General features: G+C 50.0%; 27 protein-coding genes, 1 tRNA gene and 1 pseudogene. 20 read left to right on the top strand and 9 right to left on the bottom strand.

Features of this window, described 5'->3' with window-relative positions; all coding sequences use genetic code 11:
* Window positions 1-710: 710 nt before the first annotated feature.
* Complete coding sequence (gene argF, locus DES37_RS24445) at window positions 711-1,718, bottom strand: ornithine carbamoyltransferase (protein WP_110028193.1); 1,008 nt, start codon at window positions 1,716-1,718, stop codon at window positions 711-713.
* Window positions 1,688-1,783: a putative translational regulatory protein ArgL gene (gene argL / locus DES37_RS26225; RefSeq protein ID WP_231889194.1), complete on the bottom strand. Its 96-nt coding sequence runs from the start codon at window positions 1,781-1,783 to the stop codon at window positions 1,688-1,690. Before argL ends, argF begins: the two co-directional genes overlap by 31 nt.
* Window positions 1,784-1,881: 98 nt before the next feature.
* Between argL and rraB the strand changes: the two genes are divergently transcribed.
* Both rraB and miaE read left to right on the top strand, forming a co-directional pair.
* Window positions 1,882-2,304, top strand: a complete 423-nt coding sequence (gene rraB / locus DES37_RS24440) for a ribonuclease E inhibitor RraB (RefSeq protein WP_110028192.1) — start codon at window positions 1,882-1,884, stop codon at window positions 2,302-2,304.
* A gap of 51 nt (window positions 2,305-2,355) precedes the next feature.
* Window positions 2,356-3,123, top strand: coding sequence for a tRNA isopentenyl-2-thiomethyl-A-37 hydroxylase MiaE (gene miaE, locus DES37_RS24435; protein ID WP_110028191.1), 768 nt, complete (start codon window positions 2,356-2,358; stop codon window positions 3,121-3,123).
* A gap of 7 nt (window positions 3,124-3,130) precedes the next feature.
* On the opposite strand, the gene DES37_RS24430 is transcribed toward miaE, so the two are convergent.
* On the bottom strand, window positions 3,131-3,625 hold the full coding sequence (locus DES37_RS24430) for a GNAT family N-acetyltransferase (protein ID WP_036114676.1): 495 nt from the start codon (window positions 3,623-3,625) through the stop codon (window positions 3,131-3,133).
* Between the two features lie 209 nt (window positions 3,626-3,834).
* On the opposite strand from DES37_RS24430, the gene DES37_RS24425 reads away from it, so the two are divergent.
* From DES37_RS24425 to DES37_RS24420, 3 genes and pseudogenes are all read left to right on the top strand, one after another.
* Window positions 3,835-5,031 (top strand): YjgN family protein, encoded by a 1,197-nt coding sequence (locus DES37_RS24425; protein WP_110028190.1) that lies wholly within the window; start codon window positions 3,835-3,837, stop codon window positions 5,029-5,031.
* Window positions 5,032-5,281: 250 nt separating this feature from the next.
* Window positions 5,282-5,548: pseudogene (locus tag DES37_RS26255) on the top strand (DUF8093 domain-containing protein); the annotation flags it as partial.
* Between the two features lie 165 nt (window positions 5,549-5,713).
* Window positions 5,714-6,472, top strand: coding sequence for an ankyrin repeat domain-containing protein (locus DES37_RS24420; RefSeq protein ID WP_245930182.1), 759 nt, complete (start codon window positions 5,714-5,716; stop codon window positions 6,470-6,472).
* Window positions 6,473-6,742: 270 nt separating this feature from the next.
* On the opposite strand, the gene DES37_RS24415 is transcribed toward DES37_RS24420, so the two are convergent.
* From DES37_RS24415 to pepA, 4 genes are all read right to left on the bottom strand, one after another.
* Window positions 6,743-9,598, bottom strand: a complete 2,856-nt coding sequence (locus DES37_RS24415; protein WP_110028189.1) for a valine--tRNA ligase — start codon at window positions 9,596-9,598, stop codon at window positions 6,743-6,745.
* Between the two features lie 5 nt (window positions 9,599-9,603).
* Window positions 9,604-10,062 (bottom strand): DNA polymerase III subunit chi, encoded by a 459-nt coding sequence (locus DES37_RS24410; protein ID WP_036106843.1) that lies wholly within the window; start codon window positions 10,060-10,062, stop codon window positions 9,604-9,606.
* Between the two features lie 26 nt (window positions 10,063-10,088).
* A complete protein-coding gene (locus DES37_RS26080; RefSeq protein WP_281271496.1) occupies window positions 10,089-10,223 on the bottom strand; it encodes a hypothetical protein in 135 nt (44 codons plus the stop codon).
* 94 nt (window positions 10,224-10,317) lie between these two features.
* Window positions 10,318-11,829: a leucyl aminopeptidase gene (gene pepA, locus DES37_RS24405; protein ID WP_036106840.1), complete on the bottom strand. Its 1,512-nt coding sequence runs from the start codon at window positions 11,827-11,829 to the stop codon at window positions 10,318-10,320.
* Window positions 11,830-12,103: 274 nt separating this feature from the next.
* Here pepA and lptF point away from each other — a divergent pair, with 274 nt between their 5' ends.
* The 3 genes from lptF (at window position 12,104) to DES37_RS24385 (ending at window position 14,774) form a co-directional block, all read left to right on the top strand.
* Complete coding sequence (lptF, locus tag DES37_RS24395; RefSeq protein WP_110028188.1) at window positions 12,104-13,204, top strand: LPS export ABC transporter permease LptF; 1,101 nt, start codon at window positions 12,104-12,106, stop codon at window positions 13,202-13,204.
* A complete protein-coding gene (gene lptG, locus DES37_RS24390) occupies window positions 13,204-14,286 on the top strand; it encodes an LPS export ABC transporter permease LptG (RefSeq protein WP_036106834.1) in 1,083 nt (360 codons plus the stop codon). Before lptF ends, lptG begins: the two co-directional genes overlap by 1 nt.
* Window positions 14,287-14,513: 227 nt before the next feature.
* Window positions 14,514-14,774 carry a glycogen synthesis protein GlgS gene (locus tag DES37_RS24385; RefSeq protein ID WP_110028187.1) on the top strand — a complete coding sequence of 87 codons (261 nt, stop codon included), beginning with the start codon at window positions 14,514-14,516 and terminating at the stop codon, window positions 14,772-14,774.
* A gap of 84 nt (window positions 14,775-14,858) precedes the next feature.
* Here the strand turns inward: DES37_RS24385 and ahr are convergent, their stop codons facing one another.
* Window positions 14,859-15,878, bottom strand: a complete 1,020-nt coding sequence (gene ahr / locus DES37_RS24380) for an NADPH-dependent aldehyde reductase Ahr (RefSeq protein WP_036106830.1) — start codon at window positions 15,876-15,878, stop codon at window positions 14,859-14,861.
* A 294-nt stretch (window positions 15,879-16,172) separates the two neighbouring features.
* Here ahr and DES37_RS24375 point away from each other — a divergent pair.
* The 11 genes from DES37_RS24375 (at window position 16,173) to DES37_RS24325 (ending at window position 48,407) form a co-directional block, all read left to right on the top strand.
* Window positions 16,173-16,257: transfer RNA gene (locus DES37_RS24375), tRNA-Leu, on the top strand.
* 198 nt (window positions 16,258-16,455) lie between these two features.
* Window positions 16,456-17,721: a tyrosine-type recombinase/integrase gene (locus DES37_RS24370; protein ID WP_110028186.1), complete on the top strand. Its 1,266-nt coding sequence runs from the start codon at window positions 16,456-16,458 to the stop codon at window positions 17,719-17,721.
* Between the two features lie 1,140 nt (window positions 17,722-18,861).
* Window positions 18,862-23,571 (top strand): hypothetical protein, encoded by a 4,710-nt coding sequence (locus tag DES37_RS24365; protein WP_110028185.1) that lies wholly within the window; start codon window positions 18,862-18,864, stop codon window positions 23,569-23,571.
* Window positions 23,568-25,799 (top strand): hypothetical protein, encoded by a 2,232-nt coding sequence (locus DES37_RS25700; RefSeq protein WP_080842397.1) that lies wholly within the window; start codon window positions 23,568-23,570, stop codon window positions 25,797-25,799. The genes DES37_RS24365 and DES37_RS25700 overlap by 4 nt, the downstream gene beginning before the upstream one ends.
* 252 nt (window positions 25,800-26,051) lie before the next feature.
* Complete coding sequence (locus DES37_RS24355; RefSeq protein ID WP_146211552.1) at window positions 26,052-28,910, top strand: DEAD/DEAH box helicase; 2,859 nt, start codon at window positions 26,052-26,054, stop codon at window positions 28,908-28,910.
* 2 nt (window positions 28,911-28,912) lie between these two features.
* Window positions 28,913-33,841 (top strand): DNA methyltransferase family protein, encoded by a 4,929-nt coding sequence (locus DES37_RS24350; protein ID WP_110028184.1) that lies wholly within the window; start codon window positions 28,913-28,915, stop codon window positions 33,839-33,841.
* Complete coding sequence (locus DES37_RS24345) at window positions 33,841-40,182, top strand: DEAD/DEAH box helicase (RefSeq protein ID WP_110028183.1); 6,342 nt, start codon at window positions 33,841-33,843, stop codon at window positions 40,180-40,182. Before DES37_RS24350 ends, DES37_RS24345 begins: the two co-directional genes overlap by 1 nt.
* Complete coding sequence (locus DES37_RS24340) at window positions 40,179-42,302, top strand: ATP-dependent helicase (RefSeq protein ID WP_110028182.1); 2,124 nt, start codon at window positions 40,179-40,181, stop codon at window positions 42,300-42,302. The genes DES37_RS24345 and DES37_RS24340 overlap by 4 nt, the downstream gene beginning before the upstream one ends.
* Window positions 42,303-42,482: 180 nt before the next feature.
* A complete protein-coding gene (locus DES37_RS24335; RefSeq protein WP_110028181.1) occupies window positions 42,483-43,865 on the top strand; it encodes a hypothetical protein in 1,383 nt (460 codons plus the stop codon).
* Complete coding sequence (locus DES37_RS24330) at window positions 43,862-45,763, top strand: phospholipase D-like domain-containing protein (RefSeq protein WP_110028180.1); 1,902 nt, start codon at window positions 43,862-43,864, stop codon at window positions 45,761-45,763. The genes DES37_RS24335 and DES37_RS24330 overlap by 4 nt, the downstream gene beginning before the upstream one ends.
* Window positions 45,753-48,407, top strand: a complete 2,655-nt coding sequence (locus DES37_RS24325) for a DEAD/DEAH box helicase (RefSeq protein WP_110028179.1) — start codon at window positions 45,753-45,755, stop codon at window positions 48,405-48,407. Before DES37_RS24330 ends, DES37_RS24325 begins: the two co-directional genes overlap by 11 nt.
* Before the next feature lie 65 nt (window positions 48,408-48,472).
* Here DES37_RS24325 and DES37_RS26250 read toward each other — a convergent pair whose 3' ends face one another.
* Window positions 48,473-48,637 (bottom strand): putative zinc ribbon protein, encoded by a 165-nt coding sequence (locus DES37_RS26250; protein WP_484173617.1) that lies wholly within the window; start codon window positions 48,635-48,637, stop codon window positions 48,473-48,475.
* Between the two features lie 51 nt (window positions 48,638-48,688).
* Here DES37_RS26250 and DES37_RS24320 point away from each other — a divergent pair.
* Window positions 48,689-48,869 (top strand): transposase (locus tag DES37_RS24320; RefSeq protein ID WP_146211551.1); only part of this gene is annotated, 181 nt, incomplete at its 3' end.

Raw genomic sequence — 48,869 nt, 5'->3', positions numbered from 1 at the left:
CGCGGACATTCGGCTTACCCCGGCGGCTTGTTCGGGTACCGCTCCGAGTCGGCATCCTGCCTCCCGTCGCTCTGCCTGCGTCCTGCAGGCAGCCCCGGCCCGCCAGGCACGCCTCAACGATTTAGAGGCCACACCCCACACCCGCCTGTAATATCTCAGCAAAAATCAAAGAAAACAAACAACGCACAAATCCCCCAGCCACACCTGACAACACAAAAAACCCCGCTACTTGCAGCGAGGCCTGCTCGCGTAAGACCGGTGAACCGCAGAAAGGAAGACAAGGTTATTCCGCCCGGACGGCGGAATAAGGCGAACCGAGGCATGGATGCCGAGTCGAGCCGGCCGCAGGCTGACTGCCCGGAGGTGAACGCAGTGCGCAGCACCGGTCGCCCGCGAAAACGGGGATTGCAAAGGGGGCGAGCCCCCTTTAGCCCGTTCACAGGCTGTGAAGCCACATTAGCCACATCACTTCAGGTGAACGGAAACAACTACACTGCAAGTGAACGAAAATACCCACACCCGGTGAGCGTACTACACTGCACCGGTCGCCCGCGAAAACGGGGATTGCAAAGGGGGCGAGCCCCCTTAGCCCGTTCACAGGCTGTGAAGCCACATTAGCCATATCACTTCAGGTGAACGGAACTTTCACCACACTGACACAGTGAAAAGTGACCAGAAATAACCAACCAGGCGAACGCCCCCACCACCAACTACAAATCCGCCAGCGTCGCCACCATCACCGCTTTAATGGTATGCATCCGGTTTTCAGCCTGGTCAAACACAATACTATTCGCAGACTCAAACACCTCATCTGTCACTTCCATGCCGCCCACCAGACCATATTCCTCAGCCATCTGCTTACCTGTAGTCGTCTGGTCATCATGAAACGCAGGCAGGCAGTGCAGGAATTTCACATCCGGGTTGCCGCTCAACGCCAGCATCTGCGCATTCACCTGGTAAGGTTTTAACAGCGCAATACGTTCAGCCCATTTATCTTTGGCTTCGCCCATCGACAACCACACATCGGTATAAATGAAGTCTGCACCTTTCACACCACTGGCAATATCTTCTGTCAGGGTAATATTCCCACCATTAGCTTTTGCCAGTGCCAGGCACTCGGTTACCAGTTGTTCGTCTGGCCAGCAGGCTTTAGGGGCCACCAGGCGCAGGTCCAGCCCGGTTAATGCCGCGGCTTCCAGCATGGAATTCCCCATGTTATTGCGGGCATCTCCGGCATACACCAGTGCCATCTGGTTAAATACTTTACCAGGCAGGTGCTCCTGCATCGTCAGTAAATCAGCCATCAGCTGCGTGGGGTGAAATTCATTGGTCAGGCCGTTCCACACGGGAACACCTGCGTATTGGGCCAGTGTTTCGACAATTTCCTGGCCGTGGCCACGATACTGAATGCCATCGTACATGCGGCCCAGCACCCGGGCGGTATCTTTAATGGATTCTTTATGGCCAATTTGGCTGCCACTCGGGCCAATCCAGGTTACGCGGGCGCCCTGGTCGTATGCGGCAACTTCGAAAGAGCACCGGGTGCGCGTGGAGTCTTTTTCGAAGATGAGCGCGATGTTTTTTCCCTGCAGGTGCTGTGCTTCTGTGCCGTTTTTCTTGTCGTGTTTTAATTTTGCGGCCAGGGCCAGTAGTTCGTGTAATTGGCTGGGGGTGAAGTCGAGCAATTTCAGAAAGTGTTTCTTATAGAACCAGGACATTTTTGCCTCACATGGTCAAAACCACTAGTTGAATTAAAATTCACTTTATATGTATGAATATTCATTTTCAACCCCGAGGGCAGAAATCTTTGCACATGAGAGTGGAGGCAAGGCCCCGGCTGTGGGAGAATAGCGCCGTATGCCAACTTACGGAGGCTCTCTTATGGCAAACCCTGAACTGCTGGACGAACAACGCGAAGAAACGCGTTTGGTTATTGAAGAATTACTGGAAGATGGCAGCGACCCGGATGCGCTGTACACCATTGAACACCACCTGTCCGCAGATGACTTTGAGAGTCTGGAGAAAGTGGCTGTGGAAGCCTTTAAACTGGGTTATGAAGTAACCGACCCGGAAGAACTGGAACTGGATGGCGGCGAAGTGGTTATTTGCTGCGATGCTATCAGTGAATGTGCTTTAAACGCTGAGCTTATCGACACCCAGGTTGAACAGTTAATGGATCTGGCTGAAAAATTCGAAGTGGAATATGACGGCTGGGGAACTTACTACGAAGACCCGAATGGCGAAGACGGCGACGGCGACGATGACGATTACGTGGATGAAGACGACGACGGCGTCCGCCACTGATTCATGATAAAGCGGCGGGGTAACCCGCCGTATTAAGCCTGGAACCGTTAGATGACTTACCCCGAAATTCTTGCCCCCGTATTACAATTTCTCCACTGCGCCACACCCGAAGCCTGGTTACAAGAAGCCCGTAAACCAGAAAATTTACCGTTGCTGCTGACCGACCACATGGTGTGCGAGCTGAAAGCTGCACAAACCGCCATGTTGCTGATTCGCAAGTATGTGGCCGATTCACAAGGTGCGGCGATGCTGCTTGAGTGGCTGCAGCCTTACGAAGCGTTTACTTTCCGCGAAGGCCCCGAGCCCGATTTTATCGCGTTGCATAAACAGATCAGTAAAAGCGCCATGCCACAAACCAGTTCCCCCTGGGAGCAGGCACTTATCGACCGCATGGTGTTACTTATCAAAGAAGAATTACACCACTTCTGGCAGGTAAGGGAAGCCATGGTGGCGCGGGGTATCCCGTATGTGAAAATAACGGCCAGCCGCTATGCTAAAGGGTTACTGCGTAGTATCCGTACTCACGAGCCAGTGATGCTGGTAGATAAATTGATTTGTGGCGCTTACATAGAAGCGCGTTCCTGCGAACGTTTTGCCGCACTGGCTCCCTGGCTGGACGGTGACCTGCAAAAATTTTATGTCTCTTTGCTGCGTTCGGAAGCCCGCCACTACCAGGATTACCTGGCACTTGCCCAACAAATATCAGGGGATGATATTCAGGCTCGCGTACAGGAAATTGGCGAAGCCGAGGCCGCATTGATACAGTCGGAAGATACTGAATTCCGTTTTCATAGTGGCGTACCGGTCAGCAGGGTTTAATTGAGTATCACAGTATTTTCAGCATACGTACTTCGCAATCGACATGGCCGGTGCAGCCCATTGCATGCTCAATATGTTTAAAGCCCAGGCGCTCATATAACCCAATAGCCTGTGTCAGTGAACTTGTTGTTTCCAAATAACACTGGTGGTAACCCTGCTGTTGCGCAAATTCCAGCGCCTGGATCGCCAGTTTTTTTGCCAGCCCTTTCCCGCGCGCGACAGGCAGAAAATACATTTTCTGTAATTCACAGGTATCGCTGGCGCCACCAGCCAGCGGTGCCAGCCCACCACCACCAACAACGCGCCCCTGGTGCTCAACAACCCAGTAGATATGCCCTGGCTGGCTGTATAGCTGATATAGTGCATCCAGATTAGGGTCTGCAACGGTATAGCCTTTATCCGCTGTTAACCCATATTCGGCAGATACCTGACGAATAACATTTGCGATAGCCGGGTTATCTTCTGCGGTTATTTCACGTGATATGAACTCTTCACTGCTCATTATTTTCTCTTAAGAATTGTCTGAATTATTTTGGCTATTAATTAATATCAGCCCTGCTAATAACATTAGTTGGTGCGAATGACAACCCCGTTAATCCAGGTATATTTCTTTTTGTAAATACACTTTACAATAAAAAGGCCTGAATGCACACAGAGAAAATATATCTTCTTAACTCATTGTTTTTATTTAAATTTTAACTAAGGATTGTTATGTCAGACGTAAATGACGGGATGGTAAACAGCCCGGCTCGTGCTATGTCCTTCAAAGGTACGGGCGGTGAATTTTTTGTTATCTGGCTGGTAAACGCTATTCTGACCACCATTACTCTTGGGTTGTTCCTCCCCTGGGCCTTTGTTCGTTCACGCCGTTATTTCTATGAAAACACAGAATTAGCCGGTAAAAAATTTGCTTATCATGCAACGGGCAAATCTATTCTGGTCGGCTGGCTGTGTATCGCCGTGTTATATGGCATTTTCCTGGTGAATATCGCCCATAACAATGCTGTATTGTCATTGATTATGATGCTGTTGTTTATACTGTTTTCCCCATGGTTGATCATGCAGGGCCTGCGTTATCAGGCCATGATGACCACACTGAATGGTGTGCGTTTTAACTTCCGCACCAACCCGTTGCGCGCCTGGTGGGTGATGCTGGGTCAGCCATTGCTGATCTCGCTGGCTATTGTGGTTATTTCAAGCATCATTGTGAGTATTATGAGCTCATCAATGAGTGCCGGTATCATCATTGCTGGCTCTATATTAGTGATTGTTGTTTCAATGGTTGGCATTGCTCTAATGCAAGGGCTTTATATTTCACAGTGGGGCAAATTACTGATTAATAATTTGCAGTACGGCAATGTGAAATTTGATGTAAGTCTTGAGACTAAGAAATGCACGATGATTGTTCTGAAGGCAATCGCGTTGTTTATTCCTTTCATGATCGTTGCCGGATATTTTATTGTTGCCCCCATGATGCGACTGGTGATGTATGCTGGTGCTGCACAAGATGCAATTTTGATGGCTGTAATGCAGTCGGCTGGTTCAATGTTACTGGGGTATATCCTCTATATGCTGGGCATCCTGGTGTGCTATTGCTACGGCTATGTGGCAATACGTAACTATATCTATAGCCAGGCGAGCCTGCATAACGGCGCTATCCGTTTTCGTTCTACTGCACGTGTTGGTGCGTTTGTTTGGCTGGTTGTCAGTAATCTGTTTGTGTGCAGCATTACTGCGTTTCTGGCTTACCCATGGGCGCGAGTTCGTGCAACACGTTATTTGCTGGAAAACACCCATGTAGAAGGGGATTTGGACCAGTTACCAGTGGAAGACCACAATGATAAGCCTGCGGCTGACCCGGCGAATTTGCTGGCACGTGGGTTGTCAGTGATGCAGTTTGTATTTTGATTAAAGGGGGCTTTGCCCCCTTTTTTACTTCAGTACCTGCTGGAATGCTCTGTTCAGGTGAGTGAAGAGATCTCATGTTGTTTATTTCACTGTGGGTATCGTTCACGCCAGATATGCAGCAGGGGCAATATAAGGCTGTGGGCAGTTAACAGAGGATTTAATAACCATTACGTAGCCGTGAAGTGAGGCCCCTGATGCGTCGTATTAACCCATTGTATATTTTTAGAAAAGCCCCCCTCCAGAAGAGTTTCAATGGATAGAAACTTCAAGCGCTATTGTGAATGCCGTTGAGTATCTACCAGAACAATCGCTGCGTGACGTGTTTACCCCTGTCTCATGGAACATTCTGCGACGAAAGACTGGAGCCAGTGCGTACCAATCCGGAGGCAATCCGGGAAAGATAGCAGCACAGGAACTGATGCTTGGTGAGTTAGTTGCAATAACTGCACATATGAATGGCTGGTCACCGTTTAATGCTTTTTTTATCGATGAGCAAGGGCTTAAGAAATTAACTTAGTTGGTAAACGAAACCATTTCAGCCCTGTCTCCAGATGCCATAGGAACAAAGCATACGCTTCCCGAAGTGACCGGGGTCGTTGGCAGATAAACATGGTTCTGATCAGGCAAGACGGTGTATTGAAGCGCAGAAGGGTGAGGATATCGCCATAATAAGGAGCCGAATATGAAGAAATGGACGGCCTGGCTAATTATGCTGTTCTTTGTCTTAACTGTTCAAGGGTGCAAAAAAGAGATAAATCTCGAACCTCAGGATTATTTTGAAGGGGCTCAGCTGGCAATTGCGCGGGATATTTATGATGGTAATTTACCTGCGCTTGAAAAAAAACTGGCAGGTGTGGATAAATCAATATTGAATCAGAAAGCTAAAGCTGAAATGACATTGCTTTTTTGGGCTTTGTCAAATTCTATTGGCGATAAAACGACCCCAGAAAGATTACAGATAGTTACCGCACTGGTCAAAGCAGGCGCAGACCCGTTGCTGCCTCAGGGGAATATGGATGGCAGCCCGGCTGAGTTTGTGATGAAAGGTGAACGTTCGGTCTGGCTTAAGGCTATTCTGGACGGGGGGTTATCACCGAACGCAAGAGATGAAACGCACAACGAACCCATTATATTTCAAAGCGTATGGGCTAAGAATACGGAGACATTAAAGTTAATGTTGGATTATGGGGCAGACATAGATATCCGAAATTCATTACAACAAACAGTGCTAATGGCTGCTTTTTTTAGTTCATCATTCGAACATATGGAACTTTTGATAAATCGTGGTGCTAATCCTAATCCTGTTGATATAAATAATCTGTCTTTATTGCAATTGGTTAAAATGAAAGTACAAGATACCAAAGAAAGCTCTGAATATAATGTTAAGTGCAGGAAGATACTATCGATGCTGTATCAGCATGGTGCTGCTGAATCTCAATAAAGTTATGGTGCTTAGTCTGCGGCTGGCCCGGCATCCCTGCCTCGGTTCGCCTTATTCCGCCGTCCGGGCGGAATAACCTTGTCTTCCTTTCTGCGGTTCACCGGTCTTACGCGACACAACCCTCGCTGCAAGTAGCGGTGATTTTTGTGCTGTGTGGTGTGGCTGTATGTTATGTGCCCGGGTTCATCTTCTTTCCCTGACTCAAAACAAAAACCACAGGCATAAAAAAACCGGGGCAGGGCCCCGGTTGGTGTCTTGCCGCATAACAACTTACAGCGCGGCGATAACAGCCTGTTGCTCAATAAGTTTCGCTTTAGATTCAGCGTAACCGGTCAGTTTCTCACGCTCTTTAGCAACTACAGCTTCAGGCGCGCGGGCAACAAAGCCTTCGTTAGAGAGCTTGCTCTCAATACGGGCAATTTCACCGTCGATTTTCGCTACTTCTTTTGCCAGGCGATCCAGCTCAGCGGCTTTATCGATAAGGCCAGCCATTGGGATCAGCAGCTCTGCACCGTCGATAATTTTGGTCACGGAAACCGGGCCTTTATCATCGGCTGGCAGCACCGTAATGCTTTCCAGGCGAGCCAGCGTTTGCAGGAAGTTGCGGTTGGCATTTACACGGGCAACCACAGCTTCGCTGGCGTTACGCAGCAATACTTCCAGCGGTTTACCCGGTGCAATGTTCATTTCTGCACGGATATTACGCACGGCGGTTATTGCCTGTTTCAGCCACTCGGTATCGGCCAGAGCTGCTTCATCAACCAGTGTGCTGTCGAACGCCGGGATCGGCTGCAGCATAATGGTATCGGCAGTGATGCCTTTCAGCACTTTCACACGCTGCCAGATAGTTTCCGTAATAAACGGAATAATCGGGTGCGCCAGGCGCAGCAGTGCTTCCAGCACGGTGACCAGAGTATTACGGGTACCGCGCAATTCGGCTTCGTTGCCACCGTTCATTACCGGCTTGGTCAGCTCCAGGTACCAGTCACAGAACTGGTTCCAGGTGAACTCATACAGAATATTGGCGGCGATATCGAAACGGTAGTTATCCAGCGCTTCGCGGTAGGCTTTCACCGTTTGGTTGAATTCCGCAAGGATCCAGCGGTCTGCCAGTGACAGCACTTTCTCGCCACCGTTAAAGCCGCAATCCTGCTCTTCAGTGTTCATCAGCACAAAGCGGCTGGCGTTCCACAGCTTGTTACAGAAGTTACGGTAACCTTCCAGGCGCTTCATATCCCAGTTGATATCACGACCAGTAGATGCCAGTGCTGCCAGGGTGAAACGCAGTGCATCGGTGCCATGCGGTTCAATACCGTTCGGGAACTGTTTCTCGGTGCGCTTGCGGATTTTCTCTGCCAGTTGCGGCTGCATCATGTTGCCGGTACGTTTTTCCAGCAAGGCTTCCAGCGAAATGCCGTCCACCATATCCAGCGGGTCAATCACGTTACCTTTGGACTTGGACATTTTCTGCCCTTCGTCATCACGGATAAGCCCGGTCATGTATACAGTGTGGAACGGCACCTGCGATTTACCGTCTTCATCTTTAATGAAGTGCATGGTCATCATGATCATGCGCGCAATCCAGAAGAAGATGATATCGAAGCCGCTCACCATCACGGTGGATGGGTGGAACGCTTTCAGTGCTTCGGTATTTTCCGGCCAGCCCAGGGTGGAGAACGTCCACAGCGCAGAGGAGAACCAGGTATCCAGCACGTCTTCGTCCTGGTTCAGGGCGATGTCTGCCGGGATGTTATTTTCCTGGCGCACTTCGTCTTCGGTGCGGCCAACATACACATTACCCTGTGCGTCGTACCATGCCGGAATACGGTGGCCCCACCACAACTGGCGGGAAATACACCAGTCCTGAATGTCGCGCATCCAGGAGAAATACATGTTTTCGTATTGTTTCGGAACGAACTGGATATCGCCGTTCTCTACGGCTTCAATCGCCGGTTTCGCCAGCGGAGCAACCCGCACATACCACTGGTCAGTCAGCATTGGTTCAATAACCACGCCGCCACGGTCGCCGTAAGGCACAGTCAGGTCGTGAGGCTTGATTTCAACCAGCAGGCCAGCGGCATCAATTGCGGCCACAATGGCTTTACGTGCAGCGAAACGCTCCAGTTTTTGGTATTCAGCCGGAATATCGCTGCTGTAAACGGTGGATTCAACACCATTGGTATCGAACACCTGAGCGCTTTCACGGATATCGCCGTCAAAGGTCAGAATGTTGATCATCGGCAACTGGTGGCGTTTACCCACTTCGTAGTCATTGAAATCGTGCGCCGGGGTGATTTTCACGCAACCGGTGCCTTTTTCCATATCGGCGTGTTCATCGCCCACCACCGGAATACGGCGGTTAACCAGCGGCAGCACAACATATTTGCCGATCAGGTCTTTATAACGCGGGTCTTCCGGGTTTACCGCAACACCGGTATCGCCCAGCAGTGTTTCCGGACGGGTGGTGGCAACAACCAGGTAATCTTTGCCGTCTGCGGTTTTCGCGCCGTCGGCCAGCGGGTAGCGGATATGCCACATAGAGCCTTTAGACTCGCGGTTTTCCACTTCCAGGTCGGAAATCGCGGTACGCAGTTTCGGGTCCCAGTTGACCAGGCGCTTACCACGATAAATCAAATCTTCTTTATACAGGCGGACAAACACTTCTTTCACCGCGTTGGACAGGCCGTCGTCCATGGTGAAGCGCTCGCGCTCCCAGTCTACAGAGTTGCCCAGGCGGCGCATCTGGCGGGTAATGGTGCCGCCGGATTCAGCTTTCCACTGCCAAATTTTTTCGATGAAGGCATCGCGGCCGTAATCGTGGCGTGTTTTCCCTTCTTCGGCAGCAATTTTGCGCTCGACCACCATTTGCGTGGCGATACCGGCGTGGTCGGTCCCCACCTGCCACAGCGTATTTTTACCCTGCATGCGCTGGTAGCGGATCATGGTGTCCATGATGGTCTGCTGGAAGGCGTGACCCATATGCAAACTGCCGGTGACATTCGGCGGTGGGATCATGATGCAGAAGCTTTCCTGGCTGTTATCGCCATTGGGTTTAAAGTAGCCCTGCTGTTCCCAGTGCTCGTAAAGCGGCTGTTCGATATCTTGTGGGTTATATGTCTTTTCCATTTCTGCTATATCGTTCCGGGCACCGTGGGGGTGGCCGTGGTCAAGTGGAAACCAGCCGTGCGATACGCTTTATAGCGTTCACGCGCCAGTTGTTTCTGGGATTCTTCGTAAGGAACGAAGTCTATCACTTCATGGAAAGCGGTGGCAAAATCTGCGAACCCGGGCAGCAGGCTGATAAGAATATCGCGGGGTGCGCTGCCACGGCGTTGCGGCCAGGCCAGCTCAACCGGCGCACCAAAACGCGGGCCTTCACCGGCCAGGTTATGGGGCACAAAATGGTGGGGTTCGCGCTGCCATAGCGCTTCATCTAACCGGATAGCCTGTTGTTCGTCTTCACAGGCAACCAGCACACGCTTGCCTTCCCGCCAACGTTCTGCCGCCAGTTCGCACACCAGCGCTTCGACGGCGCTTAGCGGGCCTGCCGGGGTATCGTTATCCAGAAGATAGAACGTTGCGTTTTTCATGATTTCCGGGTGTTGTCAGTGACTGTTCACTCACGCCGGGCTCCTGGTTTGAGCACCGGTTTCCCCGGGGTGAGTATGGCGCCTTCAAGGCGGTGCCAGCCTGTTGGCAAGCGAGCCGGGGCGAATACGGGCGCATACGCCGCCAGGCGGTCAGCAAGCATACCACGATGGGGGCCTGTTGTGCACGGGTAAGCCCGCACCTGGCAGGCCTTCCCCTAAAATACTCGCCCCTGCCGTGAAAGCAGGGGACGGAGGTTACTCTTCGTTGCCAAGGCCTGCACGGTTGAGCAGGAACTGCGCCAGCATCGCCACCGGGCGGCCAGTGGCACCTTTCGCTTTCCCGGAACGCCAGGCTGTACCGGCAATGTCCAGGTGCGCCCAGTTATATTTACGGGCAAAGCGCGACAGGAAGCAGGCAGCGGTAATTGCTCCGCCTGGGCGCCCACCAATGTTTGCCATATCGGCAAAATTGGAATCCAACTGGTCCTGGTACTCATCGCCCATTGGCAGGCGCCATGCGCGGTCGCCAGATTGCTCAGACGCCCCAAGCAGCTCGTGAGCCAGCGGGTTATGGTTGGACATCAGCCCGGTGAGGTGGTGGCCAAGGGCAATCACGCACGCCCCGGTGAGCGTGGCGATATCCACCACGACATCTGGCTCGAAGCGTTCAACGTAGGTCAGCACATCGCACAGCACCAGGCGGCCTTCGGCATCGGTATTCAGCACTTCAACTGTTTGGCCAGACATCGTGGTGAGCACATCGCCCGGGCGGTAAGCACGCCCGCCAGGCATGTTTTCACAACCGGCCAGCACGCCAATCACGTTGATGGGCAGTTGCAGCTCCGCCACCATGCGCATTACACCGTAGACCGAAGCCGCGCCGCACATGTCGTACTTCATTTCGTCCATGCCTTCGGCAGGCTTAATGGAGATACCGCCGGAGTCAAACGTCAGGCCTTTACCCACCAGAACCACCGGGCGGGCATCAGCAGACGGGTCGCCTTTATATTCAATAACCGACATCAGGGATTCGTTCTGGGAACCCTGGCCGACAGCCAGGTAGGAATTCATCCCCAGCTCTTTCATTTGTTGCTCGCCAATCACCCGGGTGACCACATTTTTACTGTAAGCATCTGCCAGTTGGCGCGCCTGAGACGCCAGGTAAGCGGCGTTACAGATATTCGGCGGCATGTTGCCGAGGTCTTTGGCGGCTTTAATCCCTGCCGCAATGGCCAGACCATGCTGGATTGCGCGCTCGCCACTGGTGAGTTCCCGGCGGGTTGGCACGTTAAACACCATTTTGCGCAGCGGGCGACGTGGCTCGGTTTTGTTGGTTTTTAACTGGTCGAAACTGTAAAGGGTTTCTTTCGCGGTCTCGACAGCCTGGCGCACTTTCCAGTACGTACTGCGGCTTTTCACGTGCAGCTCGGTCAGGAAACAGACGGCTTCCATCGAACCCGTATCATTCAGGGTGTTAATGGTTTTCTGAATTACCTGTTTGTACTGGCGCTCATCCAGTTCACGCTCTTTACCGCAGCCAATCAGCAGGATGCGCTCAGAGAGCACATTCGGGACGTGATGCAGTAATAAGGTTTGCCCAGGCTTCCCTTCCAGTTCACCGCGCCGTAACAAAGCGCTGATATAACCGTCGCTGATTTTATCGAGTTGTTCTGCGATTGGGGACAGGCGGCGCGGTTCGAATACACCCACGACGATACAGGCGCTCCGCTGTTTCTCCGGGCTACCGCTTTTTACACTGAACTCCATGCACTACGCTCCTGAATCTTAAAGACAACAGCGGCTTGTACGGATAGAATTGAAAACTTTCGTAACTCGCACTCCGCTGTTGCGGTGACTTCGTGTTAATCTTAACGGACGTTTTACTGGTTTCCGCTCGTCACTTATCAGGTCGCGAAACCTGAGGCCGACAGATTATTTAATCTTAGCGGTGTTTTCGACGACTCAAGAGAATAAATGACGTATAAGCGATGAAACAAGCAATTTTCCTGCAAAAAGACTCGTTTTCACAGGCGTATTTAATGTGATAATCATAAGATATCTTGTACGGGAGACACTCAAAAGCCAGTTGGCGATTCTGTTCATCCTGTTACTTATCTTCTTCTGTCAGAAGCTGGTCAGGATACTGGGCGCAGCGGTTGACGGTGAAATCCCCACGAATTTAGTGCTCTCTTTATTAGGGCTGGGCGTGCCTGAAATGGCGCAATTAATATTGCCTCTCAGTCTTTTCCTGGGCCTGTTAATGACCTTCGGCAGGTTGTACACCGAGAGTGAAATAACGGTAATGCACGCATGCGGGCTGAGTAAATCAGTGCTGATTAAAGCGGCAGGCGTGCTGATGTTACTGACTGGTGCTGTTGCTGCGGTGAATGTGATGTGGGCGGGGCCCTGGTCATCACGCCACCAGGATGAAGTGCTGGCGGAAGCAAAAGCCAACCCGGGCATGGCGGCGCTGGCTGCCGGGCAGTTCCAGCAGTCTTCCGATGGTAACTCGGTGCTGTTTATTGAAAGTGTTAACGGCAGCAAATTCCACGATGTGTTCCTTGCGCAGCTGCGCCCGAAAGGCAATGCCCGCCCCTCTGTTGTAGTGGCGGATTCCGGCAAAATGGCGCAGCGCCCGGATGGCTCCCAGGTGGTCACACTGAACAAAGGCACACGCTTTGAAGGTACAGCGTTGCTGCGTGATTTCCGGATTACGGATTTCCAGGACTACAAAGCGATTATTGGCCACCAGGTAGTGGCGCTGGACCCGAACGACACAGACCAAATGGACATGCGCACTTTGTGGAACACGCATACGCCTTCAGCCCGTGCGGAGCTGAACTGGCGTATTACCCTGGTGCTGGCGGTCGCAATTATGGCGCTGATGGTGGTGCCGCTCAGTGCGGTGAACCCACGCCAGGGCCGGGTGTTATCCATGCTGCCTGCCATGTTGCTTTACCTGGTGTTCTTCTTGCTGCAAACCTCTATTCGTTCTAATGGGGCGAAAGGTAAGCTGGACCCGGCCATGTGGATGTGGATTGTTAATGCACTGTACCTGGCGCTGGCCGTGGGCCTGAACCTGTGGGATACCGTGCCCATGCGTAAACTGCGTGCGCAGTTTGTTAAGAAAGGAGCGGTCTGATGGCAGGGTTTGGCGTTCTTGACCGCTATATTGGCAAGACCATCTTCAACACCATTATGATGACGCTGTTTATGCTGGTCTCGCTTTCCGGCATTATCAAGTTTGTCGATCAGTTGAAAAAGGCCGGTGAGGGCGGTTATACCGCTGCAGGCGCCGGGCTGTATACCGTTCTCAGTGTTCCTAAAGACATCCAGATTTTCTTCCCCATGGCGGCACTGCTTGGCGCGCTGTTGGGGCTGGGGATGCTGGCACAACGCAGTGAACTGGTGGTGATGCAGGCTTCCGGTTTTACCCGCATGCAGGTGGCGGCTTCGGTTATGAAAACCGCCATTCCACTGGTGTTGTTAACCATGGCGATTGGCGAGTGGGTTGCCCCGCAGGGTGAGCAAATGGCGCGCAACTACCGGGCGCAAATGATGTACGGTGGTTCTCTGCTTTCCACTCAGCAAGGTTTGTGGGCGAAAGACGGTAACAGTTTTGTGTTTATCCAGCGGGTAAAAGGCAACAACGAGCTGGAGAATATCAGCATTTATCGCTTCAACAAAGAACGCCGCCTGCTTTCAGTAGAGAACGCGGCTTCGGCGAAGTTTGATAAAGACGCAAAAGTGTGGAAGCTTTCGCAGATTGATGAATCTGACTTATCCAGCCCCACACAGATTACCGGTTCGCAAAAAGTGAACGGTACCTGGAAAACGACACTCACTCCGGACAAACTGGGCGTGGTGGCGCTGGACCCGGATGCCCTGTCGATTAGCGGCCTGTATAACTACGTGAAGTACCTGAAATCCAGCGGGCAGGACCCAAGTAAATACCAGCTTAATATGTGGAGCAAGGTATTCCAGCCGGTTTCTGTGGCGGTAATGATGCTGATGGCGTTGTCGTTTATTTTCGGCCCGCTGCGCAGTGTGCCAATGGGCGTGCGCGTGGTAACCGGCATCAGTTGTGGCTTTGTGTTCTATGTGCTGGACCAGATTTTTGGCCCGCTGAGCCTGGTGTACCACATTCCGCCAATTATGGGCGCACTCCTGCCCAGCGCATCTTTCCTGCTAATCAGCCTGTGGTTGCTGGTTAAACGCAGTTAGCTGCGCTAACGGTAGTTGTGATGTTCAGCAAAACCCGCTCTGTGTAGCGGGTTTTTTGTTGGGTTTTTTGCCCCACAGAGATCCCCCCGTATTTCCCCCTGAAATGTGACCCCTGGCCGGTTTAGCTGCTGCCTTGCGCATCTTTTGACCATTCGCAAATGCCGATGAGGACAATACTTAAAGCAGGAAAGCTTACAGGCAACATTAACGGAAGATGGAGGGACAGCATGGGTGAAGCAGAACTGATGGCGTTAAAGAATTTTGATTTTCTGGCACGCAGTTTTGCCCGCATGCGGGCGCAAGGGCTTAAGGTGGATGTGGAAGCGATCACCGGCAATATGACGGATGCCCAGCGAGTATGGTTTTGTGAACGGTTCCGGCGTTACTGCGAACAGGCGCAGTGCGCACGGGAACAGGAAAAGAAACTGGCGGCACAACAGAGCCGCACGGTTCAGGGAAGTAGTGAACTGGAAGAAGAAAGTGCCTGAAAGTGGCAAGTGAGCAAGCAGCAACTGAAAAACGGCCAGTGCACAGTGCGTGCCTGGCCGTTATTTATTCCTATTAAGCCGTTATCAGAAATCTGCCTGCAACACCACGCGGTAACGGGCCTTGCCGTCCCGCACATGCTGCAGTGCATCGTTAATTTTCGACATCGGGAACAGCTCGGTTTGCGGGGAAACATGCGCCCGGGCTGCCAGTTTCATTAACTGGCGCAGCTCAAACGGCGAACCGGTGGCAGAACCTGAAACACTGCGGTCACCGGCAATCAGAGTGAATGCCTGCACCGGGAACGGCTTCATTACCGCGCCAACGGTATGGAAGTTTCCGCCCCAGGCCAGCGCCTGGAAGTAGGGCTGCCAGTCCAGATCCACATTCACGGTATTGATGATTAAATCAAACTGGCCTGCCAGTGCGGTAAGTGCCTGTGGATCGCGGCTGTTCACCACTTTATCTGCACCCATTTTCAGCACTTCCTGCTCTTTAGACGGGTTCGAACTGAATGCGGTCACTTCACAACCCATGGCGCGCAGCAGTTTAATGGCAATGTGACCCAGCCCACCAATCCCAATCACGCCTACACGGCTGTTGGCGGTGATATGGTGCATCAGCAGCGGTTTAAATACAGTAATGCCGCCGCACAGCAACGGGCCTGCCGCCGCGACATCCATGGATTCCGGCAACGGGATTGTCCACTGCCAGTCTGCGCGAATTTTGTTGGCGAAACCGCCTTTGTTCAAAATGGTGGGCACACTGCCTTGCTGGCAGTTTACCTGGTTGCCACTGATGCAGGCATCGCAGTGGCCGCAACTGCGTGCTGTCCAGCCGATACCCACGCGCTGGCCCACTTTCAGGCCTTTATCTTGTGCTGCGCTACCCAGCGCACTGACCCGGCCAATGACTTCGTGCCCGGCAACCAGTGGGTAGCTGGACATGCCCCATTCGTTATCGATCATCGACAAGTCAGAGTGGCAAATACCACAATATTCTACGTCCACTTCGACATCTTCCGCGGCAAGTTCCCCGGCATCGAACTCATACAGTTCCAGTTCTGCACCGGCCTGCGGCGCAGCATAGCTTTTAATGATTGTCATGTTGGTTCCCTGATTTGAGGACTGACTTGAAGTGTAGAACATCTTACCGCACGCAGCCCGGGCATTAACCAGAACCGCAAGCGTTTGATGTAACAAGATATGCTGGCGGAAGTGGGCGGGAAAAGCCAGCGCCAGGAATCTGATAGTGGTGGGGGCGGCGGTGGGGGGTGTTCACGGTAAGGTAATGATTGGGTTGGCGGTTTTTTCAGCATACGGCAGCAAGACGTAGGGATAAGCCTTGCGCCATGAATGGGAACAGGTATAATCCTTCACGTTTTCCGCATACCCTTCAGTGCCGAAGTGGCGAAATCGGTAGACGCAGTTGATTCAAAATCAACCGTAGAAATACGTGCCGGTTCGAGTCCGGCCTTCGGCACCATCGGAACATCAATAGACGTCAACGGACGTCTTTTTTTGTGCCTGAAATCCAGTATCTGCAAGGCTTTCCTCGCTTTTACACTCAACCTAAGTCAACCTGATTCAATCTACATCAACTTACTGAAGTGGGTACATCTGCGGGTATATCGTGGTTCGATTATGTTTGTACCCACACAGAACCCTTGAAAGGATACTCATCATGGCTCTGAGTGATGTGAAGGTTCGTTCGGCTAAGCCTGAAGCAAAAGCCTATAAACTTACTGACGGTGAAGGCATGGTTTTGCTGGTTCACCCTAACGGTTCCAAATATTGGCGGCTTCGTTATCGCTTCGGCGGTAAGGAGAAGATGCTGGCGCTTGGGAAATACCCTGAAGTTTCGCTGGCGGATGCCAGGGCACGCAGAGATGAAGCGCGTAAGCTATTAGCGAATGGCGTCGATCCCAGTGAGAACAAGAAAGCCGTAAAGGTAGAGCAGGAGCAAGAGGCGATAACGTTTGAAGTGGTAGCCAGAGAATGGCACGCCAGCAATCAGAAGTGGTCTGCATCGCATAGCGCTCGTGTATTGAAAAGCCTCGAAGATAATCTCTTTGCTGCCATCGGTAAGCGGAACATTGCGGAACTGAAGACGCGGGATCTGCTTGTCCCCATCAAAGCCGTCGAGTCATCCGGGCGGCTCGAAGTTGCCGCCCGTTTACAGCAGCGTACTACCGCGATTATGCGCTTTGCCGTTCAGAGTGGTTTAATCGACTACAATCCTGCGCAAGAGATTGCCGGTGCGGTTGCTACGGCGAAAAGACAGCATCGTGCGGCTTTGGAGCTTAATCGTATTCCTGAATTACTTCATCGCATTGATCACTATTCCGGAAGACCATTAACCCGACTTGCTGTCGAACTTACCTTGTTAGTCTTTATCCGCTCAAGCGAGCTGCGCTTTGCCCGCTGGTCAGAAGTGGATTTTAAAACGGCCATGTGGACGATTCCGGGAGAGCGTGAGCCGCTGGAAAGTGTTAAACATTCTCAGCGAGGTTCGAAGATGCGGACACCTCACCTTGTTCCTTTGTCGCGGCAAGCCTTAACTATTCTGGAAAAGATTAAAAGCATGAATGGGAATCGAGAGCTGATTTTCGTAGGCGATCACGATCCCCGTAAACCCATGAGTGAGAACACGGTGAACAAGGCTTTGCGAGTTATGGGCTATGACACGAAAACGGAAGTCTGTGGGCATGGTTTCAGGACGATGGCGTGTAGTTCACTTATTGAATCAGGATTGTGGTCGAGGGATGCAGTGGAGCGGCAGATGAGCCATCAGGAGCGTAGCTCTGTTAGGGCTGCCTACATCCATAAAGCGGAACATCTGGGGGAGCGCAGGTTGATGCTGCAGTGGTGGGCGGATTATCTTGATGCGAATCGCAATGAGGCCACATCACCTTATCTCTATGCAAAGATTAATGAACCCTTATCTTGATTGAATATAAACAGCCATTCAGTTATTTATCAATGAAATGGCTGTTTATACCCGTGTTGTGCGCTGTATCGTCAACGGCATTACGACTGCCAGGCAACCTTTCTCCTTAAAGGCGGAATTCAACATATTTTTATAATACTCTTTTTTGATGACTTCGCTGCGCCGGAGGCCATGTGTAACGTGGTTTAGAGTAAGTAATGTTGATGATCTACCCCGAGATAGATTCTTCTAGCCATTAATTTAAATTTATAACTGTTGGCTAACAACGCTGAACGGTTCTCTGCCAACGGCGGAGATAATCGGCTAGGTGTTGAAGGTATCATATTCTTCCAGCAACCAAGTGGATTTGCCGACATTGCAGCTCGTGCTTGTTAAGCCCATCAAAAAATTAATCGCTTGAACGCGGCTATTGGATTGGATTTTATACTGTCTATTTATCATTCAACTGAAATACATAAACCATGTTAACTATGTGGCTTTTATGCTTGTTCTTCAGCGCAGTCACGGTATGATTTAACAATTCGCCCTTCAGTTTATGCTATATGACTTTGCTATAAGTAAGCAATTTGGGGAAGCATGATTAGCTATTAATATCTTGAAATAGCTAATCAAAAGTCAACTTACTCCGGTGATATAAGACTGATATGTAACCAATATTTTATTTGTTGTGGTCGCTTCGGAAGGTAGTCGAAATCGTTAGTAAAAAAACATCAATGTTGAGGCGAAAAATAGTTGGCAGCTACTTTGATCAGGCGATGAAGAGATGTGCGTTCATGTTGTTGTTCGTCAGGGACGGTTCACCATTTATCGGAAAGGTGACTGCCCTATCACAGTGTGTGCTCAAATAGTAAACACGTTGTAGATATGGCCTATCCTGCACGGTTTTAAGACCCTGTCATTTGCTGCCGTAGTTGAAGTTGAAAAACACGCTCGGGAAAGTTAAGCAGACGCTAAGCAATGCACTACAGGAAGGTTTGTCCCCCTGAGTCCCGTCTTGCCAAGAGCATCTCTGAAAAGTGCCTCGAAAATATGATGAATATTTATCGAAGACGTTTTTGGCGTGGGAGTATGGATTACGGGTTTTGACGTTGAGCGTTTGGCTGAGTGGTTGCAGGTGCATTTATATTAAGGGGAAGAAGAATGAGAAAAAACTGGACTATAAAGGAAGATTGTAAGCTGCTTACCTTGGTACGTCAGCACTTTTCCGCGTTGGTCAGCCATAACCGGCTGAATGCCACAATGCCATTTAGCCAGCAGCTTCACGATGCATTTGACTCACCTGATCGCGATGCCGCAGCATTGTTGTATCGACTCGAACAGGCAAAAATCCTGGGATTTGCCAGCCGTCCTGGAGGCGATCCCACTAAACAGCTGTTTCGCTGTCTGATAAACAATGATTTGGCGCTATACGATTACAGCCTCACCTTTCCCACTCTCAGAAAAGCATTGCATCCAGATACCGTTGCAGCAGCACTAAACCACTTCACGAATAGCAATCCACACGAATCACTGTCCAATACTATCAATGAAATTGCAAAAGCCTTGCATCTTTCCTCCATGCAGATAGAAAAGCTTCTGATCGACAGTGGCCAAATAACCATCAATAGTTACCGTAAGTGTGAGCGTGTTGGAGAGATAACTATCAATAATAATCTGCAGGATCTCATCTCCAGGCAAATTCCTGACATAACGCTGGTTGAAGATATTAACGCTTGCCGCGCCCAAGTTTCTCAACTTTACCACGTGCATGAACGTGATGGCGCGGAGGTCATCTTCAGTTCCGATGGCACGGGGTTCGGCAAAAGTTATGGCGTAATTCAAGGGTATGTCGAATATCTGGAGTGTTTCGCCAAAAAACAAAAGTCAGATGATCTGTTTCCCGAAGGTGGCTTTACCAACCTGCTGTTCATGTCGCCGCAAAAATCACAAATCGACCTGGATAGCAGCCAGAAAGACAAAATTCTGGCTTCTGGCGGCGAATTCATTTGCGTTCTCTCTCGTAAGGATATTGCCGATCTCGACTTTATGGACTGGGCCACGGGCCTGAAAAATCGCGACCGCTATATTCAGTGGTACGAAGGGGCGAAAGGTAGCAAATATATTGGCAGCGCAATGCGTTCGCTCAATTACCATGTCTCACAAATTGATCGCTGTGAAGAGCAGTTAAAAAAGCTGACAACATACGGTTCTCAGGATACCAACTACGAAAGAGAAATTCTTGAAGAGCAGCTAAAAAACTGTCGTCATAGTATCCGCAATACGATTGAGTCAGCCTGTAAATTACTATTTGGACCAGATAGTGAAAAAGCTTCCATTAAAGAGTACATTCGTCGCGGGCTCCAGGCGCGCCAAGAGCGAATGCAACACGCGGAGACAGCACGAAAACCAAGCAAGTCTGAACTAAGCGTACACGAAGTCTACTTCGAGCTTATCAAACAGGTATTGCCTTTCGAAGTTTGCCAGTACCGCCCGTCGGTGCTATTAATGACTACAAATAAGTTCGACACATCAACTTACCGACTGGCGCCTCGTCAGCGAGGTGAAGGTGTGCATTTTGAGTCCGTAGGTTTCGATTTGCTGATTGGCGGCAAGCTGGCTCCCAAAGATCCACAGATCAGCACCGTTGCGGCAGCTGGCCATACCGGGCAGGTTGCTTATCTTCGTGATGAACACTTCAGACGTAATCCAGACTGCCCTTTTCGCCAGAAAAATATTCGATTTACGGTAATCATTGATGAACTACATGAAGCCTACACCCGTCTTGAAGAAACATGCCATGTAAAGCTAATCACACAGGAAAATAATCTGGCGCATGTTATCTCTGTCGCGGGACGTATTCACAATGCGGTACTCAGCCTGGAGCGCCGGAAAAAGCCCAAAGAAGCGCAAACGACCTTTGAGCAAGAGATGGTCAAATTCATCACCATCCTTCGAGACCTACTGGCGAAAAAGTGCGAATTATCACCCGGTACGACGCTGGGCTCGATCCTGGAGATGTTTCGCGACCAGTTAGGAGCATTCGAAGTTAACGGCGACGCCGCCGAACGCATCATTTCCATTACCCGGAATGTGTTCAGCTTTAACCCCAAAATGTACGTTAATGAAGAGGGGCTGAAACGCATTCGTATGCGCAACAGCGAAGGCGACATAACGCGCACCGAGCTATATTACGAAGTCGAAAATGATGCCAGCGACACCAATCCCACCCTGCACGATCTGTTCCAATTGGTCTCCGTCATCCTCGCCGCCTGTTCTGATATCACCAACCGACACTTTAAGCGCTGGGTAAAAAATGGTGGCCAGGATAACTCCAGCAGCCAGAATACACCTTTGGGCCAATTTGTTGACGCAGCCAATAATGTAGCTGGAGTGGTGCGACATATCTTCGATCGCACCACCGATAAAAACCTGTTGATTGATCATTTCTACACTTATCTGCAACCCAAAACCGTATTCACGATGACGCCGATAGTTGAACTCAATTACGTGAACAGTGGAGCCGAGCGTACAATTATTCTGGCGTTTGAGATGGATCTGGTACAAGAGTTGCCTGAAGCCATGCTGCTACGTTTATTAACGGGCACGCACAATAAAGTGATTGGACTTAGCGCCACCAGTGGTTTTAGCCACACCAAAAACGGTAACTTCAATCGTCACTTCCTGGAGCGCTATAGCCGTGACCTTGGCTATCGAGTCATTGAACGTAAAAAAACAGATATCGATACGCTTAGAGCACTACGCGCGTTGAGAGCCAGTATCCGCAACGTCGACTTCAGGGTGTTCGATGATAAGCAGTTAAAATTGACCGATATCTACCAAAATTGTGAGATCTATCGCAGGACGTATGACAACTTTTTCGACGCGCTGAAGAAACCGCTGGAGTACGACCTGAAAAATACCTATAAACGGCGTCAGTACCAGCGGGAACTTGAAGCGTTATTGCTTGCCGCCTACGAGGGTAAAAACAGCCTGATTTTGTCCCTTTCAGGGACATTTAAGCGGGCCTTTATCAGCGCCTGGCGCACTCATCAATCAGCCTGGCGTCAGCAGTACGGTATGCACTCCCGGTGCGATGAAAAAACGGATAACGATAAGAAACATGACCAGATCCTGACCTTTACCCCATTCAAAGGGCGTCACACCGTCCATTTGGTCTTTTTTGATTCACCACTGGCTAATGTCGAAGATATTAGGCAAGAAACCTATCTCCAGAACAGCAATACCGTACTGGTATTTATGAGCAGCTACAAAAGTGCAGGCACCGGCCTCAACTACTTTGTTAAATACCATGACGGCGATATTAATGATATCAATGCACCGCGTCTGGATGTCGATTTTGAGCGCTTAGTGCTCATCAACTCCTCGTTTTACAGCGAAGTAAAGGACAACAGCGGCAACCTTAATACATTACCTAACTACGTTACCGTGCTTAAACACTACGCTGATGACGATATTACCGTCCACAAGCTGGCCGATTTCAACGTTAATTTCGCCCACGGCGAAAACTATCGCCTGTTAATGGCCGAACATGATATGAGCTTATTCAAAGTCGTCGTGCAGGCCGTAGGGCGAGTCGAGCGTCGCGACACTCTATTGAAAACAGAAATCTTTTTACCCCGCGATGTGTTCCGTAATGTTGCATTCCAGTTCGCCGCTCTCAGTGAAGATAGCGGTAACGAGGTAGTATCAGAAAGCATGTCCTTGCTTAACCACCGCCTAATGGAGGAGTGCGAAAAGCTGAGTCAGAACCAGTCATTTAGTGATGCAGAACAGCGGTATGCGTTTGAACAGGCTATCGTAGAAAATGGTCGCCGCATCGATGCTGTTCATAAGCGAGTCCTGAAAACCGACTGGATAAATCAGGTACGCGCCGGCAACCTTGAATATCTCGAATTGTGTAATTTATTCCGCGCTTCTGACTCCTTTACCGATCCCATGCGTTGGCTGGAAAAACTTCAGGCTAATTCCTTGTATGCCGCCAATCGGCAAATGCAATCAATCCACCACGCCCTGTTTATCGACCGCCATCAGGGCAACCAAACTATTTTACTTTGCCACAAACGCGGCCCGGATGGACTTGTCCACAGAGATTATTCCGCCCTGTCGGATTTCGCTGGCGGCGCAAGAGAGTACCGGCCTGAGCTCACCCTCTTTCCGCAGTATAGAAACGATGTCGATTTTACCCCCGGCAACCTGGTCGGCGAGTTGATTCGTGAATGTGACAACATCCAGGAAACGGCATTCAAAAAATGGGTACCCAACCCCAGGCTAGTTCCGTTGCTCAAAGGCAATGTCGGTGAATATCTCTTCGATAAAGTGCTAAAAAGCTATGGCGTTACCCCACTTTCTGATCAACAGGTGTTTGAACGCCTTGAACCGCTAGTATATGAGTTTTTTGACCGCTTTATTGAAGTGGGTAACGACCTGCTCTGCATCGACGTTAAACGCTGGGCGACGCAGTTGGATGATTTAACGCGGGCAGAAGAAACGCTTGAGAAAAGCAACAACAAGATTCGCCAGATCCGTAATATCACCAGCCAAAAGGCGGATACAGAGGGGCAGAAACAGCTTCAGGCTGTGCTGTCAGGCCGTTACGAACGCATTCGATTTGTCTATCTGAACGTCGCCTACAGCCAGAACCCCAATAATCTGATGTGGCAAGATAACGTGGATCACACGATCCACTACCTTAACCTGTTGCAAACCGACTACCAGTACTATCAGCCCAAAAATCGAGAGAGCGGACGAGCTCAGGAAAACTCGAAACTGAGCATGACATTGGACATTAACCCAATGTTACTAACCTTGCTGGGTGTAGAAAAGTTGCCGACTAAAGGAAAAGTCTCATGATCCCTAATTTGAATGAACTGACGGATACTCCGATTGCCCGAACCAATTTGATCAAGCTTGAAGAAGATCAGCTGACGACCATCCAGCGTCTATTGGCCCCTATATCTAATATCTATACGATAGACTTTATGGTTCAGCGCTTTACTAAAGAGCGAAAAGAAAAATCCGCTGATTACTATGCGCGAATTCATCAGGAGGTAAAATCTTGCGTGCGGCAGAAGCTTGGGCTGGAAGCCGGGCAGGAGGTAAAATATGAACTGCATTGCTTACCAAATTACCATCACGTCTTTTTTTTCCTGGCGCCTGCAACTAACCCGAACAGTCAGGCTCACAGGACGTTGGCAGAACGTATTGAAACGCTTTGTCAGCAACTCACCGCTGAAAATCATGACCTATCTCGCCTGATTCAGGGATTATTTAGCCTGCATTTGAAAATGGTAATGCTGGAAAAAGCCAGTGAGCGCTTTTCGGTATCGCCGACTTACTTCAACTCAACGCTTTACCTTAACGCTCGTCTGAGTCAGCCCGTCACACAAAAAAAAGGCACCGGGGTGATGGAAGCCTTTGAGCTCGACATTTATGCCTCAGAATATAATGAACTCGCTTTTACCCTGCACAAACGAAAATTCTTGGTCGAACCGGCGGATGAGATGCACCTATCCTTGGACGATACCAGCGTGTGGTTTAGCATCGATAATCGTCGGCTTAAAGCTCGGCGCAAACTTGATGCCCGTGATAGCAAACTGGATTTTTTTCGTGAGCGCAGCGGTTATGGCGAATGCCAGGCCTATACCTATAACGTTGTCATGAATGCTGCCTGCGAGCGGCTCAGTGAACTAGAGATCCCCCATCAACCTATCCCATTTCAGGCTACACACGAGGTCAATCAGTTTGCTACCGACCTTGATCAACAGCTGGCTAATACGCTGTTGGTGGTTTATAACGGCGTCGAATTCAGCGTCACGCAAGAAGCTTATTTCTTTGATGCATTAGCCAACCAGTTCCCCGGGTATCAACTCTGGTCTCTGGCATCGCTTAAACATTCCCGACAAACCGGATTTGCTGAGCTGCCTGCTAATACATCTATTCTGGTACTCAATGCGGTAGAGGAAGAACGAAGCAACAGCATCCGGCAGCAAGAGAATGAATCTGTTGAGTACAATGATTTCTATTCAGCCTTTGCCGACGCCCGAAAACAACCTGAACTCAACTGGGATATTTATACCCAGCTTAAGTTAGATCGTTTGCAAGGGTGGCTAAATCAACAACCACTGCCTGTGGTTTTACAAGGAATGAACATTGATCGTAAGTTGCTGGATGCGATTGATTTTATTAATGAACAATTGATAAGCAACCCTGCTCAATACGAAATCGAACTTACGAAACCACACAGTCGTCTCAAGTCAGCAGTTACCTTATTGAAAAGTAAGGTACGCCGAACGAAAACTGAACTATGGTTCAAAGAGAGCTTACTCAATCAACATCACATTCCACTGCCAGACTTGGCGAACGGGCACTATACCGCCTATGCGGTACGCAAAACGAAAAGTAATATCCACCTGCTTGGGTATGTTGAACTAAAAATAGAGCACGGCCAACTTAGGGTGGTTGATACCGGGATCGTCGAAGGTGAATTCGAGTATCTATCTGTTGATCATCCAGCTCTGGGACGACTAAAGAAATTATTCGATAAAAGCTTCTATCTCTACGACCATACAGCAGATGTGCTGCTTACCACCTATAACAGCTCCCGCGTGCCGCGCCTGATTGGCCCGGCGCAATTTAATATCGTCGATTCATACGCTTATCAGGAACAAGAAAAAGCGCTGGCGGAGCGTCAAGGTGATAAATTTAACGGGTATACTATCACCCGCTCAGCAAAATTGGAGCAAAACGTACTGCCCTATCTGATATCACCGGGCCGCTCGAAATACGACTCGTTGACTAAAACTCAAAAGATGAAGCATCACCATATTTACCTGCAACCGCATGAGAATGGAGTGTTTGTTCTGGTAAGCGATGCTCAGCCTACAAATCCTACTATTGCACGGCCTAACCTGGTAGAAAATCTGCTGATATGGGATGCCCAAGGTAAGGCCGTAGATGTATTTAATCACCCGTTAACTGGTGCTTACCTCAATAGCTTCACCCTGGATATGCTAAGGAGCGGCGAAAGTAGTAAGAGTTCGATTTTTGCCAAGCTTTCACGATTGATGGTTGAGAACTAACACGGTCTATAACCTTCGTCCCTTAATCACGAATTCTCCCCCACCGACTCAGTGTGGGGGAGTTGACTCAGCTCACTTTTTAACTATCGTTGTTTGAAATTTATACGTGATTTCTGCGCATTACATTCCATTTTATACCCCCTGACGCGGCCCTTCATGTTATCTTTAAAGCCCCCTTTTTTATCGCAGTGTGCAGCGACATATCGCTCGGGATAGTGTTATCACCACTGCCTCATACAGACAGAAAAACCGATGAATAAGCAAAATTATGCACCTGGAATGCGGGTGGTTATTCGTGATGCAGAGTGGCGCATTCGCCGGGCGGATGACAGCGGAGATGGTGGTTACCTGCTGACCTGTGATGGCATTTCGGAGCTGGTGCGCGGTAAAGAAGGGCTGTTTCTGACAAAGCTGGAGCAAAAAGTCGAGATTCTTGATCCAGCAAAAACAAATCTGGTGGAAGATGAGTCAGCCAATTACCAGGCGGCTCAATTGTACATAGAGAGCCAGCTACGCCAACGCGTCCCGACTGACAGCAAAGTCCATTTTGGACATCAGGCTGCGATGGATTCCATGCCCTTTCAGCTCGATCCCACGCGCATGGCGCTGGCGCAGCCGCGTCAGCGGATATTAATTGCTGATGCGGTAGGGCTGGGTAAAACGCTGGAAGCCGGTATCCTGGTTTCAGAGCTGATTCGCCGTGGACGTGGCAAACGCATTCTGGTGCTGGCGGTTAAATCCATGCTTACGCAATTCCAGAAAGAATTCTGGAGCCGTTTTGCTATTCCGTTGACGCGGCTTGACTCCGCTGGTCTACAAAAGGTGCGTAACCGCATCCCAACCAACCACAATCCGTTCCATTATTTCGATAAGACCATTATCTCCATCGATACCCTGAAACAGGACATCGAGTATCGCCATCACCTGGAAAACGCCTGGTGGGATATTATTGTTATCGATGAAGCGCATAATGTCGCTGAACGTGGGACCAGCTCTTTGCGCAGCAAACTGGCAAAATTGCTCGCCGGGCGCAGCGATACGTTGATTATGCTTTCAGCTACGCCGCATGACGGTAAGTCTGAAAGTTTTGCCAGCCTGATGAATATGCTCGATCCGACGGCCATTGCCAATCCGAAAGAGTATGAATACGCCGATTTTGCCGACAAAAATCTGGTTGTGCGTCGCTTTAAAAAAGACGTGAAAGACCAGATGGCTGGCGAGTTTCCGGAGCGCAATATCGTCAAATTGATGCGTCCGGCAACCGGAGCTGAAGAAGAAGCCTACAGCCGATTGGTTGAGAGTCAGTTCCGTGACGATGATGATGAAGACTCGCGGTCAAATAAAGGCCGCCTGTTCAAAATTACGCTCGAAAAAGCGTTGTTCTCCAGTCCAATGGCATGTGCCGGCGTGGTGGCTAACCGCCTGAAGCGGCTGGAGAACCGCAAAGAAATAAACAGTCAGAGCCAGATTAACGAATTAGAGTCATTGCTGCTGGCGCTCAATAATATTGATGCCAGTCAGTTCAGCAAGTATCAGCTGTTGCTGGAGACCATCCGTAACGATCTCCGTTGGAAAGCGAATAACGCGGAAGATCGTCTGGTGATCTTTACCGAGAGTATCAAAACGCTCGAGTTCCTTGAGCAGCAACTGCGCTCCGATCTCAAGCTGAAAGACGATCAAATTGCCACGTTGCGAGGCGATCAGGGCGATACAGTTCTCATGGAAACTGTCGAAGCGTTTGGCAAATCCCAGTCTCCGCTACGCCTGCTCATCTGCTCGGATGTCGCGTCTGAAGGTATCAACCTGCACCACCTCAGCCATAAAATGATTCACTTCGATATTCCGTGGTCGCTGATGGTATTCCAGCAGCGTAACGGACGTATTGACCGCTACGGGCAAAAACACCAGCCACAGATCCGTTACTTGCTGACTGAAGCCAGTGAACCGCAGATCAACGGTGATATGCGTGTGCTGGAAGTGCTGATCAATAAAGACGAACAGGCGCAGAAGAATATCGGCGACAGTTCCGAATTTACCGGCAAATTTACCCAGGAAGAGGAAGAAGAGCAGGTTGCTGAATTCATGATGCAGGACGATGGTGCCAGCCTGTTCGACGACCTATTGAATAGCAATGTCACTGAAAATACTGGAAACGACCTGTTTGGCGAAATCTGCAGCGCAGTGTCCAGCGATGCTTCGACCGTGACCGAAAGCGATATTAGTCTGTTTGATAATGAGCAGGCATACTGCGAAAAAGCGCTGGGCTATCTGAAGGCCAGGGGCCAGACCGTGCAATACGAGTTCTTGACTGATAACACCTTATCGCTGGTCGCACCGGAGGAGTTACGCCGTCGCTTTAACCAGTTACCGCCGGAAATTGCGCCGGAAAACTGGCAGCTTTATCTAAGCCAGGACAAAACCGTTATCACGGAAGCTATTTCACGTGCGCGCGGTGAGCAACACGCCTGGCCCGATGTGCAGTACCTCTGGCAAATCAACCCGGTCGTACAGTGGTTAGACGACAAAATTCAGTCCTCATTTGGTCGCCACCAGGCGCCGGTATTGCGCCTGCCGCACCTGTTTGAGCCTGATGAAGATCACTTCATCCTTTCCGGGCTGTTCCCGAACCGTAAGTCGCACCCGATGGTGAATCCGTGGCTGGTGGTGAGCTTTAACCGCGAAACGTTAAGCGGTAGCCTGCCTTTTGCTGAGTTCCTGAAACGACATCCGCAACTGAGAAGCAAACTGACTAACAGTGGCGGTAAAGATCGTAACCACCAGCGCCAGCAGGATCTGCTGGAAGCGGCAATCGTACATGCGCGGGATGTGTTTGTTCACGATCGAAATGCTTTTGAGGAGCATATCAATCAGCAGCTCAATGAACATCTGCAAAAGCTGGACGTTCTGCGTGGGCGTCAGCTGAGCCAACTGGAGCTGGATTTTGCCGATAATAAACAGCAGCTTTCAGTGAAACAGAGCCGCAAAGAACAACGTCAGCGAGAAATCGAACACAATTTTGACAGTTATATCCAATGGATTGAGGACACCATGACCACCGAAAAAGAACCCTACATCCAGGTTATTGCTGTAATCACCGGAGCGGAGGGCTAATCATGGCGCTGGTCGGTATTAATAACGAAAACGAATTTTACTCCAACCACTATCTGGGCGAAGTCTTTACCAGCGATATCCGCGATGTACTGGAACCCTGGATTAACCAGGAAAATGCCGCTCGTGAAGCTGAACGCGCTGCCCGTGAACAGGGCAAAGAGGTTGAGGCGGGCTACCGCGCGCCGTGGAACCAGCTTAACAGCCTGGCGACAGAGTTTTTCCGTAAACTCACTGAACATGAAAAACAGCGCCAGATCCCGCTGCGTCTAGCCGATCAGCACAGTCGCTGGCAGCCGCTGTTAAAGGCATTGGGTTATGAACTCAATCCGCACATTCAGATGCTGGATGACGATACGCCTTTGCCGGTACTGGCTCGTTACAACAGTACCGACGGCAGCCCGTGGCTGTGGATTGTTGAAGCACATGATCAGGATGAAGGAACGCTGGATCCGCTGGCGCTGTCGCTACTGACCGCGCAGTTTCCGGCAGATACCGATAAACATAAGCGCGACAGTCTGCGTAAAAAAGCCAACGGCGAATACCGCAGCTGGCAGGATCTGCTCTCCACGGTGGTCTTTACACAAAATGAACCGCCGCGTTTTGTGCTGCTGCTCGGTAACCGCCAGCTGTTATTGCTGGATCGTACTAAGTGGGCGCAAAACCGTCTGCTGCGCTTTGACTTTGAAGAAATTTTAAGTCGTCGCGAGATAGATACCCTGAAAGCGACGTCGGTGTTGCTACACAAAGATTCGCTGTTGCCAGGCAGCGGTGCGCCGTACCTCGATTCGCTGGATGACAATTCGCACAAGCATGCGTTTGGCGTGTCGGAAGATCTGAAATATGCCCTGCGTGAGAGCATTGAGCTGTTGGGCAATGAAGCGATGCGTTATCTCATCAACAACGAGCTGGCTTATTATACCGGAAAACGTGCTATTAACCCGGATGAGTTGAGCCGCGAATGCCTGCGGTATATGTATCGTCTGTTGTTCCTGTTCTATATCGAAGCGCGCCCGGAACTGGGCTATGCGCCGATGACCGCCAAAACCTATCTGCAGGGCTACAGCCTGGAAACGCTGCGCGATCTGGAGATGATCCCGCTGACCAGCGAAGAAGATCGCAACGGGCGCTACTTTCACGATAGCCTGAATATGCTGTTCAAACTGGTGCGTGACGGCTACAGCGGCGGCGTGAAAATGCAGAGCGACCTGGAGAGCGGCGACCAGATCACTATTCACAGCCATCAGTTCAGCGTGCCGTGTCTGGAAAGCCATCTGTTTGAAGCGAATAACACCCGTATTCTTAACCGTGTGGTGTTCCGCAACGAAACCCTGCAACAAATTATTCAGGCGATGTCGTTAAGCCGCCCGGGTAAAGGACGTTTTAATCGCCGGGGGCGTATCTCCTATCGCCAATTGGGTATCAACCAGTTAGGTGCAGTGTATGAAGCGCTGCTCTCCTATCGAGGATTCTTTGCCAGTGATGACCTCTACGAGGTGAAAAAAGCCGGAGAAGAGTTTAACGAACTGGAAACGGGCTACTTCGTCAGCAAAGACGAGATCGGCAAATACCACGACGACGAGAAGGTTTACGAAAAAGACGGCAGCCTGCGTATTCACCGTAAAGGCAGCTTTATCTATCGCATGGCCGGGCGCGACCGCGAAAAATCCGCCTCTTACTACACACCGGAAGTACTGACCCGCTCGTTAGTCAAGTATGCACTGAAAGAGCTGTTTAAAGAGCAGATTGATCCGATTACCGATCCGCATGCCAAAGCTGATGCCATCTTAAACCTCACCGTATGCGAACCGGCGATGGGCAGCGCGGCGTTCCTTAACGAAGCCATCAATCAGCTCGCGGAAGCTTACCTGTTCCACAAACAGCAGGCGGAAGGTCGCCGCATACCTCAGGATCGCTACACCCAGGAGCTGCAACGGGTGAAAATGTACATTGCCGATAACAACGTCTTCGGCGTGGACTTAAACCCGGTGGCGGTGGAGCTGGCTGAAGTGTCGCTGTGGCTGAACGCCATCAGCGGCGATGCATTTGTACCGTGGTTTGGCTACCAGCTGCACTGTGGCAACTCGCTGGTTGGCGCACGCCGTCAGGTGTTCAACAAGAGCGAGCTGACCTACAAAAAAGCGAAAGATCCGAGCTGGCTTAACAGCGAGCCAGCCGAGCTGGCGATGAATATTCCACGCGAAGAGAAGCAGATTTTCCACTTCCTGCTACCGGACAGCGGCATGGCCAACTACAGCGACAAAACCGTTAAGCAGCGCTATCCGGATGATTTCAAAGCGTTGGATAGCTGGCGCAAAGAGTTTACTAAAAGCTTTGCTCCACATGAGATTGTTGATGTGCAGCGCATCAGCGGCAAAGTGGAAGCGCTCTGGAACACGTTTCGTCAGCAACTGAAAGCTGAGCGCCAGAAAACCGCCGACAATTACCCGGTATGGCCTGCGGAAAATACGGCTCAAGTTCGCTCTTCTTTAAGCAGCAAAGATGAAACCTTCAGCGGCCGCCTCGAAGATAACAGTACCTATCAGAAACTGCGCTGGGTGATGGACTACTGGTGCGCGCTGTGGTTCTGGCCGATCGACAAAGCGGATGAACTGCCGGATCGCGGTATGTGGCTGATGGAGATGGAGACTCTGCTCGACGGTATTGTCGTCACGGAAAGAGTGATAGAAAGTACAGAACAGGCCACCGGCGATCTGTTTGCCGACGAGGGCATGGTGCGTGAAGAGTCTTCGCTGTTTTCCGGTGCAGGTCGCCTGAAAACCGATGTGCTGTTCCGCCATTTGCCGCGTCTGGCGATTGTTGATGCGCTGAAAAAGCAGCACCGTTTCTTCCATTGGGATCTGGAATTCTGCGATCTGTACGCCGAGCGTGGTGGTTTTGACCTGATGCTTGGAAACCCGCCGTGGCTGAAAGTGGAATGGCAGGAAGCGGGTGTGCTGGGCGACTACGAGCCGGAGTTTGTTCTAGGCCGATTGAGTGCTTCGAAGTTGGCGACATTGCGTCATGAAACCTTCAATCGAATTCCGCTGCTCGAAAATGCCTGGCGCAGCGAGTATGAAGGCTGCGAAGGGATGCAAAACTTCCTGAATGCGCAGCAGAACTACCCGGTGCTGCGTGGCGTGCAGACTAATCTGTATAAATGCTTCCTGCCGCAGGCATGGCGCTTAGGGGCGCAGAAAGGCGTGGCAGGTTTCCTGCACCCGGAAGGAATTTATGATGATCCAAAAGGTGGGCAGCTGCGTGCGTCGGTATATCCGAGGCTGAGGGCGCATTTTCAATTTCATAATGAATTGAGCCTTTTTGCCGAGGTTCATCATGCAACGATGTTCAGTATCAATATCTATGGACCGCAGAAAATAAAGCCGTCCTTTATTAACATGTCAAATGTTTACGCAGTAAGCGCTATTGATGCCTCGTTTGAACACAACAACGCTGGTCCTGTTCCGGGTATCAAAGATGAGCAGGAAATTGAAGGCAAAATCAAAGTTTCCTGGAATACATCGGGCCATCGTTCACGGCTAATTCATATTGGTTTAAAGGAGCTCTCTTTATTTGCTCGTCTGTATGACAGCGAAGGAACTCCTGCATGGCAGGCTCGTTTACCAGCTTTGCACGCAGAACAACTTGTTGCTGTGCTGGAAAAGTTTGCTAATCAGCCGAAGAGATTAGGTGATTTGCAGGGGCAGTATCTGTCTCTGGAAATGTGGCACGAAACAAACCAGCAGAAAGACGGTACTATTGAACGTAAGACGCAGTTCCCTGAGGATGCATCACAATGGGTATTATCTGGCCCGCACTTCTTTGTTGGGACGCCGTTCTACAAGACTCCACGCCAAAACTGTACGTTAAACAGCGATTATGACTGCCTGGACCTGCTAACATTGCCCGACGATTACCTGCCGCGCACTAACTATATGCCAGCATGTGATGTGCAGGAGTATGCCAAACGTACTCCACGCATTACTTGGACTGAACCGGGTGAAGATGAACCGAGAAAGGTGACGGATTATTATCGTTACGTTGCCAGAAAAATGCTGAGCCAGTCTGGGGAAAGAACTCTAATTCCAACGCTTATACCACCTGCAGTAGGGCATATAGATGGTTGTTTTTCGGCGGTTTTCAGCGATACTCATCGCCTGACATTATTTACAACGGCATCACTGTCCATTGCATTTGATTTTTGGGTTAAAAGTACTGGTAAATCAAACTTTAGAGATGAATTACTAAAACTGATGCCTTTGGTCTGCGAAGCTGGAAGGCAGTTAGTCGCACGTGGCTTAACATTGATGGGTGTAGGTACCGCTTATGCTAATCTCTGGCAATCCTGCTACACCCCAGAATTCAACACCCAACGCTGGAGCCGCGATCTCCCACAGCTCCCTCAGAATTTCTTCGCCAATCTGACCCCAGAGTGGCAGCGTAACTGCGCTTTACGCTCCGACTACAGCCGCCGTCAGGCGCTGGTGGAAATCGACGTGCTGGTGGCGCAGGCGCTAGGGTTAACTCTCGAAGAACTACTTACTATCTATCGCGTTCAGTTCCCGGTCATGCGTCAGTACGAAGCGGACACCTGGTACGATCAAAACGGCCGCATTATTTTTACCCCAAGTAAAGGCCTGGTGGGCGTTGGCCTGCCGCGTACCGCGCGTAAAGCTGACCTGAAAAACGGTTTTGTCTTTGATGTCGACAGCCCGGACTGGACCGGTGGCGACTGTACCGATCAAGCCATCGGCTGGGATGATGTCAAGCATTTTCAAACCGGCACTGTTAGCGCCACTTTTGATGATTATACCCGCAGCGATGAAGGCGAGCGCCGAACCGTCGTCTGGCAGGCACCTTTTATCAAACCTGACCGTGAAGACGATTATAAAGTGGCCTGGGCATTCTTTGCACAAGATAAGGAGAGCGCCTGATGCTGCCTTCCGTTGTTAGTCGGCAGGTTGCCGACAGCGTTGCTTCCTTTTTACGGGCTGCCTTTCCGCTTAACAGCCCGCTGTTTAACGGTGAAGAAAACAATAACGTCTCTATGCTGGAGCAATTTCTGTCCCAGCCGGAAACGCTGCTGAAAGGGCCGTATCTTTCCGCTCAGCTGCCGTTTCGTAAAAGTGACTTACCGCTGAACTTCTTCCCTTACCTGACGCTGCCGTTCCCACCGCACGCGCATCAGGCGCAGGCGTTTCAGCGCCTGGGTATCGAGACGCCTCAGCCGACGCTGGTGGCGACCGGGACGGGTTCCGGTAAAACGGAATGTTTTATGTTCCCGCTGCTTAACCATTGTTCGGGGGCATCAGAGGCCGGTGTTAAAGCGATCATCATTTATCCAATGAACGCCCTGGCAACCGATCAGGCCAGCCGTTTCGCTAAAACCATCGCCAGCGATCCGCAACTACATGGCAAAGTGACTGTCGGGCTGTTTGTCGGCGACAGTGAAATCGAGCCCAGCAAAAAGATGTCTGCGGATAAAGTCATCACCTGCAAACATACCCTGCGCGAGAACCCACCGGATATCCTGCTGACCAACTATAAGATGCTGGATTACCTGCTGATGCGCCCCGGCGATCAGAAGCTCTGGCGCTATAACCAGCCAGGGTCACTGCGTTATCTGGTGGTGGATGAACTGCATACGTTTGATGGTGCGCAGGGGTCGGATCTGGCCTGTCTGGTGCGCCGCTTAAAGCATCATATCGGTGTTGATGACAAGCGTTTTGCCTGTGTGGGAACGTCGGCTACCGTAGGTGACGAACTGGGGCAACTACTCGATTATGCGAAAACGATCTTTGATCAGCCGTTTAGCGATGACGCGGTTATTCGCGAAGATCGCTACACGGCGGCAGAGTATCTGCAAGGTTATACCATCGAGTACAGTCAGTATCCGGGACAGGATGTCAGCGCGGCGCTGGATCCGCAAACGTACGCCAGCCCGGTAGATTATCTGAACGGACAAATTCCGCTGTGGTTCCCGAATAGTTCACTGCAATTACCTGCCGATCTGGACAGCGATCGCGGACGTGAAAAGCGTATTGAGTTGGGCTCACTGTTACGTCGCCACAGTATTCTGCATGTGCTGCTGGAGGATTTGCAGGGCGGTATTTTGTCGGAACAGCAGTGCCTGGAAAATCTCCAGGTGATGCTGGCGGAAAGCGCCGGGCATGCAACCCGCGTGCTGCAAAGCATTCTGGCACTAATTGCCCAGGCACGCCTGGAGGTTCCAGAAAAACAGGAAGATCGGGAAAAGCGCCTACAGGCGAATAAAGCACGCCCCGTTCTGCCTTTTGTGCAACTACGTTCTCAGCTGTGGTTGCGCGAGATGCGCCGCCTGGTCGCCAGCGTGTCAAAAACACCTGAGCTTGTTTTTGCTGATGATGTCGCGGTGGAAGATCGCGAACATTATCTTCCCGTTATTCACTGTCGTGACTGCCATGCTACCGGGTGGGCGAGCCTGCGCCATGGTCAGAGCGTTCAACTCGAAACTGATCTGGACGGTATTTATCGTCAGTTCTTCGAAAAAGGCCGTTCTATTGTACTGGCCTTCCCGGATAACAACGATAAACCTGTCAGCGGTGTTCACCAGAAGCTGTGCCCTTCCTGTTTAAAGCTCAATAAGCAATCTAACGTGCAGTGCGGGCATTGTGGCCATACTGGTCTGCTACAAGTACTTATCCCGGATATGCTCAAAGAGCGTAAGGATGAGCTGGAATTTGCCAACGAATGCCCGTACTGCAACAGCAAACAGGGTATTTCGATTCTTGGGTCACAGGCAGCCAGCCTGTCGGCGGTGATGATCCATCAGCTTTATGGCAGCCAGTTCAACGAACATAAAAAACTGATTACGTTTTCTGACTCGGTACAGGATGCCGCACACCGCGCCAGTTTCTTTACCGCCCGAACCTGGCCGTTGATGGTACGCGGACAAATCGCCAGCGTGTTGGGTGAAAAAGAAACGTTACCGTTGGATGCCTTTGCGACACGTGTCTGCCAGCAGACGCGTGAACGTTCACCGGATGATGCTCATTTTGCCGCGAGCTTCATCGCGCCCAACATGCAGTGGATGAACGATTACCAGACGTTGAAGAACGAAGGCCAACTGGCAGTGAGTTCCGATTTACCGGAGCTGGTTTCTCTTCGTCTCGACTGGGAGGTATACAGCGAATTTACCCTACGCGCACGAATTGGACGTACGCTGGAGGCCACCGGTTACGCAACTGCAGGAATTGATGTTGCACGTTTCAATTCAGCGATAACGGCGCTTCACCAACAGCTTGTCGAAGAGCTGGGTGATGAAATGGTTGGGGTCAGCGTTGAGCAGGTGGCACACCTGGTGATTGGCGTTCTTTGGCATCAGCGGCAGGCGGGAGCTGTTCTGCATCCGGCTTTCGAAAGTTATCGTCGTGAGGGCAAGACCTTTATGATGACGCAGAAGGAGCGAACTTCACGCTATATGCCATCTATTGGTCCGAAAACGCGTAAACCGGCCTATGCCTCGTTTGAAAAAATAAATGGCTTCCATCGCCTGATTGGTGCGAAATCCAACCCCAGCTGGTATCAGCATTGGATCAACCGAACGCTCAGCAACGGCAATAATCTGTTTATCAGCAGCCTGGCCGAGACGGTTTTACGACGTCTGTTTGCGACACTAAAAATGGCCGGGTTGGTAAAAGACTTTGACACAAAAGGCAAAGAAGCTTGGGGGCTAGTACCTTCAGCGCTGGTAGTGAGCCGAGATGTTGTTCAGCTAAACTGCTCTTGCTGTCGTGAGGTTGTTCGGGCACCGGCCGATCAGGGGTGGCACTGGCGAAACGCTCCATGTCTTTCTCTGCGCTGTGAAGGCCGCTATCAGGAAACTGAAAATACAGTGACCTGGCACTGGGATAATATGGACATCGCTCGTGTTCAGGGGGCAGAGCATACCGGATTACTGAGCCGTGAAGATCGTGAGGCTACGGAACAATCGTTCTACCGCGGTAATCAGCCATGGAATATCAACCTGCTTTCGGCAACACCGACTCTGGAGATGGGTATCGATGTGGGTGACCTTTCTACGGTATTACTCTGTTCTGTTCCACCCGCGCAGGCTAATTACTTACAGCGTATTGGTCGTGCCGGGCGTAAAGACGGCAATGCACTTAACATCACGGTGGCTGAGGGGAACCCGCACGATCAGTTCTTCTTTGAAGAGCCTCTGGAGATGATGCAAGGGCAGGTACAGGCCCCTGGTGTGTTCCTGAACGCAACGGCTATCCTGGAGCGTCAGCTGGCCGCATTCTGCATGGACAACTGGGTGAAAACCGGCGTCCCGGCATCTGCTATCAGCAAAAACGTGAAGCAGATGCTGGACGAGCTGGAGTTTGGACACAAGTCTGGGTTCCCTTATAACTTCCTGCGTTATGTTGAACAACATCATGCGGATATTGCTCAGCAGTTCTCGTCCATCTTCCCGGATCTTACGGAAGACACTCGTCTACAGTTACTGTCATATTTGCAAGGGGCATCAGGGCAGCGTTCTCTGGTTCAACGTATCGAACAAGCATTAAAACTGCTGGTGGAAGATCGCAAATCGTTGCGTTCCCGGATTGATAAACTCAAGCGCAGTATCGACAAGCTGGAGAGCGATCCGCACGATCAAAACTTTGACAGCGATATGCGCGAGTTGACTTCGGAACGTCAGGCGCTGATGGCCCTGGTGAACCAGATCAATAACAAGCAAACGCTTAATTTCCTCACCGATGAAGGATTACTTCCCAACTATGCCTTCCCGGAGGCCGGTATTACGCTGCGTTCTGTGCTGTGGCGGCGTAAAGACGGTGGGGAGACGCGTGAGTATCAGAACACGACCTACGAATACGAACGTCCGGCATCAACGGCGCTGGCTGAACTGGCCCCGTTGAATAACTTCTATGCGGGCGGGCATAAAGTTGAAATCGAACAGATTGATCTTAAATTGTCTGAGCCTGAAAACTGGCGTATTTGCAGCCACTGTAACTACAGCGAGAATATCGATCAGACCGGCGATCAGCATAAATACTGCCCTAAATGCGGCACACCAGGTTGGGCTGATGCCGGACAAAAAACGACGTTACTGAAGCTTCGCCAGGTTTATGCCCGCTCAAGCGCCCGGGACAGCCAGATCAGTGATGAGAGCGATAGCCGAGAACCGGCATTCTTCCAGCGACAGCTGCTGGTCAGCTTCGAAAAAGAGGATGTATCGGCCGCTTATGCCATTGATGAAGGAGAAATCCCGTTTGGCTTTGAGTTTTTGAGCAAAGTGACTCTGCGAGATATCAACTTTGGCAAAATGGCGGATGATGCCAATGAACTGATGATCGCAGGAGAGGCAAAGAAACGCACCGGGTTTAAAGTTTGCCTCGGCTGCGGCATGGTGCAGCGCCCTCGCGATCATGAACCTCGTCATGACCTGAGCTGTAAATATCGCGCTGAACCCGAAAAAGCGAAGTTTGAAGATTATCTCTACCTTTATCGCCAACTGGAATCTGAGGCATTGCGTATCCTGCTGCCGGTAACCAGCTACAGTAACGATCGCGTGGTGGAAGCCTCCCTGGGGGCAGCCATTCAGCTTGGGCTTAAACATTACTTCAAAGGTAACGTGGATCACCTGAAAGGCGTGGTGTATCGCGAGCCTGAAAATGAGGGCGAATCCTGGCGTCAGTATCTGGTGATTTACGACACCGTACCAGGGGGGACCGGCTCACTCAAAGAATTGATGCGTACACCTGACAACCTGCTGAAATTACTTGAGCTGGCCTACAAGGCGTTAGTGGAATGCAGCTGCAACCATGATACGCATAAAGACGGCTGTTATCGCTGTGTTTACGCTTACCGTGACCGCGGGCGTATGAAGTATGTATCAAGAGATCAGGCGCGTCTCTTACTGGCGAAAATCCTGAAGGCCAGTGCTGCTATACGCGTTATTGATTCCATCAAAAACATTTCGCTTGATGCCATGATGGGGAGTGAACTGGAAAAAAGGTTCATTCACTGCCTGCAGGATAACAAAAATCTTCTCGTGAGCCGGAGTTATGCCCATCAGAACGCAGGCTGGATTATTAATACCCGTACAGAACCGGCGATGAGCTGGCATCTCAAAGCACAGGTTGATTTAGGGGTTAAAGAAGGGGTAGGCATCCTTAGCCGACCAGATTATGTGCTCTATCCTCTGATGCAGTCAGAAAAGATAAAACCGGTAGCAATTTTCCTTGATGGTTTTGCTTTTCATAAAGATAGCGTGTCGGATGATGTCCAAAAACGGCAGGCGATTAAAGACAGCGGTAATTTTTGGGTATGGACAGTGACCTGGGCAGACCTTCAAGAACAAGGTATTAAACATGTACAGAATGTCATGGGGCTTGGTCATAACCCGAATATGAAACAGCCTAAGTTTTATGACCCGTTCCATGATACAAACTTTGCGACACTTGAAGGTTCATTCAGGGAGAGAAACAGTTTTGCACTGCTACTCGATTATCTCTCTGATCCCGGTAATAAAACTCTACTATGGCAGAAAATGGCCGCTGCCTACGCCTGGGTGTGGCTGGATCCTAAAAAGTCGCAGGATAGCGGAGCCAAACAAAAGTACGCCTATGAAATGCAGGAGAACGCACCCGCTTATCGGTTGAATGCACTTTTGCCTGATGAACCATTTGTATTTGGTGGTTTACTGGATAGCTGTAGTTCATCACAACAGTTCATTGAGCTGGCAGCTGTTGTACCGCAACAAGCCATTAAATCAACGACAAGTATTGAACAAATGCGAAATTTGTTGAGGCTGCATATTTGCTTTGACGATCGTTATTCGCAGGATGATGGCTATGAAGCCGGATTTAACGGTTTCTGGTGGATGGTGAATTTACTGCAGTTCCTGCCAGATATGACATTCACCAGCCGTAAAGCGGTCCATTTACCGCAGAAGCCTGAAGCGGTAAAAATGCAGACTTCGGTGGTAGTGGATATTCAGCCTGACGAGAGCTGGGCGGAGATACTTGAGTTTGGTTTATTGAGCGCAGAAGAAATCGCTTTGCTTCAGTCGTTATCACTATCGGCACCGACAGTCGGATATGAATTGCAGGATGACGATGGCGAAATTATTGCAGAAGCCGATCTCGCCTGGCCATTACAAAAGCAAGTCTTGATTATCGATAATCAAGGCTTTACTGCTTTATTCGAAAGTAAGGGTTGGCACGTTGCATTCGGGCCAATTGATGAAAATACATTGCAGTATCTGTCCGGAGGTGACAAATGACGATTCCAACGCCAAAGGTGGCACTTTCTGATGGTTTTCTGGGGGCTTTTGCGCGGATTCCTAAAGCGCAGCAAAAAAAGGTCCAGGAATTCATCTCTAAGTTCCGCCAGGATCCGACGAGTAATGGGCTGAACTACGAAAAGATCCACGATGCACGCAGCAATAATGTGCATTCCGTGCGTATTGACCAAACCTACCGGGGGATCGTCCTGAAACCTGAGCAGGGTGCTCTGTATATGCTGATGTGGGTGGATAAGCACGACGAAGCCTACGACTGGGCGCGGCGACACGAATGTGCGATTCACCCGGTAACCGGTGCGATTCAGGTGATTGATACCAGCTATATCAAACCTACCCCCGAGCCGACTGTTGTTGATAAACCCAAACTCTTTGCTGCGTATACGGCAGAGCAGATCCTCGCGCTGGGTGTTCCTCCTGTGTTTATTGAGCAGGTGATGGCTCTTGTGGATACCACAGGGCTGAATCAGCTGGAAAGCGTGATGCCTGCGGAAGCCTGGGAACCCCTACACTGGCTGGCAGAAGGTCTGGATTACCAGGAAGTGCTGGAGGAGTTTAACGATCACCGTGATGAGCCTGTTGATACCAACGACTTTATTGAGGCAATTGAGAGAAGTAAACGTCGCTTCCATGTCGTTGAAAATGAACAGGAGCTACTGCAAATGCTCAATGCGCCACTGGAAAAATGGCGTGTATTCCTGCACCCGAGCCAGCGAAAACTGGTGGAGTCGCCAGCAAATGGTCCGGTGCGAGTATTAGGTGGTGCAGGCACGGGAAAAACAGTTGTTGCGATGCATCGTGCACGTTGGTTATCCCAACGCCTGGCCGATAAACCCGGTAAAAAAGTTCTGTTCACAACCTTCACCCGTAACCTGGCGGCGGATATTCGCGTCAACCTCCAGCGTTTGTGTAGCCGTGAGGAGATGGCGCGTATTGAAGTTGTTAACATTGATGCCTGGATGAGCGAGCAGCTTAAACGCCATGGATATGACTTCCGCGTGGTCTATGACAGCGATGAAGGGCGACGTAAATGCTGGAACTATGCCTTGCAGCAAGTCCCTGCTGAATTGGGATTACCGGATAACTTTTATTCTGAAGAGTGGCAACGTGTTGTTCAGCCGAATGCGGTTTACAGCCGTCAAGAATATCTGAAGGTGAGCCGTATTGGTCGTGGCACGGCGTTATCCCGTATTCAGCGTGCGAAAATCTGGCCTGTGTTCGAAGAGTTCCGGGCACAAATGGCTCGAGCCAAACTGCGAGAGATGGGTGATGCCATGCATGAGGCTATCATTCTGTTTAAAGAAAAACAGGTGCAATTGCCTTATAGCAGTATCGTAGTCGATGAAGCTCAGGATATAGGCGCACCGGCCTTTACCCTTATTCGTAGCCTGGTTCCAGAGTCTCCTAACGATCTTTTTATCGTGGGTGATGGACATCAGCGTATTTACCGCAATAAAGTCGTTTTAGGCCAGTGTGGAATTAACGTACGTGGGCGCCGTAGTAAAAAACTTAAAATTAACTACCGGACTACAGAAGAGACGCGACAGTTTGCTGTCGGGTTGTTAACCGGCGTTAAGGTTGACAACCTGGATGGTGAAATTGATGCCAGCAACGATTATTTATCATTGCTTCATGGTGAAAAACCCATGATCACTTATGCTTCAGATTTTAAAGAAGAGGCGGCGACGATTACCAAGCAAATTCAGGCGTTGTTAGCCAATGATGTTCGTTCCCAGGATATCTGCATTACCGCTCGTACGAAGCATGCTTACGAGCGTTATGCTGCTGCTCTGAATGATGCTGGAATCGAGACCTATAATTTAGGTCAGGATAGTGGTGATAGTGATCAACGCCCTGGTGTGCGTATGGCAACTATGCACCGCATTAAAGGGCTAGAGTTCCAGTATGTGTTCCTTGCGGGTATCAACGATGGCGTCGTGCCGGAAGTTAAAGCCATAGCATCTGATGATCCTGTTGAACAACGTGATGCATTATTTAATGAACGTGCTCTACTCCATGTTGCAGCAACCCGTGCGGTAAAAGGGCTGTTTGTTTCATCTTACGGTAAACCTAGTATCTTACTGGAGCCCGAAAGCGAGTAATCCAGCCAGATAACCAGAAGCTACAGCTTCTGGTTATCTGCATTTTAGTACTAATCAATATCGGCCATTTATTTGCTGATTTGGTCAGTGCCAGGAAAGAAAGTGGAACATTGAAGGGCTTTCGCAGTGCATTGATTGCGTGTTGTTAGCCCTGTGGGCATAAGCGACTGACGCAACGATATGTACATCGAGAAATTTCTGACTGAATATGATGACTCGCTAACGGGTGAGCTGAATGTTGATCCGCTTGGGCAATTAGTCATCTGGTCGTCCTGGGGACAGGACATCTTTCATAGCCGTATTACTTCTATCGCAAATGATGTACGGCAATACACGCTGAATCTGCTGCATCACAGCGTATTGCGCCAGATACTGGTCGATGAAAAGCTGCAAACTTCAGGCGCGATGAAAGGTCTGTATCCCAAAAAGCAATTACAGGAGTTTAGAGTTGCCTGTCTGATCCATCTGGAAAATATCTATATCTACTCTATGCTGGCGGCTGAAAACAGAGGCGTCACTCTCACTGGTGTGCAGGGTATTAATAAAGCCCGACCTAAATGGAACGCTTCAAATAAAAATCCTCAGATATTTTTTGGTCATGAAAAAAGTAGTGAGTTACTGACTAATCAGATCGCTCTTGGTACCAATGGTCGCTATAAATCGCCAATGATGAAAATGCAGTTTTTCTCTGCTGATTATCATTATGATCTACCGGAAAACAAGCCTGTGTGGCAAGCCGCAGAGGCATTTATTCGAAATGTACCAGAGCTGAAAGAATTACATGCAGCGGCCATAACTTATATGCAATCGCTAATGCAGGTTTCGCATAAGCGCGATTTGAACCCATTTTACGAAGATATTCCTGTCGGCCTAAAAAAGGCGTATGTAAAGGCATTCCGCGATCCGAAAATGGTCGGGGATTATTCGCGGGAATTTTGGCTACAAAGAACGGGGTTAGATAAATATGCGGCAGGTGCTATTTATCGGGTACTCAAGCAGGAGCGTTCGGATGAGTTAGAGCTTACAGATGCTGAAGTTTTCAAACGTGCCATGCAAGAGGCAAAAAGTGTGCCTGAAATGAATGAAAGTGACCTCATGGCGTTACAACATATCAGTCAGGCGGAGCCATTTTTATCCCTGATCGACCTGATGTTTTCAGGCTTACGCCGACAGAGTCGTCAGACATTGGCAGAATTTCGTCAATTCTGGCAGTCGCGTGGTCTGACGGAACTTGATCTGCCACAAAGGGCGGCTCAGCTTCTGGAAAATGATGTGCTCCTTTCCTCGCTTTCCGGTACGCCCGACAGACGATTTAGGCAACTATTAGCACTGGCCAGTATGCCGTCGCTGGAAGATCAGGTTCGAGGCTTGCTGGATTATCATCACAAGATAATGGAGACGAGGGGGCAGTTCCCGTGGCTCATGCTTGAAGGGGATGATATTTTGCTGCAGGTACCACCATGTTCGCTACGCGAAGATCGTCAGAATAGCGACTGGGTAAACCGTTATTATCTACCACAGTTCAGACATTTGCTGAACGGTTTATGGGGGCATTCTGCATGAAGCTGTTAGATGTCTTCAAAAAGCAAATTGCTGATATGGGAATGTTGAAACGTGTCTGGCTCACCACCTTTAATCTGGATATCTCTTTTGTTGAAACGTGGGTACTTCCTGCGGTGTTGGGTATGGACCCGCCCGTTAGTCGTATGGATTACGAAGGTCTGCAGCGTGCGCTGAATGAGAGTGGTATTGATTTCCGCATCTACTGCGATCCGCGCATGATTGCGAAAGAAAAGCCGAAACGTACCTCCATTGCGGTATATCCGGTGTCGGTGCGTAAGCTGGCTCAAAGCGAAGAGTCTTATCTGGATAAAGAGCGCGGGCTGTTTCACCCAAAAGTATTTTATCTCGAAGATCACTACAGAAAGATTATTGTGGGTGCGGGCAGTGCCAACCTTACGCTTAGTGGGTGGGGGCGAAATCAAGAAACTGTGGATTTTCGTTGTGTTGCAAGTAATGCCCAATACCAGCAGGTAAAACGATTTTTTACCACAATTGATAACAGTCTGAATGACGAAGAATTTTTCCCAACCCGTCGCAAGTTTCTCGGTGATGATCCTGACTGGTCATTTATTCACAGTCTGGCTGGTTGCACACTGCTGGATGCATTAAAAAACGGCGGTGAGATTCATACACTCAGTGTTTGGTCGCCTTATCTTGCTGAGGATTTAGCAGGGTTTATCGACAATATTGGGCATGAAATGCTCGTAGAACTGGTTCCGGATTTGGTTGAGGGACGTTATATCCGCACTCGATGGAGTGACAGTATTCAGGCAATGATTACAAATAAAAAGCTTACCGTGTATCGCTCTCCAGTGCCCAAGGACGATAGGGCATTGATGACCCACGCCAAGCTCTGGCTGGCGAAAAGCATTACCGGTACGCAACTTGCCGTGGGGTCCTGGAATTTCACCAACCCGGGTTGCAGCAGCTTACCTGAGGCAAACTGGAATGTAGAAGCGGGAATTGTGCATGCGGTCTCTCGTAACACCACGATTTGCGGCAAAGAATGGGATGATGTTAATGAAGAGAATTTCGCCAGTGAATCATTGTTGGAGGAAGAGGCGCTGGAGCCGGATGAACTTCTACCTTTCGATCTGACCGTTATTTTTGACTGGACTCGATGTGAGTATCAGATTTCCGGGCAATGGTTCGGTGGTAAGCCTGTGTCAGGTTATCAACTAATATTGCCCGGTATCAACGGGGCAAATGAATTGGTATGGAAAGCTACCGGTATAGGTCTGAAATCGCCCCGGCAATTGGCGGTATTAAAAAGCAATGCCGTATTGGATAACCCCTTTTATACCCTTCGTAGAATTGGAATAACCGACTGGCAGGGCATGATCGTTGAAAGCGGTATTGAACACCGGCGTGCGTTGAGCTTTAAGTCGCTAGATGACTTACTTAACAGCTATCTGAATTCAGCGGATCCCGCATTGAGCGATCGCCTTATGCTGCGCTGTGCTGGAGCGCAGGATGAAGAGCAAAGTGAGGGGATGGCGCAAGTCATGAATTTAGATGCCACTAGCTATTTCCGCCTCTTTCAGGCTATCCAACAACGGCGCAACTGGTTAGCAGACGCGGACGATGGCACTCAGCTGTATCGTCGTTTGTTCAGTGAACCTGGTTGCTTACAGGAATTGGCTGAAATAGCCAGGGAGCGTATAAGTCAACCGACTCAGCCAGTATTTAACTGGTTTCTGGCCCAAGAAGTTAACACTCTGGCCGCTCTGGCAAGAAAGCGTGTTAAAAGCATCCGTCACAAACAAGGGGCTGAAGCCATATCTGTGGCAGTGCACTTGTGGGAGTCTCTACAGGTTGCAATTCCACCTCTAACTAGCGATGCCGCTAGCCTGCGTTATCTCGCAGCTATCAGGAAAGACTGTAGTTATGGCGAATAAGTTAAAACAGATCATTACTCCGGTTGAGGTTTCAGCCGTGATGAATTTCGATGCGACTGATATGCACTGGCAGTATCAATCCGGTGCTTCCAGCATGGCGGCGAAGCAGGCAGAAGGGGTGGCTGGGTTGTGGAATTTGCTGAGTAAACAACACTTGGCACTTCTCGCCGATGAGGTTGGCATGGGTAAGACCTATCAGGCGATGGGAGTAATGTTGTTGTTATGGCAGGCAAAACCTGATGCACGCATTCTGGTTATGACACCTAACAGGACGCTCTGTGATAACTGGGAGAGAGAATTTAGTATTTTCACAGAGATACACTATCGGCCTGAACATAATGCCTTTACCTCTTTAGAGGGTAAGACAAAATATGCCCCACAAGTTCATGGCAGACTGGCGGAGCTGGCGGCTGCGGTGGAGAAAAAGTCTCACCATTTTTACCTTACTTCTATCCATTCACTAAGCGGTCTGGTCCCTCCAGATGAAAAAGAAGATGCCCTGAATGCTGCCGCGTCTTATGGCGTGTTATATCGTCAGCAGATTAAGCAATCTCTTGGAAAAGGAGGGTTTGACTTAATTATAATCGATGAGGCTCATTACTTTCGTAACCGAAGCGGATCACAGCGCGCCGCCGCCGCTCAGGCCTTCTTTGGTGATGCGCAGGACCGGTTGGGGAGTAATGTACTGCTGTTGACGGCAACCCCTAATCACTCAGCATCGCGAAATCTTTATGACATATTTAGCTACTTCAGTGATATGCCAAAACGTTATGCAGAGGATGATGTCCGTGCGCTAATGAATGATTTTGCCATCCGCCGATTGCGCAAAATGCAGGGTAGAGAGAGCAGCCATAGCAAATATGAATATCGTCATGAGCGCGCTAGCATTTCCAGTTTTACTAATAAGATGGATGCTGAGTTGTTTTTTGCTCTATATCAGAAACAACTCGTGGTTCAACTGGACAAAGAGAAAAAGGCAGGTGGCGGCAGGCGCATGCTATATGGCTATCTTGAAGGGTTTGAATCAACGGGCAGTACCGTCAGTGAGCGGGATAATAGTAGTGATGAAGAGGGGCAAATCCATAATGACTTCAACCACGCGCCGGATTCTGCTCTGCTCAATAACTTGACCCGGCAGTTTCACGATATCTATCACCGCTTTCCAGATCACCCGAAATACGACGCGCTGGTCGATGCCTGCTTTACCAGTGATCCGTTCAAGCAGTCTCAGCCGCTACATTGTAGTAAGCATTTGGTTTTTGTTCGTCGAATACCATCTGTGCGCGAAATTACTCAGCGCATCAACGCACGTTATGATGAAATAATGGCTGAGCGATTGATGAATGTCTGGCAGCTACCTGCAAAGTCGCTGGCAGAATGGCGAGAGTCGGGTTGGTCCCGAGATATTTTTGTTAAGCTTTTATCGGAAAAATCCAATGAAAAGCCCGATTTCGATGAGCATATGCTGGAGGACGGGGAGACAGATGAGCCTGAAACGGATAACGACCTAAAGCTTTCAAGTAAAATTGCCGAGCTATTTGTTATGAAGAAAACTGGCCTGCGTAGTACCGACTGCGCCAACGTTAGTTTGCGTTTCCGTCGCCCTGAAAGCCTCTTTTCTTTATTTCTTGAACCTGCATTGGATGGTACGACCGGGACCTATCATTATCATTACCGCAAAGAGTCTGGTGAACGTCAACGTGACAGCTATGGTGATGCCGCGAGAGATGCCCGGCTGCAGCAATCGACATCAACTCAGAAAATCAAATATATCACTGCTTTGCCCACAGCCTGGGGATTGATGTTTCATGAGCTGCCGCGACCAGCAAAACAGCAATTGATTAAGTGGCGTGACCAGCCTAACGGTATGGCAATTATTGAGAATTTTGCCAACTATCTTCGCACGGGTTACCTGTTTGCCAGCCCTGTGATCATTGAGCTCTATTGCTGGTTTACAGAGTTCAACCGTCGACCTCAAATAGGTGAGGTCCAGCAGCGATATCAGCATTTTGTAGAATGGGTCACCCCAAAATTGAATGGATCACTGATGCTACGTTATTTTGTGGCTGCCATTGAAACTTTCGAAACGCTATGCGTGAAAATTGTTGGTCAGAAACTAGATAATACTCAATATACTTGGCGCGAGTTCACTAGCTTGAGTAGCCCTGGTTGGTATGCCAGCGGGCAGTCACAAAATCGTGAACGCTTAATTCGTGGATTTAATTCACCTTTCTTCCCTAATGTGCTGGTAGCAACCTCTGTGTTGCAGGAAGGGGTGAATCTTCATCTTCAATGCCATCAAGTTCATCATTATGGCATCGCCTGGACTCCTGGTGATAACGAGCAGAGGAATGGACGGGTTGATCGCCTCTTTGGTCGAATCAATACAATGCTACAAGTTCAGGGGGCGGCTGAGATGATTATCAATTATCCCTACCTTGCAGGTACCTTCGACCAGGATCAGTTGGCTTCATTTATACGCCATAAACACAGTGTTGAAGATAAGTTAGATAGTTGCGAGCTGGAGGATTTTGACAGCGAAATTGATATTCAGGAGGATCCTCAAGGTTGGCAAAAATGGTTACGACAACCTTGTAAGGATAAAGATAAAGAAGATCCTTACCCAGCCAAGTTTGATCAGTAGTGTTTATTGTGTATGTGGTAATAATATATCAGGTGGTTACGAGCAGTTTTTTGCAGGGAACTGTTTTAAATAGAAACTGGGGTCACAACACCACAGGTCAGGCAGTATTTTTTTCCATCGCAATCATTTTTACATAAAACGCAGTGCCAGAAAAAAACAGTGGTGCAGACACCAGCTCTGCCAGCATAAATCTCAGTTTTCTTTGTCGGCAATCTGATCCTCCCCACCATTAGTGGACACGCAACTAAGTGAGTAAACTCTCAAGTAAGAGGTGATTACTCATGACAAAACCAGCATCAACCAGCAAAACGGCACGTAAACAGTACACCCCCGAATTCCGCGATGAAGCCCTGAAACTCGCTGAACGCATCGGTGTTGCTGCCGCCGCTCGTGAACTCAGCCTGTATGAATCCCAGCTCTACAACTGGCGCAGTAAACAACAGCAACAGATGACCTCCTCAG

The organism is Mangrovibacter plantisponsor (assembly GCF_003182475.1).
In the GTDB taxonomy this organism is placed as follows: Bacteria; Pseudomonadota; Gammaproteobacteria; order Enterobacterales; family Enterobacteriaceae; genus Mangrovibacter; species Mangrovibacter plantisponsor.
The sequence above is the reverse complement of the archived record's forward strand: the minus strand, read 5'-3'. Positions and strand labels throughout refer to the sequence as shown.

Bases quoted from the DNA above. Each gene is read 5' to 3' on its own strand.
- DES37_RS25700 (WP_080842397.1), top strand. From the start codon at position 23,568: ATGATCCCTAATTTGAATGAACTGACGGATACTCCGATTGCCCGAACC.
- DES37_RS26080 (WP_281271496.1), bottom strand. From the start codon at position 10,223: ATGCTTGCTGACCGCCTGGCGGCGTATGCGCCCGTATTCGCCCCGGCT.
- argF (WP_110028193.1), bottom strand. From the start codon at position 1,718: ATGTCCTGGTTCTATAAGAAACACTTTCTGAAATTGCTCGACTTCACC.
- DES37_RS24325 (WP_110028179.1), top strand. From the start codon at position 45,753: ATGGCGAATAAGTTAAAACAGATCATTACTCCGGTTGAGGTTTCAGCC.
- DES37_RS24410 (WP_036106843.1), bottom strand. From the start codon at position 10,062: ATGAAAAACGCAACGTTCTATCTTCTGGATAACGATACCCCGGCAGGC.
- DES37_RS24355 (WP_146211552.1), top strand. From the start codon at position 26,052: ATGAATAAGCAAAATTATGCACCTGGAATGCGGGTGGTTATTCGTGAT.
- DES37_RS24335 (WP_110028181.1), top strand. From the start codon at position 42,483: ATGTACATCGAGAAATTTCTGACTGAATATGATGACTCGCTAACGGGT.
- argL (WP_231889194.1), bottom strand. From the start codon at position 1,783: ATGAATATTCATACATATAAAGTGAATTTTAATTCAACTAGTGGTTTT.
- DES37_RS24345 (WP_110028183.1), top strand. From the start codon at position 33,841: ATGCTGCCTTCCGTTGTTAGTCGGCAGGTTGCCGACAGCGTTGCTTCC.
- pepA (WP_036106840.1), bottom strand. From the start codon at position 11,829: ATGGAGTTCAGTGTAAAAAGCGGTAGCCCGGAGAAACAGCGGAGCGCC.
- DES37_RS24420 (WP_245930182.1), top strand. From the start codon at position 5,714: ATGAAGAAATGGACGGCCTGGCTAATTATGCTGTTCTTTGTCTTAACT.
- miaE (WP_110028191.1), top strand. From the start codon at position 2,356: ATGACTTACCCCGAAATTCTTGCCCCCGTATTACAATTTCTCCACTGC.
- DES37_RS24350 (WP_110028184.1), top strand. From the start codon at position 28,913: ATGGCGCTGGTCGGTATTAATAACGAAAACGAATTTTACTCCAACCAC.
- DES37_RS26250 (WP_484173617.1), bottom strand. From the start codon at position 48,637: ATGGTGGGGAGGATCAGATTGCCGACAAAGAAAACTGAGATTTATGCT.
- DES37_RS24415 (WP_110028189.1), bottom strand. From the start codon at position 9,598: ATGGAAAAGACATATAACCCACAAGATATCGAACAGCCGCTTTACGAG.
- DES37_RS24340 (WP_110028182.1), top strand. From the start codon at position 40,179: ATGACGATTCCAACGCCAAAGGTGGCACTTTCTGATGGTTTTCTGGGG.
- lptG (WP_036106834.1), top strand. From the start codon at position 13,204: ATGGCAGGGTTTGGCGTTCTTGACCGCTATATTGGCAAGACCATCTTC.
- DES37_RS24365 (WP_110028185.1), top strand. From the start codon at position 18,862: ATGAGAAAAAACTGGACTATAAAGGAAGATTGTAAGCTGCTTACCTTG.
- DES37_RS24425 (WP_110028190.1), top strand. From the start codon at position 3,835: ATGTCAGACGTAAATGACGGGATGGTAAACAGCCCGGCTCGTGCTATG.
- DES37_RS24430 (WP_036114676.1), bottom strand. From the start codon at position 3,625: ATGAGCAGTGAAGAGTTCATATCACGTGAAATAACCGCAGAAGATAAC.
- DES37_RS24370 (WP_110028186.1), top strand. From the start codon at position 16,456: ATGGCTCTGAGTGATGTGAAGGTTCGTTCGGCTAAGCCTGAAGCAAAA.
- DES37_RS24385 (WP_110028187.1), top strand. From the start codon at position 14,514: ATGGGTGAAGCAGAACTGATGGCGTTAAAGAATTTTGATTTTCTGGCA.
- rraB (WP_110028192.1), top strand. From the start codon at position 1,882: ATGGCAAACCCTGAACTGCTGGACGAACAACGCGAAGAAACGCGTTTG.
- DES37_RS24330 (WP_110028180.1), top strand. From the start codon at position 43,862: ATGAAGCTGTTAGATGTCTTCAAAAAGCAAATTGCTGATATGGGAATG.
- ahr (WP_036106830.1), bottom strand. From the start codon at position 15,878: ATGACAATCATTAAAAGCTATGCTGCGCCGCAGGCCGGTGCAGAACTG.